Source organism: Vibrio jasicida CAIM 1864 = LMG 25398, from assembly GCF_000400365.1.
Classification (GTDB): Bacteria; Pseudomonadota; Gammaproteobacteria; order Enterobacterales; family Vibrionaceae; genus Vibrio; species Vibrio jasicida.
On the sequence record NZ_BAOG01000053.1, the window covers coordinates 288,358 to 336,888 of the forward strand.

General features: G+C 45.0%; 48 protein-coding genes (1 of these 48 only partly in view). 23 read left to right on the forward strand and 25 right to left on the reverse strand.

The annotated features are described in order from the left end of the window. The 3 genes from VJL_RS15510 to VJL_RS15520 form a co-directional block, all read left to right on the forward strand. On the forward strand, positions 1-221 hold the 3' portion of the coding sequence (locus VJL_RS15510) for a c-type cytochrome (RefSeq protein WP_038879163.1). The gene continues 94 nt to the left of window position 1, outside the view; the window shows 221 of its 315 coding nt (coding positions 95-315); its start codon lies off the left edge, out of view; it ends in the stop codon at positions 219-221. Positions 222-450: 229 nt separating this feature from the next. Continuing rightward, a complete protein-coding gene (gene glnB / locus VJL_RS15515; RefSeq protein ID WP_005436810.1) occupies positions 451-789 on the forward strand; it encodes a nitrogen regulatory protein P-II in 339 nt (112 codons plus the stop codon). Between the two features lie 134 nt (positions 790-923). Further along, entirely contained in the window at positions 924-1,769 is an 846-nt protein-coding gene (locus VJL_RS15520) for an endonuclease/exonuclease/phosphatase family protein (protein ID WP_038879166.1), read from the forward strand. Positions 1,770-1,786: 17 nt separating this feature from the next. On the opposite strand, the gene VJL_RS15525 is transcribed toward VJL_RS15520, so the two are convergent. The 3 genes from VJL_RS15525 to gloB all read right to left on the reverse strand — a co-directional run bounded on the left by VJL_RS15525 (position 1,787) and on the right by gloB (position 5,067). Beyond that, a complete protein-coding gene (locus tag VJL_RS15525; RefSeq protein WP_038879168.1) occupies positions 1,787-2,473 on the reverse strand; it encodes a YIP1 family protein in 687 nt (228 codons plus the stop codon). Further along, entirely contained in the window at positions 2,470-4,056 is a 1,587-nt protein-coding gene (locus tag VJL_RS15530; protein ID WP_038864730.1) for a lytic transglycosylase, read from the reverse strand. Before VJL_RS15530 ends, VJL_RS15525 begins: the two co-directional genes overlap by 4 nt. A gap of 252 nt (positions 4,057-4,308) precedes the next feature. After that, positions 4,309-5,067 (reverse strand): hydroxyacylglutathione hydrolase, encoded by a 759-nt coding sequence (gene gloB, locus VJL_RS15535; RefSeq protein ID WP_038864732.1) that lies wholly within the window; start codon positions 5,065-5,067, stop codon positions 4,309-4,311. A 36-nt stretch (positions 5,068-5,103) separates the two neighbouring features. Between gloB and VJL_RS15540 the strand changes: the two genes are divergently transcribed. Continuing rightward, the gene (locus tag VJL_RS15540; protein ID WP_038864734.1) at positions 5,104-5,859 is read left to right on the forward strand and encodes a class I SAM-dependent methyltransferase; all 756 of its coding nucleotides are present in this window, start codon (positions 5,104-5,106) and stop codon (positions 5,857-5,859) included. Here VJL_RS15540 and rnhA read toward each other — a convergent pair. Then, positions 5,856-6,320 (reverse strand): ribonuclease HI, encoded by a 465-nt coding sequence (gene rnhA, locus VJL_RS15545; protein WP_038864736.1) that lies wholly within the window; start codon positions 6,318-6,320, stop codon positions 5,856-5,858. The genes VJL_RS15540 and rnhA overlap by 4 nt on opposite strands. A 58-nt stretch (positions 6,321-6,378) precedes the next feature. On the opposite strand from rnhA, the gene dnaQ reads away from it, so the two are divergent. The 4 genes from dnaQ (at position 6,379) to VJL_RS15565 (ending at position 9,572) form a co-directional block, all read left to right on the forward strand. Further along, positions 6,379-7,095, forward strand: coding sequence for a DNA polymerase III subunit epsilon (gene dnaQ, locus VJL_RS15550; protein ID WP_038864738.1), 717 nt, complete (start codon positions 6,379-6,381; stop codon positions 7,093-7,095). 15 nt (positions 7,096-7,110) lie between these two features. Beyond that, the gene (locus VJL_RS15555) at positions 7,111-8,361 is read left to right on the forward strand and encodes a TIGR03503 family protein (protein ID WP_038879171.1); all 1,251 of its coding nucleotides are present in this window, start codon (positions 7,111-7,113) and stop codon (positions 8,359-8,361) included. Between the two features lie 211 nt (positions 8,362-8,572). Further along, complete coding sequence (locus VJL_RS15560; RefSeq protein ID WP_038879174.1) at positions 8,573-8,965, forward strand: DUF1353 domain-containing protein; 393 nt, start codon at positions 8,573-8,575, stop codon at positions 8,963-8,965. Positions 8,966-9,308: 343 nt separating this feature from the next. Next, a complete protein-coding gene (locus VJL_RS15565) occupies positions 9,309-9,572 on the forward strand; it encodes a hypothetical protein (RefSeq protein ID WP_038879177.1) in 264 nt (87 codons plus the stop codon). Positions 9,573-9,677: 105 nt separating this feature from the next. Here VJL_RS15565 and fadE read toward each other — a convergent pair whose 3' ends face one another. After that, positions 9,678-12,122, reverse strand: coding sequence for an acyl-CoA dehydrogenase FadE (gene fadE, locus VJL_RS15570; protein ID WP_038879179.1), 2,445 nt, complete (start codon positions 12,120-12,122; stop codon positions 9,678-9,680). A gap of 359 nt (positions 12,123-12,481) precedes the next feature. Between fadE and lpcA the strand changes: the two genes are divergently transcribed. After that, positions 12,482-13,057, forward strand: a complete 576-nt coding sequence (lpcA, locus tag VJL_RS15575; protein WP_005436835.1) for a D-sedoheptulose 7-phosphate isomerase — start codon at positions 12,482-12,484, stop codon at positions 13,055-13,057. Between the two features lie 61 nt (positions 13,058-13,118). After that, complete coding sequence (locus VJL_RS15580) at positions 13,119-13,964, forward strand: class II glutamine amidotransferase (RefSeq protein WP_038864746.1); 846 nt, start codon at positions 13,119-13,121, stop codon at positions 13,962-13,964. 84 nt (positions 13,965-14,048) lie between these two features. Here VJL_RS15580 and purN read toward each other — a convergent pair whose 3' ends face one another. Then, positions 14,049-14,687, reverse strand: coding sequence for a phosphoribosylglycinamide formyltransferase (purN, locus tag VJL_RS15585; RefSeq protein ID WP_038879183.1), 639 nt, complete (start codon positions 14,685-14,687; stop codon positions 14,049-14,051). 143 nt (positions 14,688-14,830) lie between these two features. Next, positions 14,831-15,871, reverse strand: coding sequence for a phosphoribosylformylglycinamidine cyclo-ligase (gene purM, locus VJL_RS15590; protein ID WP_038879184.1), 1,041 nt, complete (start codon positions 15,869-15,871; stop codon positions 14,831-14,833). Between the two features lie 179 nt (positions 15,872-16,050). Between purM and upp the strand changes: the two genes are divergently transcribed. Further along, positions 16,051-16,677, forward strand: coding sequence for a uracil phosphoribosyltransferase (gene upp / locus VJL_RS15595; RefSeq protein WP_005533963.1), 627 nt, complete (start codon positions 16,051-16,053; stop codon positions 16,675-16,677). 130 nt (positions 16,678-16,807) lie between these two features. Here upp and VJL_RS15600 read toward each other — a convergent pair whose 3' ends face one another. Next, positions 16,808-18,061, reverse strand: a complete 1,254-nt coding sequence (locus tag VJL_RS15600) for a uracil-xanthine permease family protein (protein WP_038879185.1) — start codon at positions 18,059-18,061, stop codon at positions 16,808-16,810. 235 nt (positions 18,062-18,296) lie between these two features. On the opposite strand from VJL_RS15600, the gene VJL_RS15605 reads away from it, so the two are divergent. Then, positions 18,297-19,595, forward strand: a complete 1,299-nt coding sequence (locus VJL_RS15605; protein ID WP_038864754.1) for a DUF2066 domain-containing protein — start codon at positions 18,297-18,299, stop codon at positions 19,593-19,595. An 82-nt stretch (positions 19,596-19,677) separates the two neighbouring features. On the opposite strand, the gene VJL_RS15610 is transcribed toward VJL_RS15605, so the two are convergent. The 4 genes from VJL_RS15610 to bepA are packed head-to-tail and all read right to left on the reverse strand — an operon-like array spanning position 19,678 to position 22,533. Beyond that, complete coding sequence (locus VJL_RS15610) at positions 19,678-20,118, reverse strand: DUF2069 domain-containing protein (protein ID WP_038864756.1); 441 nt, start codon at positions 20,116-20,118, stop codon at positions 19,678-19,680. Positions 20,119-20,138: 20 nt separating this feature from the next. Continuing rightward, positions 20,139-20,711: an NAD(P)H:quinone oxidoreductase gene (wrbA, locus tag VJL_RS15615; RefSeq protein WP_038864757.1), complete on the reverse strand. Its 573-nt coding sequence runs from the start codon at positions 20,709-20,711 to the stop codon at positions 20,139-20,141. Beyond that, positions 20,712-21,062 (reverse strand): arsenate reductase (glutaredoxin), encoded by a 351-nt coding sequence (gene arsC, locus VJL_RS15620; protein WP_038864758.1) that lies wholly within the window; start codon positions 21,060-21,062, stop codon positions 20,712-20,714. Positions 21,063-21,078: 16 nt separating this feature from the next. Further along, positions 21,079-22,533 carry a beta-barrel assembly-enhancing protease gene (gene bepA / locus VJL_RS15625; protein WP_038864759.1) on the reverse strand — a complete coding sequence of 485 codons (1,455 nt, stop codon included), beginning with the start codon at positions 22,531-22,533 and terminating at the stop codon, positions 21,079-21,081. Positions 22,534-22,802: 269 nt separating this feature from the next. On the opposite strand from bepA, the gene VJL_RS15630 reads away from it, so the two are divergent. Both VJL_RS15630 and VJL_RS15635 read left to right on the forward strand, forming a co-directional pair. Next, positions 22,803-23,039 carry a sulfurtransferase TusA family protein gene (locus tag VJL_RS15630; protein ID WP_038864760.1) on the forward strand — a complete coding sequence of 79 codons (237 nt, stop codon included), beginning with the start codon at positions 22,803-22,805 and terminating at the stop codon, positions 23,037-23,039. Position 23,040: 1 nt separating this feature from the next. Further along, complete coding sequence (locus VJL_RS15635; RefSeq protein ID WP_038864761.1) at positions 23,041-24,111, forward strand: AI-2E family transporter; 1,071 nt, start codon at positions 23,041-23,043, stop codon at positions 24,109-24,111. A 64-nt stretch (positions 24,112-24,175) separates the two neighbouring features. Here VJL_RS15635 and VJL_RS29810 read toward each other — a convergent pair whose 3' ends face one another. The 6 genes from VJL_RS29810 to VJL_RS15660 form a co-directional block, all read right to left on the reverse strand. Further along, positions 24,176-24,346 carry a hypothetical protein gene (locus VJL_RS29810; RefSeq protein ID WP_193788561.1) on the reverse strand — a complete coding sequence of 57 codons (171 nt, stop codon included), beginning with the start codon at positions 24,344-24,346 and terminating at the stop codon, positions 24,176-24,178. 1,226 nt (positions 24,347-25,572) lie between these two features. Beyond that, positions 25,573-28,521 (reverse strand): AAA family ATPase, encoded by a 2,949-nt coding sequence (locus VJL_RS15640; protein WP_038879187.1) that lies wholly within the window; start codon positions 28,519-28,521, stop codon positions 25,573-25,575. Further along, positions 28,521-29,126: a hypothetical protein gene (locus tag VJL_RS15645; protein ID WP_038879190.1), complete on the reverse strand. Its 606-nt coding sequence runs from the start codon at positions 29,124-29,126 to the stop codon at positions 28,521-28,523. The genes VJL_RS15640 and VJL_RS15645 overlap by 1 nt, the downstream gene beginning before the upstream one ends. A gap of 2 nt (positions 29,127-29,128) precedes the next feature. Continuing rightward, entirely contained in the window at positions 29,129-31,015 is a 1,887-nt protein-coding gene (locus VJL_RS15650; RefSeq protein ID WP_038879192.1) for an ABC-three component system protein, read from the reverse strand. Between the two features lie 449 nt (positions 31,016-31,464). Then, the gene (gene bcp / locus VJL_RS15655) at positions 31,465-31,932 is read right to left on the reverse strand and encodes a thioredoxin-dependent thiol peroxidase (protein WP_038879195.1); all 468 of its coding nucleotides are present in this window, start codon (positions 31,930-31,932) and stop codon (positions 31,465-31,467) included. 15 nt (positions 31,933-31,947) lie between these two features. Further along, positions 31,948-32,490 (reverse strand): glycine cleavage system transcriptional repressor, encoded by a 543-nt coding sequence (locus tag VJL_RS15660; protein ID WP_038864765.1) that lies wholly within the window; start codon positions 32,488-32,490, stop codon positions 31,948-31,950. A gap of 409 nt (positions 32,491-32,899) precedes the next feature. On the opposite strand from VJL_RS15660, the gene dapA reads away from it, so the two are divergent. Both dapA and bamC read left to right on the forward strand, forming a co-directional pair. Next, on the forward strand, positions 32,900-33,778 hold the full coding sequence (gene dapA / locus VJL_RS15665; RefSeq protein ID WP_038879197.1) for a 4-hydroxy-tetrahydrodipicolinate synthase: 879 nt from the start codon (positions 32,900-32,902) through the stop codon (positions 33,776-33,778). A 66-nt stretch (positions 33,779-33,844) separates the two neighbouring features. Next, entirely contained in the window at positions 33,845-34,864 is a 1,020-nt protein-coding gene (gene bamC, locus VJL_RS15670; protein ID WP_038879198.1) for an outer membrane protein assembly factor BamC, read from the forward strand. A gap of 122 nt (positions 34,865-34,986) precedes the next feature. On the opposite strand, the gene VJL_RS15675 is transcribed toward bamC, so the two are convergent. The 4 genes from VJL_RS15675 to VJL_RS15690 are packed head-to-tail and all read right to left on the reverse strand — an operon-like array spanning position 34,987 to position 37,435. After that, complete coding sequence (locus VJL_RS15675; protein ID WP_038864771.1) at positions 34,987-35,193, reverse strand: DUF2897 family protein; 207 nt, start codon at positions 35,191-35,193, stop codon at positions 34,987-34,989. After that, a complete protein-coding gene (locus VJL_RS15680; RefSeq protein WP_038864773.1) occupies positions 35,190-35,888 on the reverse strand; it encodes a M15 family metallopeptidase in 699 nt (232 codons plus the stop codon). Before VJL_RS15680 ends, VJL_RS15675 begins: the two co-directional genes overlap by 4 nt. Positions 35,889-35,929: 41 nt before the next feature. After that, positions 35,930-37,066, reverse strand: a complete 1,137-nt coding sequence (gene dapE / locus VJL_RS15685; protein ID WP_038879200.1) for a succinyl-diaminopimelate desuccinylase — start codon at positions 37,064-37,066, stop codon at positions 35,930-35,932. A gap of 18 nt (positions 37,067-37,084) precedes the next feature. Beyond that, positions 37,085-37,435, reverse strand: a complete 351-nt coding sequence (locus tag VJL_RS15690; protein ID WP_038879202.1) for an ArsC family reductase — start codon at positions 37,433-37,435, stop codon at positions 37,085-37,087. Positions 37,436-37,738: 303 nt separating this feature from the next. On the opposite strand from VJL_RS15690, the gene VJL_RS15695 reads away from it, so the two are divergent. Further along, positions 37,739-38,026, forward strand: coding sequence for a winged helix-turn-helix domain-containing protein (locus tag VJL_RS15695; RefSeq protein WP_038864778.1), 288 nt, complete (start codon positions 37,739-37,741; stop codon positions 38,024-38,026). 38 nt (positions 38,027-38,064) lie between these two features. Here VJL_RS15695 and VJL_RS15700 read toward each other — a convergent pair whose 3' ends face one another. Both VJL_RS15700 and VJL_RS15705 read right to left on the reverse strand, forming a co-directional pair. Continuing rightward, on the reverse strand, positions 38,065-38,397 hold the full coding sequence (locus VJL_RS15700) for a DUF4156 domain-containing protein (protein WP_038864781.1): 333 nt from the start codon (positions 38,395-38,397) through the stop codon (positions 38,065-38,067). Between the two features lies 1 nt (position 38,398). After that, positions 38,399-38,752 (reverse strand): DUF2956 domain-containing protein, encoded by a 354-nt coding sequence (locus tag VJL_RS15705; protein WP_038879205.1) that lies wholly within the window; start codon positions 38,750-38,752, stop codon positions 38,399-38,401. Between the two features lie 142 nt (positions 38,753-38,894). On the opposite strand from VJL_RS15705, the gene VJL_RS15710 reads away from it, so the two are divergent. After that, positions 38,895-39,380 (forward strand): DUF2919 domain-containing protein, encoded by a 486-nt coding sequence (locus VJL_RS15710; RefSeq protein WP_038879208.1) that lies wholly within the window; start codon positions 38,895-38,897, stop codon positions 39,378-39,380. Between the two features lie 41 nt (positions 39,381-39,421). After that, positions 39,422-40,324 carry a Dyp-type peroxidase gene (locus tag VJL_RS15715; RefSeq protein WP_038864787.1) on the forward strand — a complete coding sequence of 301 codons (903 nt, stop codon included), beginning with the start codon at positions 39,422-39,424 and terminating at the stop codon, positions 40,322-40,324. Between the two features lie 78 nt (positions 40,325-40,402). On the opposite strand, the gene melR is transcribed toward VJL_RS15715, so the two are convergent. Further along, the gene (gene melR / locus VJL_RS15720) at positions 40,403-41,401 is read right to left on the reverse strand and encodes a transcriptional regulator MelR (protein WP_038879211.1); all 999 of its coding nucleotides are present in this window, start codon (positions 41,399-41,401) and stop codon (positions 40,403-40,405) included. A gap of 328 nt (positions 41,402-41,729) precedes the next feature. Between melR and VJL_RS15725 the strand changes: the two genes are divergently transcribed. From VJL_RS15725 to VJL_RS15740, 4 genes are all read left to right on the forward strand, one after another. Further along, positions 41,730-43,082 (forward strand): alpha-glucosidase/alpha-galactosidase, encoded by a 1,353-nt coding sequence (locus tag VJL_RS15725; protein ID WP_038879213.1) that lies wholly within the window; start codon positions 41,730-41,732, stop codon positions 43,080-43,082. A gap of 88 nt (positions 43,083-43,170) precedes the next feature. Beyond that, the gene (melB, locus tag VJL_RS15730; protein WP_038879216.1) at positions 43,171-44,595 is read left to right on the forward strand and encodes a melibiose:sodium transporter MelB; all 1,425 of its coding nucleotides are present in this window, start codon (positions 43,171-43,173) and stop codon (positions 44,593-44,595) included. Between the two features lie 109 nt (positions 44,596-44,704). Next, entirely contained in the window at positions 44,705-46,951 is a 2,247-nt protein-coding gene (locus VJL_RS15735) for an SGBP N-terminal domain-containing protein (protein ID WP_038879219.1), read from the forward strand. A gap of 173 nt (positions 46,952-47,124) precedes the next feature. Then, the gene (locus VJL_RS15740; protein ID WP_038879223.1) at positions 47,125-48,258 is read left to right on the forward strand and encodes a flagellin; all 1,134 of its coding nucleotides are present in this window, start codon (positions 47,125-47,127) and stop codon (positions 48,256-48,258) included. Positions 48,259-48,531 lie beyond the last annotated feature (273 nt).

Below are 48,531 nucleotides of genomic sequence, written 5' to 3' on the forward strand. Positions count from 1 at the left end.
CTGGCGTTTGTGCTGCTTGTCATGGACCAGATGGAATTGCTGTGATTCCTGGCTACCCAAACTTAAAAGGTCAAAATGAGCAGTACATTGCTAGCTCAATTAAGGCATACAAAGCAGGCCAGCGCACTGGTGGTTTAGCCGCGGTGATGCAAGCACAAGCAAGTTTGCTGTCTGATGAAGACATTGCTAACTTGGCGGCATACTATGCGAGCTTGAAGTAAGCGCGGTTTGTAGCTGTAACCCAGACAAAGATTTAGACCAAGCCAGAGCCAGTGCTCTGGCTTTTCGTTTTGGGCATTTGGGATTGCTGATTGCGCGACTTTGTTACATTCATCGGCAAATAAATCCCACCAGTGTCAGGATTTTCAGGTGCTTGGTCACAACAAGGATTGAATGTTGTGAGGCGCTAACCGATAATATGCGCAAACGATTGAAGCTTAAGGGATGAACATGAAAAAGATTGAAGCGATTATCAAGCCATTCAAATTGGATGATGTTCGAGAAGCATTGGCTGAAGTAGGCATTACAGGGATGACCGTCTCTGAAGTGAAAGGCTTTGGTCGTCAGAAAGGTCACACAGAATTGTACCGCGGTGCAGAGTACATGGTGGATTTCCTTCCTAAAGTGAAGCTAGAAATCGTAGTGACGGAAGACGTTGCAGACAAGTGTGTAGAAACCATCATCGAAACGGCGCAAACCGGTAAGATTGGTGACGGTAAGATCTTCGTAACAGACGTCGAACGCGTAGTGCGTATCCGTACTGGTGAAGAAGACGAAGATGCGATCTAATCTGTTATCCAGATAGATATAAGATTTCACTACAGCATATGGTGAAAATTTGAGTAAGCTAAGAGGGAGCCGACTGGGGCTCCTTTTTTATTATGCGCATTTTATGCGTGCCATTTTTGTATTTAGGTAAGCCTATGTATCCGCGTTTAGCTTTTGCGTTAGTTTTTCTTATTATTACTGCGGTGGTGAGCTTTCAGGTGATTTTTACCGTGCCAGAGCAACCACAAATTATTACTCAAACAGGGGCGAACATTAAGCAAGATATCCGCTGCATGGAGTTTGATAAGCCGCAAGTGCTAGATAAGGATGGCGAGCTAAATGTCTTAGTGTGGAACATTTACAAACAAAACCGAGACAACTGGAAGCAAGCGTTGGATACATTCTCCGTTAATAAACAGTTGCTCTTGTTACAAGAAGCAAGCTTAACGGACGACTTCAAAAGCTGGCTGGTGGAAGGGCATTGGGTCAGTAATCAAGTCAGTGCGTTTAAAGCATTAGGAAGTGGTGCTGGTGTGATCAGCATTGCGCAAAAAGAGCCCATTCTCGCTTGTGCGTACACATCGAAAGAACCGTGGTTGCGCTTGCCGAAATCGGCACTGTATAGCAAATACAGGCTTAGCAATGGTGAAACCTTAGCGGTGGTGAACATTCACGCGATCAACTTTACCGTTGGTACCGAGGAATACACTTCGCAATTGTCTGCGTTAGAAAGGGTATTGAAAGAGCACAAAGGCCCGATTTTGTTTGCGGGGGATTTCAATAGTTGGAGTGAAGAGCGCGTGATGGCAATGAAGAAAGCACTCCAAAAAGCCAATCTACAAGAAGCAAAGTTCAGCCAAGACAATCGAACTCAGTTCATTACAGGCTTGCCGCTTGATCATGTGTTTTATCGCGGGTTAACCCTCAAAAACGCGAAAGCGCCGCAGAGCGACGCTTCCGATCATAATCCACTGTTGGTGTCGTTTACGTTAAGCGACTAACGGATTACCTTGGTCCATTAAGCGATAACGATGTACAACGCCCAAATTACGTAAAACGCAATCCAAGGCAGGCTCGCAATCACAAGAGCCTGTCCGCGTTCGAACTCTGTCCAAGTCAAAACTACACCATAGCCAAGCACGATATACCATGGCAATAGCAATGGTAATGAGCTTGCAAAGTGTGACCAATCACTGGTCAAAGGTAACTTTAGTAACCCGTTTAGGCTATTCAAATCGGCAGCGTAAGTCATCACCTGACCATGCTTCAGTAATAAGCTCGCGTAGCTTGCAATATCGCCCAACACGGCTGGGAATAAAATCGCACTCGCAGCAGCGAACCATTTCCAGTAACCGTATTGCTGTTTACTTGCCTTGGTTGCAAGAAAGAACCACAGCGCTAATAGCAGCAGTGTTGCAAAACGATTGAATACGTCATTGATGATCGCACTTGCCATCAGCGTGTTTGGCTCCAGCAACTCGATTTGCTTTGGATCGATCTGTTGGAACTGAGCGGTCAGTTGATCACTTAACCAAGTAAAATCCACATTCGAGAAGTAGGCGCCCCAGAATAGGAATGGGCTGAGCATCAAAATGATGAACGGCTGCCACCCCCAACCTCCGCGCTGATACAGCGCTAAGAAGCAAGATGTTGGCGATCGGAAGATATCCAACAACATGATAAGTGGGTTACTCGACGGGTTCATACACTTACCTTAGTTACATCAACATACAACTTAAGCTTCTGACCTGGTTTCAGGTACTTCTGCTTTTGAAGAGAATTCCATTTCACGATGTCGTTACCCTTCACCTTAAACTTGGTTGCAATACCACTGATGGTGTCGCCAGAACGTACGTTGTAGAACACGGTACGAATCACTGCGCCTTTATCAGAGTTCTTCCAAATCACCAGTTTTTGGCCAACGCGCAAGGTGTCTTTTGGTCCCATGCCGTTCCATTTTGCCAAAGACTTATGAGAAACCTTGTTCTCTTTTGCGATTGACCACAAGCTCTCGCCTGATTGCACAACGTGAGTCAGTTTGAATTGACCACGAGATTGAGATTGCGTTTTGTTCAGGCGATTTTCAGCAGTTAAGGCGTACTTTGTATCGTCTTTTGTCGACGTTGGGATCATTAGGTACTGACCAACGCGGATATTGTTGTTCGATAGGCCGTTAGCACGTTGGATAACTTTCGTTGTCGTACCGTACTTCTGAGCCAATACGCTGAGCGAGTCACCAGACTTCACTTTATAGCGTGCGACCTTCATGCCTTTACCACGGTTCTTCTTCACTTGAGCAAGGAACTGATCCTTTTTCTCGATAGGAATAAGAAGTTGGTGTGGGCCGTCAGGTGCAGTAGACCATTGGTTATATGCTGGGTTGTAACCTTGCAGCTCCTTAACACCAATTCCGGCGTAGTCTGCCGCAATTGCTAGGTCTAGTTGTTCTTTTGGATCAACCTGAGTCAGAACTGGCTTGTTCGGGATCGGCGGAATGTCGATGCCGTACTTATCTTGGTTCGCAATGATGTCCGCTAGTGCAAGCAGTTTAGGAACGTAACTGCTGGTCTCTTTTGGAAGATCCAAAGAGAAGAAGTCCGTTGGTTTGCCTAGCTTTTTGTTCTTACGAATTGCGCTCGATACACGGCCACCACCACTGTTGTAAGCCGCAATCGCTTGATCCCAGTTGCCGTCAAAACGCTTGCTTTGCTGCTCTAGGTAATCCAGTGCTGCATCGGTAGAAGCATAAACATCACGGCGACCGTCGTACCAGTAGTTCTGATCTAGACCCATCATTTTGCCGGTGCCTGGAACGAACTGCCACAAACCTGCTGCACTGCCGTGCGAGTAGGCAAAAGCATCAAATGAGCTTTCTACGATCGGTAGCAGCGCCAGTTCCATCGGAAGGCCACGTTCTTCGATACGGGTGGTAATCATGTACAAAAACGGCTGTGCACGTTCAGATACTGTGCGCAGGTGGTTAGGATGCTTTAAATACCAAGTGCGGTAGTAAGCCACTTTCTTGTTGTCAGGAATGTCCATTTCAAGTTGCATGCCGATACGTCGCCACACATCGTCTTGTTCCTGAGGGGAAAGGGCTTTTGGCGTCTCTTTAGCAGGTTTCTTTGCTATCGATTGCTTTTTCTCGGAGTCAGCCTGAGCTGTTTTTTGCTTAACAGCTTGTTCTGACTTATTGGTTTCTGGTGTTGGAGTGCTTGCAGAATCTGACTGTGTCAATTGACAGCCAGATAATAGTAACGCCAACGCCCAACTGTACTTCAAACGCATGGTTTCAGCCTATTTAGGGCCTGTTTATCTTCTCCTGCCTGTCGCGCAACAAAGTGCGTGGCAGTCGCAAGATAATAGACATCTTGTAACACTAACTAAGGGTAGAGGCGGTTTTGCCGCTACTTTATGCGTTTGGGTGAAATACAAACAGATTTATATCAGCCCCAAACGCAATAGAAGCGCCAGAGGCGCTTCTATGAAAATCAGCTCACGATAATACTTGCGTCTAGCAAAGTTACAAGCAGAAAATGGTTAAAATTCGTTCTTCCACTCACGTAAAGCTGTAAAAACCGAGCATGGGTCGCTATTTTGGATACGGTTTGTTACAGATTTTATGACCTCTGCGTTCGTTGCACGCAGGAATGGGTTAATTAACTTCTCTTTGCGTAACGTCGTAGGAAGGGTAGGAATATTTAATCCGCGTAGACGGTTTACATCATCACGGTATTGACGCAAATGTTCATTGTCCGGCTCAACCGCCAGCGCAAATGCTACATTACTTGCCGTGTATTCATGTGCGCAGAACACTTCTGTCTCTTCCGGCAGTTTCATTATTTTGCTTAGTGACTCAAACATCTGCTCTGGTGTGCCTTCAAAGATTCGGCCACAACCCGCCGAGAACAGCACGTCACCACAGAACAACTTACCGTCACCAACATAGCCAATGTGACCTAATGTGTGGCCAGGCAGCCCCAGTACCATGAAGATTTCGCCAAACAGTTCTAGCTTGTCGCCTTCTTCCATTGCGTTGGTTAAGGTTGGAATTGGCTCTGCTTTCGGACCAACCACTGCAACATGAGGAAACGCATGAACTAAATCTGGAACGCCACCAATGTGATCGTTGTGGTGGTGTGTAATTAAGATCGCTTCTAAAGTTAACTCGTTAGCCTGCAAATATTCCAACACTGGCTTAGCATCGCCCGGATCAACCACGGCGCATCGCTTATCGCTATTTTGAATCAGCCAGATGTAATTATCATTAAATGCGGGTATGCTTTTGATCTCTAACACGTTCGTTCTCCGTCACCCTTTTAAGTCAGGTGGTTAATGAAACCAGCACTCAGCAACAAAACTTTACAGCACCCGTCGACCTGGTCAGAAATGAATAACGGCCCGTGGGTACTTGAGTCAATCCAAACCCGACTCGACGAGTGGTGTCCGAAATTGTTCGGTTACCACATGCTTAAATTGGGCGGGTTGAGCTGTGAGCTAACCAGCTGTAGTTGTAACATTCAACACCAAGTCAACGTAGATATCCAGAACCCGTTGCATAATGTCATTGCAGATGGTTACGAATTACCCTTTTTAGAGAAAAGCTTTGATGTTGCGGTCCTCGCCCATCAGCTTGACTATGCAAGTGATCCCCATCGACTGCTGCGAGAAGTCGATCGCGTCATGATGGATGATGGTTATCTTATTATTACGGGATTCAACCCAATCAGTTTCACTGGACTTGCGAGTTTGTTGCCTTGGCGCAGAAATAATTTGCCTTGGAGTGGACGAATGTTCACCGCGAACCGGATTAAAGACTGGTTAGGGGTATTGAACTATCAGGTGATTCATTGCGAGCGTTATGCTCTGTTTCCTATGACACGTTACAAAACCATGTGGACATGGTTGGAAAACAGCTTGGGGGATTGGGCATCGCCGGCGGGGAGTTTGTATTACATCGTCGCTCGTAAGCGAACTTACCCTCTCAAACCTATCAAGCCACATTGGCGTTTGAAGAGAAAGTTAACACCACTGGGCGTGATGAACAGAGAGGGCAGTGCGGTAGAAAAGGTATCAAGCAGTAAAAACTAAGACGCTTGGTAACCGGTATCTTCTTCGGTTGGGTTTTCTGCGGCTGTGCGTGCTAATTCATCACACATTTCGTTTTCACGATGACCCGCGTGGCCTTTAACCCAGCGCCAATCCACTTGGTGGCGAGCAGTCTCTTTATCCAATGCCTGCCATAAATCGGCATTTTTCACAGGTTTTTTATCTGACGTTTTCCAACCGCGTTTCTTCCAGTTGTGGATCCATTGCGTAATGCCTTGGCGCACGTACTGACTATCGGTAGTCAACGTCACTTGGCACGGCTCTTTTAGCGTTTGTAACGCCACAACAGCGGCCAACATTTCCATACGGTTGTTTGTGGTGAGCGTGTAGCCTTTGGCGAGGGTCTTTTCTGTTTGCTTATAACGCAAGACAATGCCGTAACCGCCAGGGCCTGGATTTCCTAAACAAGATCCGTCTGTGAAAATCTCAACGTGTTTGGTCATATTTTTGGTACTATTAGCCGAAACATTTAATAAAGCATAGTCTGACACACATAACCTTATGAATACCAGCAGCAATTCTGAACATAATCGTATTGTCGTTCTCGATACCGAAACCACGGGTATGAACCTAGAAGGTGGTCCTCACTACATGGGTCACCGCATCATCGAAATTGGTGCCGTGGAGATCATCAACCGTAAGCTGACTGGTCGTCACTTTCACGTTTACCTAAAACCTGACCGTGAAATCCAACCAGACGCGATTGAAGTCCACGGTATTACCGATGACTTCTTGGTCGACAAGCCAGATTACTCAGCCGTACACCAAGAGTTTCTCGACTTTATCAAAGGTGCCGAGCTGGTTGCCCACAACGCGCCCTTCGATACCGGCTTCATGGACTATGAGTTTGAAATGCTCAATCCAAGCATTGGTAAGACGGATGACTACTGTAAGGTGACCGATACCCTTGCCATGGCGAAGAAAATCTTCCCGGGCAAGCGAAACAACCTCGACGTCTTGTGTGAACGTTACGGCATTGATAACTCACACCGTACTCTCCACGGGGCATTGCTCGATGCGGAGATTCTAGCTGACGTTTACCTCCTAATGACGGGTGGTCAAACGAGTCTAGAATTCAACGCCAACAAAAAAGACGGTGAAGCGGAAGGCATTCGTCGTGTTGAAGGAAGAAAAGCGCTAAAGGTTTTGCGTGCAACTGCCGATGAAGTAGAAGCACACCAGAAAAGACTCGAACTGGTGAACGACAGTATTTGGTAGTTATTAGGAGAGACTATGTTGAGGGCTTTGTCAGTCGCTATTTTAGCGTTCTGGAGTTGTTTCGCGTTTGCTGCGAGCGAGTCCGCCATGTCTTTGTTAGATAACCGCTTTCGTGTCGATCCCACCATCGAACAGATTACTTTTTTGGTTTATCGTGAACAGAGCTCTCAGCCCGTCGTCCTTGTCCGCCCCGATGGTAAAAAATATTACGCTTGGGGCACCTACGACAACGTTCGTTGGTATCAAGAATCTTCCCTCGACATCATCTCGATAGATAAACCCATGCCGGGTCCTTGGCAGGCCGTCGGCAAAGTTACCCCGAAAAATAACATCCGTCTGATTTCGCACCTCAAGCTCAGCACCGATGTGTTTCCAAACCGCCTTTACAATAGCGAAGCTCTAAAATTTACCGCACGTTTGACCTCAGACGATAAGCCGCTTGTACTGCGTGATTTCCTAGACCGGGTAAACCTGCGTGTGACTTTTACTAAGTTTGTTGAGAACGAAGACGAACTGATCAAAGAAGCGCGCCCTGTACCAATGGTGATTGGCGAATTTGCCGATGATGGCCGAGATCTTGATGAAAAAGCAGGCGATGGTGTATTTACCGTTCAACTGCCGATTGATGTCGAACCGGGTAAATACCGCGCGCGCATTACTTCTGGCAACGGCGTGTTCCTGCGAGCACAAGAACAAGTGGTACTGGTATACCCATCTCCAATCTCACGTACTTTCATTCAATCTCGTCATGCAGACCAACCTCATCAGCTGGTGGTTAGTGGTGAGCAAGGCATGATCACGCCCGGAACCATTGCCGTAAACGTTGAGCAAGAAGCACCAGACGGCTTTATCAGTTACAGCCAAGGTCAGGTGTCGGCTGATGGTTCTAAAACCACATTGAAGATGGATAACGATCCTGAACTTGGCAAATATTCATGGCACGGTGAAGTCTTTGCTACCGACTTGTCTACCAAGCGCTCATTGGTGTTCCCAATTAAAGAGCAGACGTTCAGTGTGGTCGACGAAGTGGATCTAGAAGCCGCACGTCTTGCTAAAGAAGCAGAGCTTGCCGAGCAACGCCGCATCGAAATGGAAAAACGCATCATCGCCGAGCGCGAAGCCGAACGTAAGCGTAGCATGATCATCATCGCCATCGGCAACGTGATTGCATTGATTCTGGTGATTCTATTCTGGATCATCTGGAGCAAGCTCAAGGCCAAACGCCAAGCCATGCCAGAGATGCAGTTAGAAGTGCCGAAGAAGTAGGGCGCAAGAATTTAAATAGAAAACGGAGCCGATTGGCTCCGTTTTACTTTTTATGGCGCATCTAATTTTGTGACACTCTTGGCGAAGGTTATGAATGTCGGTTCGATTTGCAAAATCATTCGTGATATTCACTAAGTGGGTTAAAGCTGATTTGAGTGTGAAAGCTCTAAGCTCTACATCTCAGAGAAGCTAGGTGACTAGGAGGCCTCTTATGAAGTACAAAAAACGTCGGACGTACAAATACAACCTTCATTCCGAAGAACAGATTGAAACTGGTATTACCCTCGCACAGCCTTTCGATAGTGCGTTTCTGAGTCTATCAGAGCAAGGTTGGCTGACGATTAAGAAAGGCTATTCATGGGATGGGGCGAGTGGTCCAGCGATTGATACCAAGAACATTCTTAAAGCGTCTTTGGTGCATGATGCGTTGTATCAGCTCATGAGGGAGGAAGTATTGCCGCAAAGCAGTCGAGAGCAAGCGGATAGGCTTCTACGTCAAATATGCCTTGAACATGGCATGTCGAATCTTAGAGCGACGTACATCTATTACGGAGTTAGAGTATTTGGCGGATGTTTTTCCAAGCCGGATCTTTTGTCTGCCTAGTTAAGCTCTCTTGGTGAGTAGATTCTGAATCACGTTCGTTCCTCACTGTTCAGAATGACGAAAGCCCAGGAACATTGTGCGTGTAGTAACCTGACAACTCAAAGTAAACTGTCATTCTAGCGAGCTCCAGCGAGACTAAGAGTCTATTGTTAGCGCGCTGGGGCGTTTGTTTCTTCACCCTCCACAGAGTACTCGGCAGTAGGTTCTAGTATGCACACACAATCACTTCGCTGTTCCTTTGCATATCTATGCTAGACTCACGCCATCAGCTATATGAATGACTTCTCATTTGTTTACCTGAGGGCAGCAATTGGGCTGCTGTATTCTTATTAAAGGCACAAAAATGAGCAAATTAACTTCAGCTGAACGTAAAGCGCGTGACAACGAACGTTTCTCTCAACGCGTGAATGAGCGCCGTGAAAAAGGTGAAGATGTCGTTGCGTACGCATTGGCGAACAAAAAGGCTGTGAAGTTCCTGACTAAGTCAGAGAAGAAAGATTTGAACGAACGCAAAGCGACGCTTCAAGAAGAACTTAAGCTGAAAGAGCAGGAAGAACTGCGCAGAATTGAACAGTCGTTTATTGTTGAAGAAGATAACGAACAATAAACGCTTCTTTGCTAACACCGTGTTGTGCGTAGCAGATATTCAATAAAAAACGGGAGCCTCGGCTCCCGTTTTGCTTTCTTATTTATCGTTTAAGTCATCATTCGCTTAAGCGACGTTTTCCATTTGAGGGTAAAGCGGCTTTGCGGCCAATAGCTCTGGCTCAAAATCGTCTACGTTGATGGTGTCTAGGCGATGCTGTTCCGCTTCTCTTAGCAGATCTGCTTCTTCCTGAGTAATTACGCCTTGTTCTAGACCTTCTTGAGCAATCACATCCAAACGCATGAATGGACGGCGTTTGCCTTGCGCTTTACATATTTTGTCGAACACAGGCTCAGCTTGAAGAATCACAGACAGTGCCAACTCAATCTTACCTGCAGCGTTGTGTTCCGTTGGTTCTAGGTACTGACCACGACCAATACGTGAACGTGTTGCACTTGGCGTTTGTAGAATACGCGCCACTTTACTGTCTAGCTTATCACTTGGTGCTTTGCGCACTCGGCCAAATGGCATGATCAATACACGCAGTGCACGACCAATCACTTTGTTCGGAAAGTTTGCTAGGAACTCATCAATGGCAGCTTCGCTTTGTTTTAAGCTGTCTTGCAAGCCCCAATGTACCAATGGCAAGTCTTCAACAGGGCGGCCATCCTGCTCGAAGCGTTTCAATGTTGCAGAGCTCAAGTATAGCTGACTTAAAATGTCACCAAGACGCGCAGACAGACGTTCTTTACGCTTCAACGAACCACCTAGTACTGCCATCGAGATATCCGATAGTAGAGCAAGGTTTGCGCTGTAACGGTTCAATTGTTGGTAGTAACGCTTGGTTGCGTCTTTGGTTGGTGACGTTGAACCTAAACCATCACTTAGACCAAACCAGATGCTGCGAACTAGGTTACTCATGGTAAAGCTCACGTGACCCGCTAGTGCTTTGTCGAACTTCTCAACCGCATCGCCAGCGTCAGAATAAGCAGCATTCATCTCTTCAAGAACGTAAGGGTGACAACGAATCGCGCCCTGACCGAAGATGATCATTGAACGAGTTAGGATGTTCGCACCTTCTACGGTTACCGCGATTGGTGCACCTTGGTAACCACGTGCTAGGAAGTTAGAAGGACCCATACAGATGCCTTTACCACCTACGATATCCATCGCGTCGATGATGCTTTGCTGACCACGATGCGTACAGTGGTACTTCACGATAGCTGAGATAACCGAAGGTTTTTCACCTAGGTCGATACCTGCCACGGTTAGGTTGCTGGCTGCATCCATCACGTAAGCGTTACCACCTAGACGTGCTAATGGCTCTTCTACGCCTTCCATGTGACCGATAGGCTGTTTGAACTGACGACGAATGCGCGAGTAAGCACCTGTCGCCATCGCAGCGGTTTTGATGCCGCCTGTTGAGTTTGAAGGTAGCGTGATACCACGACCAACTGATAGACATTCAACCAGCATACGCCAGCCTTGACCTGCCATTTTTTCACCGCCGATGATGAAGTCCATCGGTACGAAGATGTCTTTACCGCGAGTTGGGCCATTTTGGAATGGTACGTTAAGCGGGAAGTGACGGTTACCAATCTCAACGCCTTTAAGGTCAGTTGGGATTAGGGCACAAGTGATGCCAAGATCTTCTTGGTCACCTAGTAGGCCTTCTGGGTCACGCAGTTTGAATGCAAGACCAAGAACCGTTGCGACTGGCGCTAGAGTGATGTAACGCTTGTTCCAAGTTAGACGCATACCAAGGACTTCTTCACCTTGCCACTCGCCTTTACATACCACACCAAAATCTGGGATAGAGCCCGCATCGGAACCTGCTTCTGGGCTAGTCAGTGCAAAACATGGGATCTCTTTACCTTCAGCCAAGCGAGGTAAGTAATGATTTTTCTGCTCTTCTGTACCGTAGTGCTGCAGGAGTTCACCAGGACCTAATGAGTTCGGTACGCCAACCGTAGAAGACAGCACGCCAGAAACGCCAGTCAGTTTTTGCAGTACCAAAGATTGCGCGTATGCAGAGAATTCCAGACCACCGTATTTCTTTTTGATGATCATGGCGAAGAACTTGTTGTCTTTCAGGTATTGCCATACTTCTGGTGGCAAATCTGCAAGCTCGTGAGTGACTTGGTAGTCGTTCACCATGGCACACACTTCGTTAACTGGGCCATCTAGGAATGCACGCTCTTCTTTGCTCAGCTTAGGCGCTTTGATTGCGTGAAGCTTTTCCCATTCAGGTTTGCCCTTGAATAGCTCCGCTTCCCACCAGACCGTACCAGCGTCCAATGCTTCTTTCTCGGTCTGAGACATAGCAGGTAGGACTTTCTTAAACATCACGAGCGCTTTGCGGCTGATCAGTGATTGGCGAATGCCCGACACGGCGAATACCGCAACGGCAAGTACATAAAGTGCCCAGCCAATAACACCAACTGAGCCTGCGATCGTCAGTGCTAGCATGGCAGCAGTTAGCAGACTGACGGATTTCACGAGAGACATTCTGTGGTAGAGCGTTATGCCTAACACAACTGTCATCGCTACGATTGAGAGCAAGATGTCCATATGTTTTTTCCTTTTCAGACTTTATTAATGTTGTACGTCTGTATTTTGGTAAGAGGTCTAACCAGTTCTCATGAGTGTAATCAAAATATTAATAAAATGTAAAACCCAAGATTGGGTAAAAAGTGATCTATGTAGAGTTAAAATTCTAAAGTTGGGAGTTGAGTGATGATTTCGTAAGCAAGTTAACAAGTTTATTACCGCGATGAATCCAAATCTGTTGGTTCACTATCGACACTAATTCTCGTTTGTGGGTAAACTCAGAGTAATGAAATGTCCGGTGCGAGATTCGCATCAGAACAATTTGCCAAGCGAGAGCCTCAACCTCACTGCTGTGGCCGAAATAATAAAGAGAACGTCTTATGTACCAAGATCTGATTAGAAGTGAATTAAACGAAGCTGCTGAAGTTCTGAATAAGTTTTTAAGTGATGACCACAACATCGCGCAAATCGAAGCGGCAGCAAAAATGATTGCTGACTCATTCAAGCAAGATGGTAAAGTGTTGTCATGCGGTAACGGTGGTTCTCACTGTGACTCTATGCACTTTGCAGAAGAGCTAACAGGTCGTTACCGTGAAAACCGTCCGGGTTACGCTGGTATTGCTATTTCAGATCCAAGCCACCTATCTTGCGTTAGTAACGATTTTGGCTACGACTTCGTATTCTCTCGTTACGTTGAAGCAGTGGGCCGCAAAGGCGATGTTCTGTTTGGTTTGTCGACGTCAGGCAACTCAGGCAACATCCTAAAAGCGATTGAAGCCGCGCAAGCGAAAGGCATGAAGACAATCGCGCTGACCGGTAAAGATGGCGGCAAAATGGCTGGCCTAGCGGACATCGAGATTCGCGTACCACACTTTGGTTACGCAGACCGCATTCAGGAAGTACACATTAAGATTATTCACATCATCATTCAGTTGATTGAAAAAGAGATGGAATAAGCTTTTCAGCTTGGCCTCGTTTGGGCTTGGTGGTGTTTTAAGGTAAGGAGTTCGTTTAACCATGTGTGAATTGCTCGGCATGAGCGCAAATGTTCCAACCGATATTTGTTTCAGTTTTACTGGATTGATGCAGCGCGGTGGTCGCACTGGACCGCATCGTGATGGCTGGGGAATTACTTTCTATGAAGGAAAGGGTTTCCGAACATTCAAAGATCCAAACCCTAGTTGTGATTCTCAGATCGCTGAGTTGGTGCAGAACTACCCGATAAAAAGTCGTGCGGTGGTTAGCCACATTCGCCAAGCAAACCGAGGCGGAGTGAATTTAGAGAACACGCACCCATTTACGCGTGAGCTGTGGGGACGCTACTGGACTTTTGCACACAATGGTCAGCTGACTGACTACCAAGATTTGTATACGGGTCGTCACCGTCCGGTGGGAGAAACCGACAGCGAAATGGCTTTCTGTTGGCTGCTCAAACAGATGGAAGATAAATACCCTGAGCCACCTCAGGATATGGAGTCGGTCTTTACTTATGTTGCTCAGTGTTGCGATAAGTTGAGAGACAAGGGCGTGTTTAACATGCTGCTCAGTGACGGTGAGTTTGTGATGACTTACTGTACCAACCATCTGTATTGGATTACGCGTCGCGCACCATTTGGCAAAGCGGCCCTATTGGATGAAGATGTCGAAATCAACTTCCAAGAAGAGACCACGCCAAATGATGTGGTTTCTGTGATTGCGACTCAACCATTAACTGGCAATGAGGCATGGCAACGAATGAAACCGGGTGAGTTTGGTTTATTCCATGTCGGAGAATTGGTGTTGAATAATGCCAAGGCTCTGGAGGATGTCCCCTTTGCAGCGCCGAAGCCGGGTAACCAAGCACCGACAGAACCGTTGGAGTGATGGTTTTCTCGCAGTAAAACATTTGAATAAAACAAAAGGCAGCCTGATGGCTGCCTTTTTACGTTTGGTGTTTGGAATTAAGAGTTACTCGGCGGCGTAGCCGTGAGCTCCTAGCTCAAAACCATCGAGATACGCTTTGCCCTCGGTCATCGACAATCGCCCTTCGACTAACCACTTAGTCACCATTGGATAGATGTTGTGCTCTTGCGTTTGTACGCGCGCGGCTAGGGCATCGGTATCGTCGTCTTCAAAGACGGGTACTTTGGCTTGTAGTACTACAGGGCCGCCGTCTAACTCTTCTGTGACAAAGTGTACGCTGGTGCCGTGTTCTTTATCGCCAGCATCAATAGCGCGCTGGTGGGTGTGTAGCCCCGGATACTTAGGCAAAAGGGAAGGGTGGATGTTGATCATTTTACCCAGGTAGTGGGAAACAAACGCGCCACTGAGAATACGCATGTAACCTGCAAGTACAATCACATCCGGTTGGTATTCATCTATTTGTTTCATCAGTTCAGCATCAAAGTCTTCACGGGATTCGAATGCTTTTGGATCGACAAAATGCCCATTCACATCAAACTGTTTTGCGCGCTCTAAACCATAAGCGTCAGCTTTATTGGAGAACACCGCTGCGACTTGTGCATTTGGCATACTGTCTTCGCAAGCTTCCAAGATGGCTTGAAGGTTACTGCCGTTACCCGAAATGAGGACCACTATGTTTTTCATGATGTTGAGACTGCCTTGCTATTGTAGGTTTGAAGTGCGTATCCGCTAAATTACCTACTATTAGAATGGTTTTCGATGTTCCAGATAGCAGAATGAGGACATCGCGTCCTCATTCTTTTTATTTTTTGAGCTTGATTCGCAAGTTATTGGATTTCAACTTGCTCTTCGTTTGCTTCTGCTTGAGCGACTTCACCAATCACCCATGCGTTTTCGCCTTCTTCTTTAAGAAGAGCAACCGCTGCGTCTGCTTGGTCTTTTGGAAGTGCAACGACTAGGCCAACACCACAGTTGAACGTACGGTACATCTCGTGTGTTTCAACGTTGCCTTTCTCTTGTAACCATTTGAAGATGATTGGCCATTCCCAGCTATTACCATCGATAACGGCTTTTGTGCCTTCAGGCAGTACGCGTGGGATGTTTTCCCAGAAACCACCACCCGTGATGTGAGAAATCGCGTGGATGTCGTGCTTCTCAATCATCTTAAGTGCTGATTTGATGTAAATCTTAGTTGGTTCTAGTAGGTGCTCACCGATAGTACGACCTGCTAGCTCTTCGTTTTTATCTGCGCCAGAAACTTCTAGGATCTTACGGATAAGAGAGTAACCGTTTGAGTGTGGACCGCTTGAGCCAACAGCGATTAGTGCGTCGCCTGCTGCCACTTTCGTGCCGTCAATCACGTCTTCTTTTTCTACTACGCCAACACAGAATCCAGCAACGTCGTAGTCTTCGCCTTCGTACATGCCCGGCATCTCAGCAGTTTCACCACCGATTAGTGCACAGCCTGCTTGAACACAGCCATCAGCAATACCAGAAACCACGTCTGCCGCGGTATCTACGTCTAGCTTGCCTGTTGCGTAGTAATCTAGGAAGAATAGGGGCTCAGCACCTTGAACGATTAGGTCGTTTACACACATTGCCACTAGGTCAACGCCAATAGTGTCGTGCTTGTTCATATCCAGCGCTAGGCGAAGTTTTGTACCTACACCGTCAGTACCAGAAACCAGTACAGGTTGTTTGTATTTTGTCGGCAATTCACACAATGCGCCAAAACCGCCGATACCACCCATCACTTCAGGGCGACGAGTACGCTTAACCGCACCTTTAATACGATCTACAAGCGCGTTGCCTGCATCAATATCTACACCAGCGTCTTTATAGCTAAGAGAAGAGTTGTTACCACTCACAGGGAAGTCCTCGGTTTTTAAGTTGGATATGAAAACGGCGCTATTCTACCAGTGGTTAAATACAGATAGCAAACGTTTGCGTCGGTTTTTTTCTTTAGTGATCTATCCTGATATCCCTGCAAAAATCATGTATAATCTGAAGGTTTGTTTAAATATTGCCAATAAAGCCGGAGATGGAAATGAAAGTTGTTGAAGTTAAACACCCTCTAGTGAAACACAAAATCGGTCTAATGCGAGAAGGTGACATCAGCACGAAGCGTTTTCGTGAGTTAGCGACAGAAGTCGGTAGCCTACTTACTTACGAAGCGACTGCAGACTTTGAAACAGAGAAAGTAACCATTGAAGGTTGGAATGGTCCTGTAGAAGTTGACCAAATCAAGGGTAAGAAAGTAACAGTAGTGCCAATCCTGCGTGCAGGTCTAGGTATGATGGACGGCGTTCTTGAGCACATGCCAAGCGCACGTATCAGTGTTGTAGGTATCTACCGTGATGAAGAAACACTTGAGCCAGTGCCATACTTCAACAAGCTTGCTTCTAACATCGATGAGCGTATTGCTCTAGTTGTTGACCCAATGCTTGCAACAGGTGGTTCTATGATCGCAACAATCGATCTTCTAAAAGAGAAAGGTTGTCAGGCAATCAAGATTCTTGTTCTTGTAGCGGCTCCTGAAGGTATCGAAGCACTAGAAAAAGCGCACCCAGATGTTGAGCTATACACAGCGGCAATCGATGAGAAGCTAAACGACAAAGGTTACATTGTTCCTGGTCTTGGTGATGCAGGTGACAAGATCTTCGGTACTCAATAAGCATTATTGCTTTACTGAATTTCAAAAAAATAAAGGCTTGGTGAAAACCAAGCCTTTTTTGTCTCTGCTATTTAGAAGCGAGCTACGAGATCAGGAAGGGCGATTTAAATCAATCAAGCCGCCACCATACTTACTTCGCGTTGTCTTCTTCCATCTGTGCATTATCTACCACGTGGTTTTCACCAAGGTCGTGTGGTAGCACTAGGTTAAGAATGATTGCAACGATACCACATAGGCTTACACCTTGTAGGCTGAACTCGCCAATACCGAAAGCCATGCCGCCGATACCAAATACTAGGGTTACCGCTACAATCACTAGGTTACGTGATTTGTGCAGGTCAACGTTGTTCTTAATCAGTGTGTTTAGACCAACGGTTGCGATAGAACCAAACAGTAGAATCATGATACCGCCCATTACTGGAACTGGAATGGTTTGTAGAATCGCACCTAGCTTACCTACCAGCGCAAGTACGATGGCAGTAACCGCTGCCCATGTCATGATTACAGGGTTGAACGCTTTCGTTAGCATTACCGCTCCTGTTACTTCGCTGTACGTGGTATTTGGTGGTGCGCCAACCATAGAAGCTGCAATTGTTGCCACCCCGTCACCGGCGATAGTGCGGTGCAGGCCTGGTTTCTTCAGGTAGTTTTTGCCCGTTACGTTTGAGATAGCAAGCATGTCACCCACGTGTTCAACCGCCGGGGCAATCGCTACTGGGATCATGAACAAGATGGCGTTGATGTTGAACTCTGGTGCAGTGAAGTTTGGCATTGCAAGCCAAGCTGCTTGAGCAACCGGTGTGAAATCAACCACGCCGTAGAACAGGGATACTGTGTAGCCTGCCAAAATACCGCCGACGATAGGAACCAACTTTAGGAAGCCTTTCGCGAACACGCTTAGTGTAATAGTCGTTAAAAGTGATACCGCTGAGATGATCACCGCCGCATCGCCATTCACTAATTGAATCGCGCCGTCTCCCGATTTACCTACTGCCATGTTGACCGCGGTAGGAGCGAGGCCAAGTCCTATCACCATGATCACTGGGCCGACAACCACAGGTGGCAGAATTTTATGAATAAAGCCAACGCCGCGTACTTTGATCATCGCACCAAGACCAACGTACACTAAACCAGCAGCCATCAAGCCACCCATGGTTGCACCGATACCCCAAGTTTGGATACCGAACATAATAGGAGCAATAAACGCAAAAGAAGAGGCAAGGAAGATAGGGACAGAACGTTTAGTAATCAGTTGGAAAAGAAGAGTACCGACACCAGCACCAAACAGAGCAACGTTTGGGTCTAGGCCAGTAAGAAGTGGTACCAGCACGAGAGCACCAAAAGCGACAAAGAGCATCTGAGCGCCTTGTAACGCGTTTTTCATAATTATTTCCTATTCAGAGATACGCAGACAAATCCGGCGAATATTATCATCTGGCAATCGATTGCAATGTTGCCTAGATCAAACTTTTGTATGGATTTATAACAGAGACGAATAGTTTGTTTTCATGGTGGGTTTTAACTTGGTCAGAATACAGACAATTCACTCAGTACTCTTCTTGCTCACCGTTTGATAGTTGCTTATGATGCGTGTTCTTGTACAGAGGATTATGAAAACTATGCGCTATTTAGCTCTCTTATTGATAGGTTGGTTGTCTCTGCCAGTTTATGCATTAACTCAGGTGGATATCTATCGTGCCGAAGTGGCGATCGACAGTGAGCAAAAAGACGGCGAAGAACTCGCCCGTCAACAAGGTATGCAAGATGTGATTGTGCGTGCAACAGGCAGCGAATCTTCCCTTAGCAACCCAGTAATTAAGAAAGCAGTGGGTTCAAGTTCTCGCTATATTTCTCAACTTGGTTACGGCCAACTTGATGGTCAAAGCAGTTTGAAGATGCTGTTCAATAGTGGCCAAATCCGTTCATTGTTGACGCAAGCACAGTTGCCAACGTGGTCAGCAAGTCGTGCCAACATTCTTGTTTGGTTAGTGGAAGAACAAGGTTACGACCGTACTATCACTTGGGAGCATTCTGATTCTTCAAGTGTTGCAGCGTTGCGTGATGCGGCACAGTCACGAGGTTTACCTATCACGATGCCTGTGGGTGACTTTGATGATGTTACCGGTGTGAACGTGTCTGATCTGTGGGGCGGCTTTGTTGACCCAATCAGCCAAGCAAGCCAACGTTACCCTGTGGATGCCGTTTTGGTTGTACGCGTACAAGGTGACAAGATCCGTTGGACTTTGTATGACCAAGCGCCAACACAATTGTCTGAGTCTAAGCAATCGCCACGTAGTGGCTCTGCCTCTGGTGCGAATGCGATTCCGGCGATGATTGGTGGTATCGCTGATTATTATGCGAAGAAAAGCGCGGTTGTTGTCTCGAGCAAATCTTCAGAAGAGATCGATGTAAAAGTGGTTGATGTTGAATCAGCAATGGATTTCTTCAACCTAGAGGATTCCCTAACTAAGCTAAACTCAGTGGCGAGCACCGAGATCAAGCGTGTACAAGGCAATGCTGTGACATTGACTATTCACCTCCTTGCTTCTCAACAAGCGTTTGAACAAGAAGCTTCCTCTATTCGTCCATTGGAAGTCACCGAAGATCCAATGGCGGGTTTAGAACCGGCGGCGGTACAACTTCCAGAAGCGCCTGCGCAACCAGCGCAACTTCCTGCTGATACAGAGCAAGGCCAAGCTACAGAGAGTGGTGCTGTGGTTCAAGAGTTGACGGCAGAGCAGAGCGCAGTAGAAGCGAAACAGCCTGTTGTTGCTCAGCCAGCTCCAGAGCAATATGACCTTATTTACAAGTGGAAAGCTCCGGTTCGTGCACAAGTTGAGCCAGAGCTGGATGCGGATTCTGAAATTGCGCCTGTGCTAGAAAAAGATACGGTAGAAAATCCAGAAGATGTTGGTTAATCGACGGTCTTGATTGGGGTTTCAAACAAATAAAAAGAGTCGCCTAGTGCGACTCTTTTTTTGATTTTGAAACTTCACGAGACTACTTGTTGAATTTGGCTTTCTCTTCCTTTTCAACTTGAGAAAGGCGTTTCAATTTCAACCCTAGCTCTTTACCTCTCGCTCGTGCAAACAAGATGTTACCCAAGAAGCCCAGTGAGGTGAGTAGTAACTCGACAACGGCAAGCCAGCGTTCACCATCATCGACGTATAAAATGGTCAAACCGTGTAAGAAGTACAGCATCAGCACAAAGTTTGCCCACGCGTGGGTGTATGGCTTACCCGCTAAAATTCCCGGTAATGGGAGCAGTAACGGAACACACCAAGCAATGGCTAATGTGGTACTGCTCAGGTGTGGGTGAGGCGATAAGGCCAGTTGCCAAATGGCGACCCAAGCCAGTAGCGCTAAATTGCCAAACAGCGCCATATAACGATAGGTTTGAGTTTGCTTGCTGAGAGGTGGTTGGTCGATAGAGTCAGTCATCGATTTACTTATCCTTGAGCTTACTGACTGCCTTTCAGCTTTTGTGCTGTCGCTGCCAGTCGTTTTCCTAATTGCTGTGCGAGACGAATCTCTTCTGCCGTAAGACTTGGTTCTTGTCCTACACTGCTTGCGCCATATGGTGTGCCACCTGATTGGGTGGTGTGCAGTTCTGGCTCTGAATAGGGGATTCCCAACACCATCATGCCGTGATGCAGCAGTGGTGTCATCATGCTCTGTAACGTGGTTTCTTGGCCACCATGCATAGAAGATGATGAGGTAAACACACAAGCAGGTTTATCGATAAGGTCACCGTTTACCCACAAAGGTGTGGTTTGATCCCAAAAGTGTTTGAGTGGTGCGGCCATGTTGCCAAACCAAACTGGGCTGCCAAACGCAAGACCGTCGCACTTTTTCAACTCTTCTAGAGTAACAATTGGATCAGAAGGAGGCTGTGAGTGAGGTGACAATTCTTCAACTGTACGCAAAATCGCTTCACAATGAGGAGTCGACTCGACTCCTCTTGCTATCTGTCTTGCCAGCTGTTTTGTAGAGCCATGACGGCTGAAATACAAAATAAGAACCTGGCAATCCATTTATAGAATGTCCAATACTTGCTCTGGCGGGCGACCAATTTTTGCTTTGCCGTTTGCAACAACAACAGGGCGCTCAAAAAGCTTTGGATTTTTTTCCATTGCTTCGAACAGTTGCTCGTCTGTCACTGACGCTTCACCGAGAGCAAGCTCTTTGTAGATGTCTTCTTTTGTACGCATCATTTCGCGAACTGAAGAGAACCCAAGTTGAGTGTAAAGTGCTTTGAGTTGCTCCACGTTAAGCGGTGTATCTAGGTACTTAACCACTTCGGGTGTCACACCATTTTGCTCTAGCAGTTCCAGTGTTTGACGGCTCTTTGAGCAACGAGGATTGTGATAAATCACGACTGACATGGTTTTCTCCATTTCGTTATTGTAATGCCATGAATCGATCTCTTTGGATCATTAACTGGTCGATACGAGCGTCGTATCGTGCTTGTTTCAAGCTTCCCAGATCTGCAATTTTACTTGCTTCAGAATAATATTGAATAGCTTTATTCCATCCTGCTCGCAGCGCTAAAATTTCCGCGCGAGCGGCAAGTTCTTCGTCATTGCGGCCCAGTGCGTGGTTACCTTTTGATAGAAGGTGCCAACCATTAGTGTCTTCTGGGTTATCGTGCGTGTAACGTTGAAGAATACGTACGGCTTCTTCATTCTTATTTGCTTCCAACAAAGCGTTGGCATAGTTGATGGTCAGCACTTTGTTTTGTGGATTGCGCTTTAAGGCACGACTTAGCATATCTACGGCTTTTTGCGGCTGTTTCTGCTCGATGTACAGATCTGTCATGGCATCAAGATAAAATGGATTCGCTGGGTCTTGTTGAAGCAGTTTTTTCAACAACGGTTCAGCCTTATCGAGACGCTTATTATCTAAATGCACCAGCGCGCGACCGTAATCAAAAGACGGGACAATTTCTGGTGACGCTTTTTTCTGTGTTCGTTCAAACCACCCCATCGCTGCTTGTCCATCAATGCCTGCATAGCGGGCTACAATGCGAGCGCGTGTCAGGTGGTAATCGATAGATGGTTGAATTCGCAATGGTGGATACGCTCTAGCACGTGCTCGGCTGTCGGTAATACGGTCTTCTGGTAATGGGTGAGTCAAAAGCATTGGGGGGGGCTTACTTGCGTAACGGTATTCGTCCGCAAGACGACCAAAAAAGCGAGGCATTGCTTGAGCTTCAAACCCAGCTTTTGCCAAGGTCGCAATACCAAAACGGTCGGCTTCTTTCTCGTTTGAGCGAGTGTAGTTGATTTGGCTCTGCATATTACCAGCTGTTGCCGCCGTCACTGCTGCCATCCCCGCTTCTGGAGAGGCAATAGCAAGCAACAGCGCACCAGCTAGTGCCGCCATCGTAGCTGGCGAGCGACGAGCTTGTTCTTCCATGCTTCGCGCAAGGTGACGCTGTGTAACGTGGGCAATTTCGTGCGCCACAACAGAGGCAAGCTCACTTTCAGTACGAGCGTGCAAAAATAGACCCGAGTGCAGGGCAACGTAACCACCAAAGAAGGCGAATGCGTTGATGTTGCGGTCACGGATCATAAAGAAGTGGAACGGAGTTTTTACGTCATTCGCATTGGCGACCAAGCGGTGTCCAAGTGTGTCAATGTATTCATTGATGACGGGATCGCTAACAATAGGGCTGCTGGCTCTGAGCATACGCATGTAGGCGTCACCGTAAATCAACTCCTGATCTATCGTCAGAGTGCCTCCAGCTGCCGTACCAATATCAGGGAGATCAAGGCTATTGGCGTAAATAGGTGTTGGTGTACTCAATGCAGCAGCAAGGCATAAACAAACTAGCGAGCGAGTGCGTTTTAACATACGGTTTAAAGATTCTCCAAAATACCGAGTCTGTGCTTGAGAGATGAATTCCTTTCAACGTCAGCACAGGCTTTATGGTCATCCGTGTCGGATGAATATGCTAGCTATAAGACCGAAAATAAACGAATTGGTTTCGTCAATTGTCATACACATAACTTCAAATTGTTAATTTAGAAGTCTTTGTCGTCTACGTTTAAATCACTAGCACCAGCTCAAAAAGCCGTTACAATACAACCCTATCATAGTTGCAGAGCAATACAATGGAATCCATGTTACTTGATTTGCGTGATCAACGCTGCCCTATGGCACTGTTACTTGCTAAGCGTCACGCAGCTGAAGTGTTTCAAGGAGAAACATCGCAGTTTCAACAGCTTGTTATTCAAGTTGTAGACAAGAGCTCTAAACAAGACATTGTGAAGTATTTGCAAAATCAAGGCTATACAGTGGATTGCGAATCCACGTCAGAACACTTCATTTTGACAGTCTTCAATAAGGAATCATCATAAGATGCTTGAGATGGTAAGTCGTTGGTATAAGCGACGCTTTTCAGACCCACACGCCGTGAGCCTTGTAGCGATCTTGCTGTTCGGCTTTATCACCATTTATTTCTTCGGGCATTTGATTGCACCGTTGTTAGTTGCCATCGTTCTCGCATATTTACTCGAGTGGCCAGTGACGCAAATGTGTCGCTTGGGGATTCCACGTACTTTTTCTGTCATTACGGTGATTTTGATTTTCATTGGCTTGATGCTGATTGCGGTGTTTGGTTTAGTGCCAACCATCTGGACTCAGGTCGGCAACCTAATCAACGACATTCCGAACATGTATGCTGGTCTGCAAAAGTTCATTGCTACTTTACCACAGCGTTATCCAGAACTGGCGAACTTACAAATCGTGGAAACCTTGGTAACCAATGCGAAAAACCAAGCAATAGGCTTAGGTGAAAGTGTGGTGAAAGGTTCGTTGGCGTCACTCGTCAGTTTGGCTACGTTAGCGGTTTATCTGATTCTTGTTCCTCTGTTGGTGTTCTTTCTACTGAAAGACAAAGAAGAAATGCTACGCATGGCAAGCGGTATTCTGCCTAAAAACCGTAAGTTGGCGAACAAAGTTTGGCATGAGATGAACGAGCAGATCTCGAATTATATTCGCGGTAAAGTGCTTGAAATTCTTATCGTTGGTGGCGTGAGCTACGTAACCTTCGCGATTCTTGATTTACGTTACTCAGCGCTGCTTGCGGTTGCCGTGGGCTTATCCGTTCTGATCCCCTACATCGGCGCGGCAGCGGTGACAGTACCTGTGGCGATTGTTGGTTTGTTCCAATGGGGCTTATCGCCTCAGTTTTACTGGTTACTTGTTGCTTACGGTATTATTCAAGCACTAGATGGCAACGTATTAGTGCCAGTATTGTTTTCAGAGGCAGTCAACCTTCACCCAGTGGCTATCATTGTCGCAGTATTGGTGTTTGGTGGATTGTGGGGCTTCTGGGGCGTATTCTTTGCTATTCCATTGGCGACGTTGGTGAAAGCAGTATGGAACGCGCTGCCAAGCTCGGAAGAAGCCGAACCGATACAAGAATAGAAACTGATTTCAATAAAAAGCCCAGCGATTGCTGGGCTTTTTGGTATTTGGATGAAAGCTAAGCTTACGCGTTCTCTTTCAAGTAGTTCACAATCACTTCGTGGTGATCTTTGGTTTTGAACTTGTTGAACACGTGTTCAATCACGCCTTCTTCCCACTGCAAATCTTTTTGCAGTATTTCTGGAATGTTGAAGAAAGCTTCACCATCACAGGTCTTCTCAATTTTAACTTTCATTGCTGCTTAGAACCTTATTCTTTTCACATGGTGATTTTATGACACGCTTACTCTAGTGTAGCAAAAACAGATTGCCACTAATTGGAACGAACATGCAACTTACACAATTATGGGCTAGAGTTTATCCAACAAGCTGTTACCCAATTGGATTGCAACCAAGAACATTACTCTTTCTTATCTAAAAGTGAGCAGACTCTATAAAAGTTTGGGGCACTTCTGAGTTACAAAGTACCAACTGTGAAAGTTCTGGACAAAAGTAAGTTACGCGTAATCTGGGAAACCGCTTGTACCAGATGAGTAAAAGTATCTTGAACCCTTAAACACTTGCATTAAAATCCGTAGTACTTACCGAGAGCTGTAGCCAATAGACTACAAACTGCACCAGCCTTAACATCCCATAACGTTGATGCTGCTTTAGATACCATTGTACCCATCCAGCCCGATACGGCTGAACCAAAGTTACCAGATTCTACTTCCGCACTGCCTTTATCGGCTTTTTTGCAAGACTTTTTCTCTCGTTGATTGTTGCTGGCTCATGTATTCAGACTCAACAGGGATGTGAATTTGCTGCGCCACCGGCTCATGGAATGAATAAATTATGATAGAAAAACTAACACGTATTTTACCGCAACTGATTACCGATAAAGGGGGGGGCGAACAGGCATTGTTTGTTAACCATTAGCGATCATATGGGTAGCGAACGTTGAAAGTCAAAACAAAGGATGTTTAACGCCAGAAAATCGTCTTTTACAACTCACACATTCATAATTTCGCTCTGTTCCAGGTATCGGCAGGGCAACGTCATCACAACTGTGACAAGTCAAACTGTAGCTGTCTAAAATTTTGTTCCCTTTACGTTTGTAAGCTAAACAGGATTCTCAGACTTAAAGTGCGGATTGAGATCTAACCAGTTTTGCTTTAGGGTTCTTTCGATTATTTCATCGGCCGAGTATACAAAGCAGTTCAGTTGTCCTGAATCCCTATCGATTCTTTTCGCGAAAAATTTGGCGTCTTTCTTAGCTTGATCTTTAATATCTTGATTTTTCTTCTGTTTTTCTCAACATTATTTTGTTCCCATTCGTCAACTAAATCACCAAAAAATCCCATAGTTCCTCCAAAAACGACCTGTGAATGGTTGTATTTTAACATTTTTACTGAAATGGGGTGCAAACAAAGGAAAATAGCCACTATGTAGTGGCTATTTTAGGTTCTGAAAGCCGTTACGCTTAGATGTGTGCGTCATCGCAAATAGCTTTTACGCCACCACTAGAAGGCACGAGCTCAATTATTTTCACTTCTATACCATCACTCTCAAGTTTACGGCGCAAGAAGTTTGCTTGTACCGGATCATGTGTAGTCACTATTAGTTGGAATCCATACTCAGAGATATAATCTCGAAGCAAATCAAAAATCGCTGATGCATGGACTAAGTCATGATGCTGTGTAGGATCGTCCAATAGCAGAGCCTTCCATGGTGACCAAGGTGATGCCAGTGCCATAGATAGCAAGAATGTAAGCTGAAGATCAGTTTTTTGAGCTTCACTAGCTACTTTTGAAGCACTTACTGAGGCTCTAGATATTGGAACGCTTACCATTGCATGAGCTTTGTTGTATTTCTTTGTAAATTCTAAACCAGTCTTAGAAAAACGTTGTTCTCGAACAACACGGTTGAGCAGTGATCTCCACAACGGTTCGATACTTTCAACTTTGCTTTGGATGTTATTGATTTCATCATTCAAGGCGTTGTAAAAGTAGTCTAGGGTAGATTTCTTGAGCTTCAACTTCTCGATCAAGTCCGACGTTTGCTCTATTTTTTTGTTTAAATCAGTGCTATATGCTTCTTCAGAAATCCCTTTTCGTACGTCATCAATATCTTTTTGAATCTCTTGTAGTGCTTTAGAACTCTGAAAAGCAGCAATTTCCTTCCTAAGTTCATCTAGCTTTTGAAGGGATTCTTCAATATTTACTCTTTCTTTCTCTAAGCTTTCGAGCTTTAAACTCATTGATTTTTGGCTAGGTTCTTCGTCAAAACCAAGCAGTCGCCATTTGTTCAGAAAAGTAGTTACGCTTTCCTCAACCTGACGCATCTCGGATGTTAATCTAGATATACGGGATTCAAGCGCACTTACATTATCATCTATATAGTGAATTTGCTTTTTGCATGCTTTTTCTGTTTGCTTTTCTTTTTCTGCCTTCTCCACGAACTTTAGGATTTTTTGCGTCAAAGTCTCCTTGTCTTCATAAGGAGAAATAGTTGCGTTTAGGGCTGATTGTTCCTGTTGTAATGATTCTATATTTTTTTGTAATTCAACTAGGGCATTTTGGTTTTGATTAAATGAATCTATAACTTGTTCCAGATGAACTCTTTCCTGCAATAACTGTTCTGAACCTGGGTTTTTAGGAAGCAACTGGAGTTCGTTATCTAAGTGTGACTTTAGTTCTAATTGCTCTCGCTTCATAGCTTTTACAATTGCAGAGGCTTCTTCAATTTCTTTGAAGTTGAAAGTAGGGTTTGATCTTACTTGTCTTACCTTTTGCTCAAGCGAAGATATGTTTTCTTGATTTGAATTTGCTTCAGCAAAGACAGATGAGAACTCTTTCTGAAACTCTGCTGTTGCCATTTCAATTTTGTTAAGTTCGTTCTTCAGTTCTACATCGTGGGAATACAATCGATTTAACTCTGGATCTGCATCAATTAGTTGAGCTTCCAATCTTCTTTTTAACTCATCAACACCGTGGTTTTCACCACAAACAGGGCACTTCCCTTGTTTGCCAGATATATTAGCGGCGATTGCTGAAACGGCTGCTCTAACTTGATCACTGGTCTTCTTTAATGATTCGATATGAAGGTTATTCTCAGAAATTTTTTGTTTTGCGTTTGATAATTTAGCGTTGTTTTCAGCTTCTTGTTCGTTATAGCTTTCGATTTTTTGGTTTAGCAATAACATACTTTTGTAGAGAGTATTTAACTCGTTGTTATAAAATGTCCACTGAGTTAAGTCTTTTTCTGCCTTGCTCAGTACTCCTTCTTTTCTAACCCAGTCAGATTGCTTAGCTTCCCAACTCGAATGCTTTAGAGTATCTTTTTCTAAAATATCTAGATTAGATTTAGATTTTTCTTTAAGTGCTTTTGATTTGTTAAACTGCTTTACTACATCAACTAGCTTGTCTTTTTTATGGATTAGCGTATCTGAAAGCTCAATGGCCTTTTCCAGCTTTTTTAATTCTTTTCTATGTTTTTCAATTGTATCATCTAGCTCGCGAATTACTTCTTGTGCTTTCGAAATGTTTAATACTTGAGCGTCACGTTCGTTTTGAAATTGCTCTTTGGTGATCAACAGCTCTTTTTTATCAGTACGTAACTTCTCTAATGAGGTCTTGTTAGTTTTGAATTGTTCAAGTAAACCAGTTGCTTGTGATAGATTTACGATATCTGACTGAACACTCTTTAGTTTCGAGTCGAAATTACTTTTGCATATGTGATGTTCAGTCGAGACTCTCTCGATATTGTCAAGTCCCTCTACCTTTTCAGCGAACTGTTGTAGTTTTTGAGAAATTTTCTCAAAAGGAAGTACTTTCGAACCAAAGCGCTTTTTAGTTTGAAGCCTTTTCGATAATAGCTCGTTCCAATGGTCTCTCTTGGTTTTTAAGTTTTCTATATCTTGTTCTTTGGCTTCAATTAATTTTTTTGCTGAACGAGTCAATTTTGTCTTCAAACTATCGACTCTTTGCGCTTCTTGACCAATAGGAAGCTTGGATAAGAGGGCTCCGGCCGTCTTAGCTTCTTCTTGAATAAACCAGTGCTTATCACGTTGATCTAAAAGGTGTGTAAGTCTCAGTAGATAGCTAACATCTTCCTCTTTTGCTTGCCCAAATATTTTAGGTTCAGGCGTCCATTCTACCCTCCCTGCACTAGTGAGCGATGCTGCTTGTTGAAAGTCGCCAAAGTCTAAACAAACATCTGCAAAGTTGTGAGTATCTTTGATTAGAGCAATTAATTCGTTCTCTAGCCTCTCGACTCTTCCGGTAATTGCAAGCTCTATAGCTTCAAATAGCGATGTTTTACCCGTTCCATTAGGGGCAAGAATAATAGAGGCTTGTGGTGAGATTGGAATAGAAACGTCTTTGCCGAATCTCCTAATATTGCTTATTTTTATACTCTTTAAAGTTGCCATTACTCATTCTCATCGTCTATATACATTAGCTTTTCTATTAAGTCTTCAGCGGGTTCGTCTGAAAGTAGAATATCCCGCCATAGTTTTTGATGCTCTTCTGCTAGCCATTTATACATGCCTGATGTCTTGGACAAAGAGACGGATATAGGATCAGATAGGTCATTTATTGTTCCACTGTTAATGGGAAGGGCTAAGAATGTCCTAGAGATAAATTCTTGTGCTGACTCTCCTTGTCTTTTGAGGTATTTCCTGCAGTATAATTCGTTTGCTTCCAGCCTATTACAGTCTTCTTCTTCCGCCTCTTTGATATCGAGAAACAAGTAGAGATCCGTTGGAAGGGGTTCCGGGAGTCTATCTCGTATATTTGCAGCCCAAAGAAGTACCTCAGCCGATTGCTCAAGTGTATCGACGCAAGAAATAAGGATGGTTCTAATACCTTTAGGTCCTTTGTCTTCAGAAGGTGGGCGCTGAAGAAATAAAACTCTGCCTGCTATAGCTTCGGGTAAGATGTCTGTAATTACTTTCTTTTCCCTGTCGAGCTGAACATATTTGTAATGGGTAGGTAATGTCTCTTTGATCTCGTCTAACCAGGTATCAACGTGCATTATTAAACTCTCTGGGTTAAATCTTTGATTTGTTTTTCGCGTTGTTCATCTCGGAAGTTAATCTCTTGTTGGATAAAATTCCTTAAGCTCTCTATGTCATTCGACTCTATAATGTCTTGAAGATCGTGAGTTCTTGTAATTACAGTATTAGGTGTACGGCTTACAGCAATGTTTTCACCTGCACCTTTGCAATAAGCGAGAGATGCTCTCTCAATATAAGACTTTGGCGCTGATGTTTGGGGTAAGAGCAATAGCTTGGATGTTTCTTGGCCTAATAGCTGTGCTCGTTCTTCTTGTGTTTCACGCAGAAAAAACTGCCGAGGCGTTGTTACTTTGGTCGCTGGGCCAGACCAAAAAGCTAATGCTATTGTCTTCACCGAATACTTTTCTTCAAAGGCAGTTATCTCAATTGGTTTATCTTCTAACCCGACTGCTATTAAAAGTAAAAAATGCAAGGCCTCACCTATCAAGCTTACGGTAACAGGCCCAGCTCTGAGAGTGCCGAGAGTTATGTCTCCTTCAGATGTGGCATATAGCATGCCGCTTAGAACATTGCTTTGAAGGCCTGTATTCGACTGCAGATCAATTTCCCAGGCATTCCACATTTCCTCCACGGCATCTTGTACATCACCAGGTTCCATATTTACTATTAAACTGTTGACCTTCTGTTGGACTAACTCCCAAGTTTTTTGGTCCATACTATTAGATAGCTCTTTTGATTCTTCTTTTATTTTTGAAGATGATGATAGCTCTCGGTGATCAGTAACTTGTGACTTCTTTCTTTTTTCTATAGCTAGTTGTTTATCTACATCGCAATCTGATGTGCCAAAGGTTTTGAGGAGTTTACTAGTTATGTATGCAGTCCAACCAGCAGGGTTGTTGTGTGCTATTGAAACAGAGTTTTTTGCGTGAATTGCTAGTCTTGCTAGTGACAAACTTAAGTTGCAAGACTCTCCAGTATTATACTCAGATAGCTGTAATTCGTAGCGTCCCTTTAAAGGACCCCATAGCTTATCAACAACTATTTTGGCTGGTTCAACTTGCTCTAAGTGCCCGGATAGTGTTCCCGCGATAGCCCACTTTCGCATATTGCTTTTTTCATAGTATGCCCAAGTGTCTGCTTGAGGTTTGAAAAAACTATCGACATGATTAGCGAGCATTCTAGGGGTAATTGTCTGAGTAGATGATGCATTTTTTACAAGAAAGCATCGGATTTTTTCAAAAACGGTACCTTCATCGTTGTACCATCTAGATAGTATATCCGTACACTTTCTATCTAGCTCTTCATTACAGTCTTCGATTTCAATTGTTAATCTGGATAGACAGTTATAAATCGTTTCATTATTTTTGAAATTGCACCAAGACTTTAACCATTCTCGTAGTTTTTCGGCAGAACCCTTTTCTTTCTCAAAGGATTCTAGAGTTGAACCGGCTTTATGGCAGCTTGTGAGCACCTCACGAATTTGAGAAATATAGAGATCTTTTTTAACTAGTACACCAGCATTAGGGATAATAAGCGTAAACGTTTTATCAAAAGGCTTCTTTGCGGGATCAGAAAAATAGTTCCCTAGGCTTTCGAACGCTTTGTCGAGTACACTTTGCTCTTGCAAGGTGGGCTTGTTGTCATTTTTCTGATTGGTGAAGGTTCCACGAGTGAGCTTTCTTTTGCAAAAGTCTTGTGTTTGCCGTTTTACTTGATAATGTGTACAACTTGTTTGTTCACCATATAGAACGATGTCATCCCACTCTGGGATATCGCCTTGTTCACTTCCGATGCGTTGACAGTGCGGCTCTCCTTCCAAGTATTTATCAAGAGCTTTAATTGCGTGTAGAGCTGCTACTCTGTACTCATATTCATCTGCTTTTTTGAGATTTATTTTTTTTTCCATTTAAGGATTAATCCATAATAGACATATAGTTGAAACAAGAGAGAGGGGGGACATAGCCTGAGAAATAATCATGATCTTAAAGATGTTTGTCACTAGAAAAGGCTTAAACAAGAAACCTAGCTTATCTGTAGTATCTTTTTGGGTTAGTCAAACTAAAGTCCACCGTAATATGCCATCTTTTGAGTAAGCAAACAATGGCATTCGGAGGGCTTTAAAGCTTGATCGAACGCTGCTTTACCTTGAACAGTATCGCTCAATAAGAGACGAAAATTACTCATTTTGGGATATAAATGAGTCAGCAACCATTATCTTTTAAAATATTGCAGAGAAAGTACCTGTAGTCACGGCTTATTGAAGAGTCGCAAGAGGAGAGTAGTTCAGGGGGCTAGCTAAGCGATTTAGGGTAAGAGCCAGCTAAAAAGGTGCTGGCTCTGTCGGTATTTTAACAATTACTTGCTGTTAAGGTAGTCTAGAACGACTTCGTGGTGGTCTTTGGTTTTGAACTTGTTGAACACGTGCTCAATCACGCCTTCTTCGTTGATTAGGAAGCTGATGCGGTGAAGGCCATCGTACACTTTACCCATGAACTTCTTCTCGCCCCAAACGCCGAATTGGCCTGCAACTGCATGATCTTCGTCTGAAAGTAGCGTGAAGTTTAGCTCATCACGCTCGATGAATTTACCAAGGCGTTTTACTGGATCGATACTTACGCCTAAAACGACAACGTTGTGTTCATCTAGCGCTGCTTTTACATCACGCAGACCTTTTGCCTGGGTCGTACAACCCGGCGTCATCGCCTTAGGGTAGAAGTAAAACAGAACTTTTTTACCTTTAAAATCACCTAAAGAAACGGTGTTGCCATCTTGGTCGAGCAAAGAGAAGGCTGGCGCTGGCGAGCCTGCTGTCAGCGTATTCATTATTATTTCCTTTACTTATAGTGTGTTTTTAATGAAATTCAGAGAACCTTGTACGTTGAGCGTATGACAAAGTTCATCGAATTCTTCTTGCAGTTGCATCAGGTTACAGTCTGCACTCACTGATGCAGTGATTGCGATGTGGAATTGATCCGCATCGAGCTGAATTTTTGATTTACTGATGGTTTGCGCACTAAGAGAATGTAGGCCAATCTGTTTATCAGCGAAGAACTGAGTGAATTTTTCCGTAAGACCGATGCGGTCCTCAGATTCAATAAACACTTCCATGGTGTAGCTGTTGTCGAGCAACTCGTGCGCCGACGTTCGCTTCATGATGGTAATAAGGTCATGTTCTTGCCCAAGCAGTGGCAATTGTGTTTCAACACGGGTGACATTACTGGCATTCCCAGTAAGTAGCATAATGAGGGTAAATTCATTACCAAAGATAGCGATACGGCTATCGACAATGTTACAGCCAGCAAGAGTGACGAGCCTAACCACTTGGTTACATATGCCCGGACGATCCGTTCCAACCGCTGTAAGTACCAGATGTTGCTTCATAAATGAGCTTCTTGTCCTTTCTTTCAATAGAGAGATGTTAGCACAGATACAACAGAGAAATGTCGAGTCAGTTCTTTTTTTAAACTCATGGAAACGCTTTGTTGATTATGTGAACACTTTGGTTGTTGAGAACTCTATTAATTCACTCAGTGCTGACTTGAGCTTAAAGGTGAAAGAGTATATTCCGCGGCTAATTTAAGATGGCAAGCTGAGTTGGGTAATGGCTTGCCACAAGACAATACGATTATCAGAATGGCTGGAATTGAGAACAAAATTCACAATTTAGTTGCGAGACCTCTAACAACTGGTAATTATTCATTCATTTGTACTTTGTAAGCGAGTTTACGCTCTTGTGTTTGTCAATCGCATTACAGTACCATGCAGAAAGAGTAAATTGAGGGAGATAAACATGTTTTCAGGAAGTATCGTAGCGCTGATTACACCATTTAAGCCAGATGGTGAAGTAGACTTTGATGGTCTGCAAAAGCTTGTTGAGTACCATGTAGAAGCAGGTACTGACGGTATTGTGGCAGTAGGCACGACAGGTGAGTCTGCGACTCTGACCATTGAAGAGCATGTAAAGGTCGTTAATAAAATCGTTGAGTTTGCGGACGGTCGTATCCCAGTGATTGCTGGTACGGGCGCAAATGCAACTCACGAAGCAGTTACGTTTAGCAAATTATTAGCGGATTCTGGTATCTCTGGTTACCTGAGTGTGACGCCTTACTACAACAAACCAACACAAGAAGGTTTGTTCCAACATTACAAAGCTATTGCTGAAGCGAGTGATGTACCTCTAATTTTGTACAATGTACCAGGTCGTACTGCAGTAGATTTATTGCCTGAGACAGTGGCACGTTTGTCAAAGCTTGATAATATCGTGGCATTAAAAGACGCAACCGGTGATTTAAGCCGAATTGCACTTCACCGTGAACTTTGTGGCGAAGATTTTATCTTACTAAGTGGTGATGATGCGACTGGCCTAGAATTTGTTAAACTTGGCGGTCACGGCGTTATCTCGGTAACGAATAATATTGCGGCTAAAGACATGGCTGACATGTTCCATTTGGCAAGTGAAGATAAGTACGAAGAAGCAGAAGTTATCAACCAACGTTTGATGACACTGCACAAAAATCTGTTCGTTGAATCAAGCCCAATCCCAGTAAAATGGGCAGCACATAAGCTTGGTTTGATTGAAGAAGGTGGTTTACGTCTTCCTCTTGTCGAGCTTTCTGAAAAATCTCAGCCAGTTGTGAAACAAGCGTTAACAGACGCCCGCATTTATTAAGATTGAGTGACTAGGATTGAAGTTCATGCTGGGGGCAAGTACGCCCTCAGTGTTTTAGGAGTATAAATGAAGCTTTCAAGCCAGTTAGTGTTAAGCTCACTAGCTGTATTCGTATTGACTGCCTGTTCAGGTGGTGCCAACCAACGTCGTCAAGCAAAAGACGACTTCGAGTATTTGAACACCCCATCTCTGGAAGAGTGGAGTGTACCCGCAGGTGCTGTTCCTCAGTTTTACCCTAACTACCGCATTCCTCAAGGAAACTACAGCGGTGGTATTGGTAAAAACGTGGATATTCGCCCACCTCAACAAGTACTGGAACTGATTCCTGGCGCTCGTCTTGACCGTAGCAGCGACGGTGAAGTGACACTATGGCTGCTTCGCAAGGATGAATTGGATAAAGTTTGGCGAACGGTTCAAGAGATGGTTTCTGAGAACAAGATTCCTGTAGAAAGCCAAACTGACAACCGCATTGAAACCGGTTGGGTCACTTGGAACTCACCAGACGAAGAAATGGAAATCGGTAGCCGATATGAAATCACTCGTGGTGAGATGAATGGTCGTCATGGCTTTAAGGTTAGCTTGATTGACTGGCGCGAAGGCAACCAAGTCAAAGAAGTGACACGTACTAACCGTGAGCGTTACAACGTGTTCATGACTAACTTGGTAACGGCGCGTTATGATCAACACGTTCGTGAAGAAGCACAGCGTAAGGCGCAAGAGCTTGTGAAGCACATCCCTATCACAATGGGTAAAGATCGCAGTGGCCTGCCAGTGATCATCGCTCGTGCTCAGTACAATGTGGTTTGGAATCGTCTCCCAGATACGCTACCGAAGATGGGCTTCAAGATTGAAGAACGCAGCCAATCTCAAGGTACGGTGACCGCGAAGTACGCATCTCCAGATGATGAATTCTGGAATGACATCGGCGTGAAGCCAGTTGACCTAGCCCCAGGTAAGTACACTTTCCTATTGGGTGATTTAGGCAACCGTACTTCAATCAACATTACGGACTCTTCTGGTAAGCCAGTAGAAGAAGAATTCTTGAAATCACTAGCGCCGGTATTAGCCGCGGTTGTGAAAGACTAGCTACAATTGTCTTCAAGACAGATAAACGAAAGGGACCTCAGTGGTCCCTTTTTTGATCTTCTGAATACGATGCCTTGGTCTAATGTTCAGTCTACGATTTTGAGTGAAAGAGCACTCTTAAATTAACGAGGTTCGTCTTTCTTCTTTTGGCCTTTATCGTCGTAGCGTTCTTTGTCTAGCTCATTCAGTTTGTCTAAATCGTTCTTACGACCTTTATCCATCTGACCAAACTTCATCTTAGCAGTGTACTTAAGCGCAGCAATATTACCGACAACGATGCTGAGCACTATGATGATAATGACCCAAGGGTTGGTTAGCAGTTCTATCATAGAGCCTCCGGCGGCGTGATATTTTGAATGAATCGTTCTACGACGTTATCCAAATTATTCAGTATGACTTCAATCCCTGCAATGCTATCGAGCTGATTTTGCTGCGTCAGCTGAGTTTTTAGCAGCGCAGGCGTTAGGTGCGCGAGGCACTGTTGTCCTACTGCTTTATGGCTAATGTGCCAAGGTTCGATAGCGACACCACCTAAGTCTTGTTGATAAGGAAAGAAAAAGCCAAATGAGCCAAGGTTAGCGGCTAACCATTGATAGAATGCACGCTGGTGACCATCAAGGTATTCCCAAGGCTCTAATTGAAGCATGGTGTCTTGTGGCAATAAGTTGCGAGCATAAACGTCAAAGTCACAGCCCCAGTGATGACGACTGCCACCGGGCAGAGCTGACCAACGCAGAATCGCCATGAGCTTTTCTTCGTCACCTAACTCTGCTTTGCTAAGAGGCTGGGAATTCGAGTCAAGAATTGGCAATTCACCAGAAAACTTACCGTTCCAAATGGCTTTTTGGCGATGAAAATCACGAAAGCCGCTGGCAATTTCCATCTTAAAGCCGGCTTCGGTTGCCGCTTCAATCATCTTAAGCAAATCGTCAGCCACTTCAGGATGAAGCATAAAAGCCTTTTGCCCGACTAAGGTAGATTGCAGATGCGAATCGGTGATTCCGGTAAGTTGCTCTGGTGTCATGGTGTTCTCGTTAAATACGTTGTTGTGCGTTCTTATGCGGCTTATTTTGCTAACAGGTGCTTCAATGTATTTTCGTACATGTCAGTCAGCTTCTCTAAGTCGTCAACTTTCACGCACTCGTTCACTTTATGAATCGTTGCGTTTACTGGGCCAAGTTCTACTACTTGACCACCCATGCGGGCGATAAAGCGGCCATCCGATGTGCCGCCAGTTGTTAGCAAGGCTGGTTTTGTGTTGTTAACTTCATCCACTGCTGCAACTACGGCATCCAGTAGCGCACCAGTATCTGTTAAGAACGGGTCGCCGTTGAACGTCCATTTTAGATCGTAGTCTAGCTCGTATTTATCCAGCGTCTCAGTGATGCGTTGAACGATCACTTCATTGCTGAGCTCAGTGCTAAAGCGCAGGTTGAATTGAACGTTGAACTCGCCAGGGATGACGTTAGACGCGCCAGTACCTGCTGAAACATTCGGGATCTGGAAGCTAGTCGGAGGGAAGTAGTCGTTACCTTGGTCCCACTCTGTGGTGGCAAGTTCATGGATAGCCATTAGAGACTGGTGAACTGGGTTGTTTGCAAGGTGAGGGTAAGCGACATGACCTTGTGTCCCGTTTACCGTTAGGTCACCAGTGATCGATCCACGACGACCATTTTTCACCACATCGCCAACGACTTCTGTACTTGAAGGTTCGCCTACGATACACATATCGATGTTCTCACCGCGTGCCATTAGGGTTTCAACCACGCGAACGGTGCCGTTAATGAATGGGCCTTCTTCGTCAGAAGTGATCAAAAAGCCAATAGAGCCTTTATGGTTTGGGTTTTCTGCGATAAAACGTTCTACCGCTACCACCATGCAAGCCAATGAGCCTTTCATATCTGCCGCGCCGCGACCATGTATGTAACCATCGATAATGGTTGGTTCAAATGGGTGGGTGTCCCATTGCTCTAGCTTGCCCGCAGGCACCACATCGGTGTGACCGGCAAAAGCAAACAGTGGCGCTTCTGTACCACGTCGAGCCCAGAAGTTTGTGGTGTCTTCAAACACCATCACTTCGATTTCAAAACCTAGTGCTTTTAGGCGTTCGATCATTACATCCTGACAGCCTGCATCTTCAGGCGTTACGGACTGGCGGCTGATCAGGTCTTTAGCGAGTGCCAGTACTGGACTGTCTGTCATCCTTGAGTATTCCTTACATTAAGAGTTAAAAATGGTCGCGTATTGGTCTGCTTTGAAACCGATATGAAGTTGATCTTGCACTTTCAAGATTGGACGCTTAATCATTGCTGGGTTTTCCACCAATAGAGCAATCGCGTTCTCTGCGTTTAGTGAATCTTTCTGTTCTTGAGTCAGTTGGCGGAAAGTCGTGCCGCGTTTGTTGAGGACTTGTTCCCATCCCAAGGCGTTACAAAATTCAGTAACCATTGCAGCGTCGATACCTTGTTTACGGTAATCGTGGAAATCAAATGCTACGTTTTCTGCTTCTAGCCACTTTTTGGCTTTTTTAATTGTGTCGCAGTTTGGGATGCCGAACATGGTGATCGTCATATTAATTCCTTTTCTTTTTGTTTTTTACTCATCGGTTTGCGTTATGAATGACCGATGTAGCGTTGTTTTTGGCTGTTTAAGCATCCTATCAAGAAGCAACCAAACTGACAAAATGATGCAGACAATATTTCGCGTAACTTTGCTCTGTTTCGTTTGAGTTAGTAGCTCAATCCACCACCAAATGGCATCCAGATTGATAAAAAACTCGGCTAAATAGCACGGAAAAGTCGAGTTATTGATCAAACGCAACATCTCTCTGGGCAAAAAAGAAATAATGAATCAGCACAATTTTAGGAGGTGTCAATGGAATTGAGTCCTGTTTTTGCAAGGCGGCTATATTTGGCCTTGTTGGTGGAAAACCTAGAAAGGCCAAATGTACCAAAATTGATCGAAAGAACGGGGTGGCCTCGTCGTACTATTCAAGATGTACTCAAGGCATTACCGGGGATCGGCATCGAGCTTATCTTCGTTCAAGATGGCCGACGTCATAATGACGGCTATTACCAACTTTCAGATTGGGGGCCTTTTGATGTTCAATGGGTTCTTGAGCGGGAAGGAGATATCGCTAGCAGTCTTGGATTTCGTGCATAAGCCAGCAATAGCTGGCTTTTTTTACATTCGAAATAGACCTACTGGCAGCGGTAGGCAACACCTAGCACGCTAAATGAAGTGACAAAGTCTTGAGGGGAGATCATAAACACCGTGTCCGCGCCTATGGCAGATGCCTTGTTTTTTAGGTCATGCATTGCGCCCTGCATCATTGCGTCATTAGTGTAGAACAAGTAACTATACCAGTGCCCCTCACTGCCTGTTACCTCACCTAGGTATTCACAATGTTGTGGGTTAAATTGGCTATCAATGCGAATTTGAACACTGTCACTTGGTATAGAAGACAAAGTCGAAGGCGTTGAGCATCCCATCAAAGCCAGTGCGATGCTTCCTGTCATCACATAACGAAACATGTTATCTCCCCATTACGATATAGGCGGCAAAACCAATCCAACTAAGAACAAGTAACGCCCACGGCAAGATGGTTGGTTTGGTTGCTGGTTCTTGAACCATTCCCATTTCTTGCTCAGCAGTATCTTCATGTTGGCGCTGCTTTTCTCTTTGCTGTTTTTTCTTCGCTTTATCGGCTTGTCGATTGCGTTCTTTCTGTTGCTTCTTGTACTGAGCAATGCCTTTTTCGATGCCTTGAGCGACCAATCTGGTTTGCTCTTTGGTTTGGCCTGGCTTCTGTGTAGCTTTCGCAATTTTCATCGCTTCAGTTTGGGTTTCTTGGGAAGGAACGGGTGCTGTTGTGTTTTTCTTTTTCATATTTTTTCGACGTCGCTGTAAATCTAACCTTAGTTTACCTGCGTAAGATGACGAAATGAACTTTAGTTCTCATGTTTGCGGTGTTGCAACTCTGAAGCGATCGGTTAAAGTGGCATTTTTATGAAACTAAGAAGACGATATTGTGCGTTACTCATTCGATCAGTACGACGCTCATGGATTTTTGAAAGCGCCAATTATGTTATGGCTAGGATGGATGTTCCTAGCGCGCTCTTGGGTGGTGTTTGCCATGGCAGGAGTGAGTAGAGACAGCGGTAGCAAGATACTATCGATTGTTTACCCTGACTCTAATACGTTATACCTCGGGCTATCGATGGGTATTCCAAGCCTGCTATTGATGTGGCTGATGGGCTTGCGTCATCCTGACAGAGGTTGGGTGAATCAAATTACTCAGCATGGTCGTGCGATGACTTTGATCTTGTGCGGTATTCAACTGGCGCAGACCATGTATCATGTCTATCTCGAACATGGTGTTTTCAATTGGGCGAACGCGCTTACAATTACCTTGTTAACTTGGTTTATGATCTATCTTTTTAATGGAAGATGGGTAAAAGACTGTTTCCACGTGCCACAGGTTGAGCACAAAGAAGAACAGCCAGCAAAAAATTAAAACAAAGCTCCCGCAAGGGGCAATGTATAGAGGAAATCTCAATGTCACAAGCTCAAACGGCGATTGTGCCTGAAGCAGGTCCATTTGCACTTTACACTCAGTTGAAAGTGAACCAAAACCGTGAAAACGTGTTGGCGAAACTGAAAGCGCTTCCTGAGCTAGTAAAAGAGCTCAATGCGAGCCAACCAGGTGCAGATCTAACCCTTTCTATCGCATTCACCAAATCTTTTTGGCAGCACCTAAACATGCAAATGCCAGAAGAGTTGATTGACTTCCCTCAATTGGGTGAAGGCGACATCGTAGCGCCTGCGTCGGACGTAGATGTTCTGATCCACTGCCACTCAACGCGTCATGATTTGCACTTCTACGTTCTACGTAAGTTCTTAGTAGACACCGCAGAAGACGTGACAGTGGTTGATGAGACATACGGTTACCGTTACCTAGATGCTCGTGACATGACAGATTTCGTCGACGGCACTGAAAACCCGAAAGGCGATGCACGTGCGGACGTTGCGTTGATCAAAGACGGCGCTTTCGCTGGTGGTAGTTACGTGATGGTGCAACGTTTTGAGCACAACCTACCAGCATGGAACCGCCTGAACGTATCGGCGCAAGAGAAAGTGATTGGTCGTACTAAACCGGATTCTATTGAATTAGAAGATGTGCCTGCCGCTTCTCACGTTGGTCGCGTAGACATTAAAGAAGAAGGCAAAGGCCTCAAGATTGTTCGACACAGCTTGCCATACGGCACGGTAACTGGCGCACACGGCTTGTTGTTCATCTCTTACTGCAACAACATCCACAACATCAAAGTAATGCTAGAGAGCATGTATGGTGTGACCGATGGTAAAACTGATCAACTGCTTCGTTTTACCAAAGCAGTAACAGGTGCGTATTTCTTCGCTCCTTCACAAGAAATGCTAGCGGAATTAGCGATTAAGTAATTCTTCGCTGACCCTCCAATGATTAAAAAGGCAGAGTGATCTGCCTTTTTTGTTTCCCCTCATTCTTGCCTGATAAGACTAACTGACTATCAGTGGTCTTTTGCCATCAATGGCGCCTTTCTCTAGTTCGTAAAGTGGGCTGGTACTGTGACTGCTCCAGCGATGATCTTCGCGTGACTTCTTGCGATATTGCGTTGGCGTCACACCAATATAATTCTGAAATGTCTCATAAAATCGGCTGCTTGAATTAAAACCGACCGTTAACGAAATATCCAGGATAGTTCGTTCGGTATCACTCAACAGCGCTCTGGCGTGATTAATTCGCATGGCCGTGATGTATTGCTTGATGGTCATCTGCATGGTTCGTTGGAACACGTTCATCGCATAATTGGTGTGCAATCCAATGTGTTCTGCAATATCTTTTATCGTGATCGGCTGGTTATGATGGGTGGCAATGTATTCCAGCATTTGACTGACGTAAAACTGCGAATGTTTAGATACGCCTTTTTTCGTCGATTTCTCTTGTCGATTAACGATCAGTTGTTCCCAGCCATCTAGGCTCATCCTTTTTAACATGAGTCCTATTTCATCTATTGCCAATTGCTGGCGACTCTCTGAAGGATGGGTCATTTCCTCGGCCCAACGAGCTAGCTCAAATTCACTGACTAGTGAGTTTGAACTCGACTGCAATACGCAACCATGGGTGATTTGATTAACTAAGTCCCGATTTAACGTCCACGACATAAAGTGATGAATAGGGATATTGATGATTCCCATGTTATGGCTATGCCCCGGGTTCGTTAGTCGATGCGGGACAGAAGCCCAAAACAGACCGATTGAACCAGCTTTCACAATCACAGCGCTGCCATTAATGATGTACTCAACGTCATCTCCAAAAGGAATGTTTACCTCGACTTGCCCATGCCAGTGATAACCCGGCATAGAGTGGGGCGGCCTAAGTTCAATATCGATTTTTTCATAAGATGAATACAACGACAAAGGACTTACCGAGACATTGTCGGAGGAATATTTATCCTGAATCACGACTTTCAGCGCATCGGGCTCTAACTTAGACATCACCTACCTCTTAGGAAACTGCATAACTTCGTTGTAGCAAATCTTCTGGAACAAAACTCAGAACAGCCTCAAAAACACCGACTACTCCGTTTTATAAGATTTTTATTATGTGACATAAATCGTTGTGCCAACTTGGCTCATCACTCGTTGTTATCCCTTTTATCCGCGATTTAAACAAAAATATCCCATTTCCTAAGATTTAGGATTTTCTGATTTTAAATATTAGAAAACGGGATAGTGATTAATTTATCTGAGACGAATTCGGCCTTGCGTGAGGTGTAACTTAGTTGCATCGAAACAAAAGTATGAAAGCAAAAAGGATTCAACTATGAAAAGCCCTAAAATCACATTCATCGGTGCGGGTTCGACGATTTTTGTGAAAAACATTCTTGGCGATGTGCTCCACAAGCCAGCGTTCAAAGGGGCGCAAATTGCCTTGATGGATATCGATGAACTCCGTTTAGAAGAGTCACATCTCGTTGTAAGCAAGTTAATGGAGTCATCCGGTGCTACGGGCACGATCACTTGCCACTTAAACCAGAAAGAGGCATTGCAAGGCGCAGACTTCGTGGTTATTGCGTTCCAAATTGGCGGTTATGAACCATGTACCGTGACGGATTTTGAAGTCTGTAAGCGTCATGGTTTAGAGCAAACTATTGCGGATACATTAGGCCCAGGCGGCATCATGCGCTCACTTCGCACCATTCCGCACCTTTGGAGCGTATGCGAGGACATGACGGCGATCTGTCCAAACGCTACCATGCTTAACTACGTTAACCCAATGGCAATGAACACTTGGGCGATGTACGAGAAATACCCTCATATCAAACAAGTGGGTTTGTGCCATTCCGTGCAAGGGACGGCGGAAGAGCTGGCTCGCGACCTTGATATCCAATACTCAGACCTTCGTTACACCTGTGCAGGCATTAACCACATGGCTTACTACCTGACGCTCGAAAAGAAAAACGAGCAGGGGGAGTATGTCGACATTTATCCTGAACTGCTTAAGGTATTTGAATCGGGCAAAGCGCCGAAGCCGGGTTTGCACCACAATGGTCGTTGCACCAACCTAGTCCGCTACGAGATGTTTAAGAAGTTGGGCTACTTCGTAACGGAATCTTCAGAACATTTTTCTGAATACACGCCATATTTCATTAAGCCAAATCGCCCAGATTTGATTGAACGTTATAAAGTGCCACTTGATGAATATCCTAAACGTTGTGTAGAACAAATTGCAGACTGGAAAAAAGACCTCGAAGACTTCAAAAACGCGGATCAAATCACCGTCAAAGAGTCACATGAATACGCGAGTACCATCATGAACTCGATTTGGACAGGCACGCCGAGTGTTATCTACGGCAACGTGAAGAACGAAGCGTTAATTGACAACTTACCACAAGGTTGTTGTGTGGAAGTGGCTTGTTTGGTGGACGCAAACGGCATTCAACCTATCAAAGCAGGACGCTTACCAAATCACTTAGCGGCATTAATGCAGACCAACATTAATGTTCAAACGCTGCTGACAGAAGCCATCCTCACGGAAAACCGTGACCGCATTTACCATGCCGCCATGCTTGATCCTCACACTGCAGCAGTGCTTGGACTCGAAGAGATTTATGCCCTTGTTGATGACTTGATAGAAGCACACGAAGGTTGGTTGCCAGCGTGGGTGCATCAGTAAATCCAGACTCACAAAACCAATATCAATAAAAACGACAATAACGTGAATATACTGCGCCTTCTCGATGAGGGGGCGTAAGGAGTAACAAATGAGTATCTCTATGAATACCAAGCTGAGCTACGGCTTTGGCGCATTTGGTAAAGACTTCGCTATCACCATCGTTTACATGTATCTGATGTTCTATTACACCGACGTTGTTGGCCTCTCGGCTGCTGCGGTGGGGACCATCTTCTTAATCGCGCGTATTTGGGATGCTGTGAACGATCCGATTATGGGCTGGATCGTGAATAACACCCGCTCTCGTTGGGGTAAGTTTAAACCTTGGATCTTAGTCGGCACGCTCACCAACTCAGTTGTGTTAATCATGCTGTTTAGTGCGCATCACATAGAAGGGCCATGGCTGATCGCTTACGCCGCGGTTACTTACATCTTATGGGGCATGACTTACACCTTGATGGACATTCCTTTTTGGTCACTGGTTCCGACATTAACATTGGATAAACGTGAACGTGAAGAGTTGGTTCCTTATCCACGATTTTTTGCCAGCCTTGCATGGATTGTTACCGCCGCTATTGCTATGCCGTTTGTGAATTATGTTGGTGGCGACGACAAAGGGTTTGGTTTCCAAGTGTTTGCCATTTTGCTTGTCGGTTGTTTCCTCGTATCCACTTACGTCACGTTACGTAATGTGAAAGAGCGTTACTCAACCAGCAACCTTGACGTGACGAAGCCTGAAGAAAAAGTCTCGCTGAAGAAGCTCCTTTCTCTTATCTACAAAAATGACCAACTGACCAGCGTGCTTTGTATGGCACTGTCATACAACCTCGCTACCAACATCATCACAGCCTTTGCGGTTTACTACTTCACCTATGTAGTCGGAAACGAAGAACTTTTCCCTTACTACATGGCTTATGCTGGTATTGCGAACCTAATTACACTGGTGTTGTTCCCTAAATTGGCGCAAATGTTCTCACGTCGAGTTTTATGGGCGTGCGCATCGAGCTTCCCGATCCTAGGCAGTGCGGTACTTATCTATGTAGGCATGTACGACAAACAAAGCATTCTGCTGATTTCTACAGCGGGCGTGTTATTGCAAATCGGTACGGCGCTATTTTGGGTACTCAACGTCATTATGGTGGCGGATACAGTGGACTACGGTGAGTACAAACTGGGATCTCGCTGCGAAAGTATTGCTTACTCAGTACAAACGCTGGTGGTTAAAGCAGGCTCAGCTTTTGCGGCTTTCTTCATTGGTATCGCACTGACCGCAGTGGATTATGTACCGAATATGGAACAAAGCCCTGATACGGTCTTCGGTATGCAATGCATCATGGTCGGTCTGCCTGCGTTCTTCTTTGCCATCGCACTGGTCGTGTACTTCCGCTTCTACAAACTCAACGGTGCTTACCACCAAAAAATTCAGGATCATCTGACCGAGAAATACGACCATATCGTAGCCAATGATTCTGATGAGAAAACGAAAGTCTCTCCAGAATCCATTCAAGCGGTTTAACGCACCTTATAGCTATTAAAAATTAACATGCCGGTGTCTTCATTTCATGTCGCCGGCAGCATCCCGAATAAACGTTATCCAATAACCACGCTATCCCTACGAGAAAAAAATGAAACTGAAAATACTTGCTTCAGCGATTCTTGTCGCCCTTGCTTTGTCCGGTTGTAATAGCTCGTCTGATGATGATTCTTCGAAAGGCGATAACCTTGTCTCAAATTCTACCTTTGAAAATGACGGTTTAGGATGGAGCTACTGGTTTGCCAATGTGAAGTATGAAGACGCTTATGTTGGTGAGTCGATGGCGAGGATTGCCACCGGAACCAACCATCATGTGAGCCAAATAGTCACTATTCCTGAGACGGGCTTTTATGATTTATCCGCCTACATAAGCAGCCCAAGTGATGACGCTATTCTTGGCTTGAGTAATCTGACCGATGAGGTTCTCGTCAGCCAGACGATTGAAAAAACCAAAGACGAAAATAAAGAAGGGGAACTATATAAGCCAAATACTCTGCCTGCTATTCCACTAGAGAAAGGCGAGCAAATTAAAGTCTGGTTTACTGGATCTGATGTCGGAGGGGTGAGCGTCGACAGTGTGTCTTTAGTAAGAGTGAACAAGAGGCAGCCTGTTAGTTTTAATCAAATCATCCAATTTAAAGCCGCGCAACAGGTCGGTGTGACGGGCATTGATAAAACTCAGCGAACCGTCGAGTTCCAAGTCCCTTATGGCACCGATTTAAGTGCCATAACGGTGAGTACACTTTTGGTTTCTGAACAAAGCCGACCAAATTTGGATGTGGGTGAAGTCGTGGACTTTACTCAACCAGTGCAAGCGGTAGTAACCGATGCAAATGGCAAAGAAAAAAAATGGACATTAACGGCGATTGAAAAAGAGAAGCAGGTTGTCGTCACGTCGTCCAATCAGAAACTTCAAGATTCGTTTGAATGGGCAATTGATAAAACACGTCGCTTCGTTATGACGGGGCAGCATGATCTGGTTAACCGTGATGAGAACAATAATGATGGTGATGGCACGGCTGATTACATCCCATCTTATTGGGCTGGCTATTTTGACCGAACGGCTTTCTACTCTCGCGACTTCTTACATCAAGTCAGTGGAGCCAAAATTGCAGGTTTAGATGCCGAAAACTTTTCGATGTTTAAGACCTTCGCTAAGCATTCTACGGAATCGAGAAAATGGTATACCTTGTGGGCAGTTAACTTTGATGGCACGCCACATACCATTGACTACAAAGATGACAGTTGGTTTGTTCGTGAAGTGCCTGCGCAATTTGAGTTTGTAGAAAAAGCATGGAAGCAATATCAATGGACAGGAGACAAGCGTTACATCGAAGACCCAGATTTATGGCGTTTTTACACCAAGGTGCTAACGGACTATATCGCGCTTCACGACGATCAAGACCCTAACGGTATTGCCGAAGGTTATGGTGGTATTTTTGAAGGCTCCGCAACTTACAATGAGCGTGGCGAATTCCCAATCGAAGCCGGTGATGGCATCGGCTCTCAATACCAAGCGACGGTAGCGTATGCTGCAATGCTTGGGGCTCGAGAAGAGTACAGCGAGGCGGCGCTTTGGCAAGAGAAAGCACAGCAACTTAAAGACTTCTTTAATGAAGAATGGAGTATTGCGGATCCAAATAAACCGTTGGATAACTACGTTAACATCGTTCAGCGTGATGGTTTCCGTATGAATGACTTCGGTAAAGAAAACAGTTGGTTCATGCCAATGAAGCTGATCACTGAACCTGGAGAGCGTAACGACCGCTACTTAGACTTCATTGCTAAAAACCTTGGCGATGGGATAGGCAGTACGCCGGAAGCGCCATACAACATTGAGGCTTACACTTATATCCCAGAAACCTACTTCCCTTACAATCGCAATGCGGAAGCATGGAAGTGGATGCAGTACATCATGGATATCAAAGATGAGCCCCATGAGCGTCCAACTCAAGGTACTAACGGTGACTATCCTGAAATCTCTTTTACCTTTATTTCGAATACCATTGAGGGGTTGATGGGCATCAAGCCTGATGCGGCAAACCATCGAGTCGTAACCGCATCACATCTAACAACCGATATTGACTGGCTTCAGGTTGAGCAACTTCCGATGGGAGAGCACGAGCTAACTTTGCGTCATGATGGCTTAGAACGATCGACACTTACCAATACCTCTGAGGAAAACTTAGAGTGGGAAGCTTGGTTCTATGGCGATTACCCGACACTTATCGTTGACGAACAGTCTGTTTCTGCCAAGCACAAATACGTGAACGGACAGAAGGTGAGTTATGTAATTGTCACGCTTACCGCCAACTCAAGTGTTGAAGTTCGAAAGTAGTCTGAGTCACCACTGCGAATAACCACAAAGCCTAGTGCACCATCACTAGGCTTTTTGCTATTCGCTGTCTCGTCGGGAAATGCGCAACCGCATCACTTTTCTTAAAAAAACACTAAACGTTTCTTTAATTTGGTCGATAAGTATCCAAAGCCTTAATTTCAGGACCAATATTTGTGGCGATCACCGTGAATACCAATGTGGCAGCACTTGTCGCACAGCGTCATTTGACCAGTGTAACCGACATGCTGAACCAATCCATGGAGCGTTTGTCTTCAGGGAAGCGTATTAACAGCGCGAAGGATGACGCTGCGGGTCTGCAAATCTCCAACCGTCTGCAATCGCAAATGCGTGGTTTAGATGTCGCTGTGCGTAACGCGAATGACGGCATTTCCATCATGCAAACTGCGGAAGGCGCGATGAATGAGGTGACCAATATCATGCAGCGCATGCGTGATTTGTCGCTTCAATCAGCCAATGGTTCAAACAGCAAAGCGGAACGCACTGCACTGCAAGAAGAAGTCTCTGCACTCAACGATGAGTTAAACCGCATTGCGGAAACTACTTCTTTTGGTGGTCGTAAACTGCTGAATGGCAGCTTTGGTAAGTCGGCATTTCAAATTGGCGCAGCGTCAGGTGAAGCAGTGCAAGTTGAGTTAAAGTCGATGCGCAGTGATGGCATTGATATGGGCGGCTTTAGCTACATTGCAAACGGACGCGCAAGCTCTGATTGGCAAGTAAAAGGTGGCGCGAATGATCTTAGCATGTCGTTTACTAATCGTTTTGGTGAAACGGAAACCATTCAAATTAATGCCAAAGCTGGCGACGATATCGAAGAGCTTGCGACTTATATCAATGGTCAAACTGACAAAGTCACGGCATCTGTGAATGAAGAAGGTCAGTTACAGCTATTTATGGCTGGAGAAGAAACTTCAGGAGCTTTATCGTTTTCAGGTGATTTAGCCAGTGAACTTGGGTTGCAGCTAAAAGGTTACGATGCGGTTGATAACATCGACATTACGTCTGTCGGTGGTGCGCAACAAGCCGTGGCCGTCCTAGATACAGCGATGAAGTACGTTGATAGCCATCGTGCCGAGCTAGGTGCTTATCAAAACCGCTTTAATCATGCGATCAATAATCTGGATAACATCCACGAAAACCTAGCGGCTTCGAACAGCCGTATTCAAGATACCGACTACGCCAAAGAAACCACGCAAATGGTGAAGCAGCAGATCTTACAACAGGTCAGTACTTCTATTCTGGCACAAGCAAAACAAGCGCCAAACCTTGCTTTGACGCTGCTTGGTTAATGGTTCGCACCACACGAATTTAACGCAAAATCAGCCTGTATCGACAATTCGAAAAGAAGCTTTAGCGAAAAATGAAAGTTTTTTTGCTTTTTTATCCGCTTCGTCACGATTACCCCTCCAAACGAATTATTTTCAAAAAAATCTAAAAATTTTTCTAAAGAAAACAGGGCATGCGCCGTTAATAAAAGTAACTTTGAGAGAACTACTTGGTTTTCCGAGACGTCGGAAACCGCTACATCGGAAAATCAATTGGAGAAATCACCATGGCAGTGA

Bases quoted from the DNA above. Each gene is read 5' to 3' on its own strand.
- glnB (WP_005436810.1), top strand. From the start codon at position 451: ATGAAAAAGATTGAAGCGATTATCAAGCCATTCAAATTGGATGATGTT.
- VJL_RS15520 (WP_038879166.1), top strand. From the start codon at position 924: ATGTATCCGCGTTTAGCTTTTGCGTTAGTTTTTCTTATTATTACTGCG.
- VJL_RS15525 (WP_038879168.1), bottom strand. From the start codon at position 2,473: ATGAACCCGTCGAGTAACCCACTTATCATGTTGTTGGATATCTTCCGA.
- VJL_RS15530 (WP_038864730.1), bottom strand. From the start codon at position 4,056: ATGCGTTTGAAGTACAGTTGGGCGTTGGCGTTACTATTATCTGGCTGT.
- VJL_RS15540 (WP_038864734.1), top strand. From the start codon at position 5,104: ATGAAACCAGCACTCAGCAACAAAACTTTACAGCACCCGTCGACCTGG.
- rnhA (WP_038864736.1), bottom strand. From the start codon at position 6,320: ATGACCAAACACGTTGAGATTTTCACAGACGGATCTTGTTTAGGAAAT.
- dnaQ (WP_038864738.1), top strand. From the start codon at position 6,379: ATGAATACCAGCAGCAATTCTGAACATAATCGTATTGTCGTTCTCGAT.
- VJL_RS15555 (WP_038879171.1), top strand. From the start codon at position 7,111: ATGTTGAGGGCTTTGTCAGTCGCTATTTTAGCGTTCTGGAGTTGTTTC.
- VJL_RS15560 (WP_038879174.1), top strand. From the start codon at position 8,573: ATGAAGTACAAAAAACGTCGGACGTACAAATACAACCTTCATTCCGAA.
- VJL_RS15565 (WP_038879177.1), top strand. From the start codon at position 9,309: ATGAGCAAATTAACTTCAGCTGAACGTAAAGCGCGTGACAACGAACGT.
- fadE (WP_038879179.1), bottom strand. From the start codon at position 12,122: ATGGACATCTTGCTCTCAATCGTAGCGATGACAGTTGTGTTAGGCATA.
- lpcA (WP_005436835.1), top strand. From the start codon at position 12,482: ATGTACCAAGATCTGATTAGAAGTGAATTAAACGAAGCTGCTGAAGTT.
- VJL_RS15580 (WP_038864746.1), top strand. From the start codon at position 13,119: ATGTGTGAATTGCTCGGCATGAGCGCAAATGTTCCAACCGATATTTGT.
- purN (WP_038879183.1), bottom strand. From the start codon at position 14,687: ATGAAAAACATAGTGGTCCTCATTTCGGGTAACGGCAGTAACCTTCAA.
- upp (WP_005533963.1), top strand. From the start codon at position 16,051: ATGAAAGTTGTTGAAGTTAAACACCCTCTAGTGAAACACAAAATCGGT.
- VJL_RS15600 (WP_038879185.1), bottom strand. From the start codon at position 18,061: ATGAAAAACGCGTTACAAGGCGCTCAGATGCTCTTTGTCGCTTTTGGT.
- VJL_RS15605 (WP_038864754.1), top strand. From the start codon at position 18,297: ATGCGCTATTTAGCTCTCTTATTGATAGGTTGGTTGTCTCTGCCAGTT.
- VJL_RS15610 (WP_038864756.1), bottom strand. From the start codon at position 20,118: ATGACTGACTCTATCGACCAACCACCTCTCAGCAAGCAAACTCAAACC.
- wrbA (WP_038864757.1), bottom strand. From the start codon at position 20,711: ATGGATTGCCAGGTTCTTATTTTGTATTTCAGCCGTCATGGCTCTACA.
- arsC (WP_038864758.1), bottom strand. From the start codon at position 21,062: ATGTCAGTCGTGATTTATCACAATCCTCGTTGCTCAAAGAGCCGTCAA.
- bepA (WP_038864759.1), bottom strand. From the start codon at position 22,533: ATGTTAAAACGCACTCGCTCGCTAGTTTGTTTATGCCTTGCTGCTGCA.
- VJL_RS15630 (WP_038864760.1), top strand. From the start codon at position 22,803: ATGTTACTTGATTTGCGTGATCAACGCTGCCCTATGGCACTGTTACTT.
- VJL_RS15635 (WP_038864761.1), top strand. From the start codon at position 23,041: ATGCTTGAGATGGTAAGTCGTTGGTATAAGCGACGCTTTTCAGACCCA.
- VJL_RS29810 (WP_193788561.1), bottom strand. From the start codon at position 24,346: ATGAAAGTTAAAATTGAGAAGACCTGTGATGGTGAAGCTTTCTTCAAC.
- VJL_RS15640 (WP_038879187.1), bottom strand. From the start codon at position 28,521: ATGGCAACTTTAAAGAGTATAAAAATAAGCAATATTAGGAGATTCGGC.
- VJL_RS15645 (WP_038879190.1), bottom strand. From the start codon at position 29,126: ATGCACGTTGATACCTGGTTAGACGAGATCAAAGAGACATTACCTACC.
- VJL_RS15650 (WP_038879192.1), bottom strand. From the start codon at position 31,015: ATGGAAAAAAAAATAAATCTCAAAAAAGCAGATGAATATGAGTACAGA.
- bcp (WP_038879195.1), bottom strand. From the start codon at position 31,932: ATGAATACGCTGACAGCAGGCTCGCCAGCGCCAGCCTTCTCTTTGCTC.
- VJL_RS15660 (WP_038864765.1), bottom strand. From the start codon at position 32,490: ATGAAGCAACATCTGGTACTTACAGCGGTTGGAACGGATCGTCCGGGC.
- dapA (WP_038879197.1), top strand. From the start codon at position 32,900: ATGTTTTCAGGAAGTATCGTAGCGCTGATTACACCATTTAAGCCAGAT.
- bamC (WP_038879198.1), top strand. From the start codon at position 33,845: ATGAAGCTTTCAAGCCAGTTAGTGTTAAGCTCACTAGCTGTATTCGTA.
- VJL_RS15675 (WP_038864771.1), bottom strand. From the start codon at position 35,193: ATGATAGAACTGCTAACCAACCCTTGGGTCATTATCATCATAGTGCTC.
- VJL_RS15680 (WP_038864773.1), bottom strand. From the start codon at position 35,888: ATGACACCAGAGCAACTTACCGGAATCACCGATTCGCATCTGCAATCT.
- dapE (WP_038879200.1), bottom strand. From the start codon at position 37,066: ATGACAGACAGTCCAGTACTGGCACTCGCTAAAGACCTGATCAGCCGC.
- VJL_RS15690 (WP_038879202.1), bottom strand. From the start codon at position 37,435: ATGACGATCACCATGTTCGGCATCCCAAACTGCGACACAATTAAAAAA.
- VJL_RS15695 (WP_038864778.1), top strand. From the start codon at position 37,739: ATGGAATTGAGTCCTGTTTTTGCAAGGCGGCTATATTTGGCCTTGTTG.
- VJL_RS15700 (WP_038864781.1), bottom strand. From the start codon at position 38,397: ATGTTTCGTTATGTGATGACAGGAAGCATCGCACTGGCTTTGATGGGA.
- VJL_RS15705 (WP_038879205.1), bottom strand. From the start codon at position 38,752: ATGAAAAAGAAAAACACAACAGCACCCGTTCCTTCCCAAGAAACCCAA.
- VJL_RS15715 (WP_038864787.1), top strand. From the start codon at position 39,422: ATGTCACAAGCTCAAACGGCGATTGTGCCTGAAGCAGGTCCATTTGCA.
- melR (WP_038879211.1), bottom strand. From the start codon at position 41,401: ATGTCTAAGTTAGAGCCCGATGCGCTGAAAGTCGTGATTCAGGATAAA.
- VJL_RS15725 (WP_038879213.1), top strand. From the start codon at position 41,730: ATGAAAAGCCCTAAAATCACATTCATCGGTGCGGGTTCGACGATTTTT.
- melB (WP_038879216.1), top strand. From the start codon at position 43,171: ATGAGTATCTCTATGAATACCAAGCTGAGCTACGGCTTTGGCGCATTT.
- VJL_RS15735 (WP_038879219.1), top strand. From the start codon at position 44,705: ATGAAACTGAAAATACTTGCTTCAGCGATTCTTGTCGCCCTTGCTTTG.